Source organism: Chryseobacterium sp. Marseille-Q3244 (assembly GCF_940807095.1).
GTDB lineage: Bacteria > Bacteroidota > Bacteroidia > Flavobacteriales > Weeksellaceae > Chryseobacterium.
Genome location: NZ_CALNWX010000006.1, coordinates 173,015 through 230,685, shown reverse-complemented (window position 1 = coordinate 230,685; position 57,671 = coordinate 173,015). Strand labels below are relative to the sequence as shown.

General features: G+C 34.9%; 46 protein-coding genes (2 of these 46 running past the window's edge). 22 read left to right on the top strand and 24 right to left on the bottom strand.

Features of this window, described 5'->3' with window-relative positions:
- Nucleotides 1-294 carry the 3' portion of a gluzincin family metallopeptidase gene (locus tag NBX25_RS13080; RefSeq protein ID WP_250253931.1) on the top strand. It extends 2,529 nt beyond the left edge of the window, so only the last 294 of its 2,823 coding nucleotides appear in the window; its start codon lies off the left edge, out of view; its stop codon occupies nt 292-294.
- 56 nt (nt 295-350) lie between these two features.
- Here NBX25_RS13080 and NBX25_RS13075 read toward each other — a convergent pair whose 3' ends face one another.
- The 3 genes from NBX25_RS13075 to NBX25_RS13065 form a co-directional block, all read right to left on the bottom strand.
- On the bottom strand, nt 351-1,160 hold the full coding sequence (locus tag NBX25_RS13075) for a T9SS type A sorting domain-containing protein (RefSeq protein WP_250253930.1): 810 nt from the start codon (nt 1,158-1,160) through the stop codon (nt 351-353).
- A gap of 185 nt (nt 1,161-1,345) precedes the next feature.
- Nucleotides 1,346-2,149, bottom strand: coding sequence for a T9SS type A sorting domain-containing protein (locus tag NBX25_RS13070; protein WP_123910116.1), 804 nt, complete (start codon nt 2,147-2,149; stop codon nt 1,346-1,348).
- Nucleotides 2,150-2,240: 91 nt separating this feature from the next.
- A complete protein-coding gene (locus NBX25_RS13065) occupies nt 2,241-3,035 on the bottom strand; it encodes a T9SS type A sorting domain-containing protein (protein WP_250253928.1) in 795 nt (264 codons plus the stop codon).
- A 150-nt stretch (nt 3,036-3,185) separates the two neighbouring features.
- Between NBX25_RS13065 and NBX25_RS13060 the strand changes: the two genes are divergently transcribed.
- On the top strand, nt 3,186-6,413 hold the full coding sequence (locus NBX25_RS13060) for a DUF8818 domain-containing protein (RefSeq protein WP_123910114.1): 3,228 nt from the start codon (nt 3,186-3,188) through the stop codon (nt 6,411-6,413).
- A gap of 72 nt (nt 6,414-6,485) precedes the next feature.
- On the opposite strand, the gene NBX25_RS13055 is transcribed toward NBX25_RS13060, so the two are convergent.
- Nucleotides 6,486-8,261 (bottom strand): T9SS type A sorting domain-containing protein, encoded by a 1,776-nt coding sequence (locus NBX25_RS13055; RefSeq protein WP_250253926.1) that lies wholly within the window; start codon nt 8,259-8,261, stop codon nt 6,486-6,488.
- Nucleotides 8,262-8,457: 196 nt separating this feature from the next.
- Between NBX25_RS13055 and dusB the strand changes: the two genes are divergently transcribed.
- Nucleotides 8,458-9,453, top strand: coding sequence for a tRNA dihydrouridine synthase DusB (dusB, locus tag NBX25_RS13050; RefSeq protein ID WP_123910112.1), 996 nt, complete (start codon nt 8,458-8,460; stop codon nt 9,451-9,453).
- 55 nt (nt 9,454-9,508) lie between these two features.
- Here the strand turns inward: dusB and deoC are convergent, their stop codons facing one another.
- The 5 genes from deoC to NBX25_RS13025 form a co-directional block, all read right to left on the bottom strand.
- Complete coding sequence (gene deoC, locus NBX25_RS13045) at nt 9,509-10,252, bottom strand: deoxyribose-phosphate aldolase (protein WP_250253925.1); 744 nt, start codon at nt 10,250-10,252, stop codon at nt 9,509-9,511.
- Between the two features lie 4 nt (nt 10,253-10,256).
- Entirely contained in the window at nt 10,257-10,727 is a 471-nt protein-coding gene (locus NBX25_RS13040; RefSeq protein ID WP_002976659.1) for an Lrp/AsnC ligand binding domain-containing protein, read from the bottom strand.
- A gap of 27 nt (nt 10,728-10,754) precedes the next feature.
- Entirely contained in the window at nt 10,755-11,690 is a 936-nt protein-coding gene (locus NBX25_RS13035) for an endonuclease/exonuclease/phosphatase family protein (RefSeq protein WP_123910110.1), read from the bottom strand.
- A 377-nt stretch (nt 11,691-12,067) separates the two neighbouring features.
- Nucleotides 12,068-12,739, bottom strand: a complete 672-nt coding sequence (trmD, locus tag NBX25_RS13030) for a tRNA (guanosine(37)-N1)-methyltransferase TrmD (protein ID WP_250253924.1) — start codon at nt 12,737-12,739, stop codon at nt 12,068-12,070.
- Nucleotides 12,736-13,998: an NAD(P)/FAD-dependent oxidoreductase gene (locus NBX25_RS13025; protein ID WP_250253923.1), complete on the bottom strand. Its 1,263-nt coding sequence runs from the start codon at nt 13,996-13,998 to the stop codon at nt 12,736-12,738. The genes trmD and NBX25_RS13025 overlap by 4 nt, the downstream gene beginning before the upstream one ends.
- A 65-nt stretch (nt 13,999-14,063) precedes the next feature.
- Here NBX25_RS13025 and NBX25_RS13020 point away from each other — a divergent pair, with 65 nt between their 5' ends.
- Nucleotides 14,064-14,927: a glycoside hydrolase family 25 protein gene (locus tag NBX25_RS13020; protein WP_250253922.1), complete on the top strand. Its 864-nt coding sequence runs from the start codon at nt 14,064-14,066 to the stop codon at nt 14,925-14,927.
- Nucleotides 14,928-15,079: 152 nt separating this feature from the next.
- Here the strand turns inward: NBX25_RS13020 and NBX25_RS13015 are convergent, their stop codons facing one another.
- Nucleotides 15,080-16,735, bottom strand: coding sequence for an alpha/beta fold hydrolase (locus NBX25_RS13015; RefSeq protein WP_250253921.1), 1,656 nt, complete (start codon nt 16,733-16,735; stop codon nt 15,080-15,082).
- A 149-nt stretch (nt 16,736-16,884) separates the two neighbouring features.
- Entirely contained in the window at nt 16,885-17,397 is a 513-nt protein-coding gene (locus NBX25_RS13010; RefSeq protein WP_250253919.1) for a 5' nucleotidase, NT5C type, read from the bottom strand.
- Between the two features lie 208 nt (nt 17,398-17,605).
- Between NBX25_RS13010 and NBX25_RS13005 the strand changes: the two genes are divergently transcribed.
- Nucleotides 17,606-19,501: an ABC-F family ATP-binding cassette domain-containing protein gene (locus NBX25_RS13005; protein WP_250253917.1), complete on the top strand. Its 1,896-nt coding sequence runs from the start codon at nt 17,606-17,608 to the stop codon at nt 19,499-19,501.
- 127 nt (nt 19,502-19,628) lie between these two features.
- Here NBX25_RS13005 and NBX25_RS13000 read toward each other — a convergent pair whose 3' ends face one another.
- Complete coding sequence (locus NBX25_RS13000; RefSeq protein WP_250253916.1) at nt 19,629-20,684, bottom strand: Gfo/Idh/MocA family oxidoreductase; 1,056 nt, start codon at nt 20,682-20,684, stop codon at nt 19,629-19,631.
- Nucleotides 20,685-20,867: 183 nt separating this feature from the next.
- On the opposite strand from NBX25_RS13000, the gene NBX25_RS12995 reads away from it, so the two are divergent.
- The 3 genes from NBX25_RS12995 to NBX25_RS12985 all read left to right on the top strand — a co-directional run bounded on the left by NBX25_RS12995 (nt 20,868) and on the right by NBX25_RS12985 (nt 24,666).
- Nucleotides 20,868-23,153 carry a TonB-dependent siderophore receptor gene (locus NBX25_RS12995; protein ID WP_250253915.1) on the top strand — a complete coding sequence of 762 codons (2,286 nt, stop codon included), beginning with the start codon at nt 20,868-20,870 and terminating at the stop codon, nt 23,151-23,153.
- A 92-nt stretch (nt 23,154-23,245) separates the two neighbouring features.
- Complete coding sequence (locus NBX25_RS12990) at nt 23,246-23,761, top strand: hypothetical protein (protein ID WP_123857600.1); 516 nt, start codon at nt 23,246-23,248, stop codon at nt 23,759-23,761.
- 314 nt (nt 23,762-24,075) lie between these two features.
- Nucleotides 24,076-24,666, top strand: a complete 591-nt coding sequence (locus tag NBX25_RS12985; protein ID WP_123910101.1) for an outer membrane beta-barrel protein — start codon at nt 24,076-24,078, stop codon at nt 24,664-24,666.
- A 97-nt stretch (nt 24,667-24,763) separates the two neighbouring features.
- On the opposite strand, the gene NBX25_RS12980 is transcribed toward NBX25_RS12985, so the two are convergent.
- Nucleotides 24,764-25,399, bottom strand: a complete 636-nt coding sequence (locus NBX25_RS12980; protein WP_123910100.1) for a peroxiredoxin — start codon at nt 25,397-25,399, stop codon at nt 24,764-24,766.
- Between the two features lie 96 nt (nt 25,400-25,495).
- Between NBX25_RS12980 and NBX25_RS12975 the strand changes: the two genes are divergently transcribed.
- A complete protein-coding gene (locus tag NBX25_RS12975) occupies nt 25,496-26,380 on the top strand; it encodes a mechanosensitive ion channel family protein (RefSeq protein WP_123910099.1) in 885 nt (294 codons plus the stop codon).
- 379 nt (nt 26,381-26,759) lie between these two features.
- Here the strand turns inward: NBX25_RS12975 and sucC are convergent, their stop codons facing one another.
- Entirely contained in the window at nt 26,760-27,950 is a 1,191-nt protein-coding gene (sucC, locus tag NBX25_RS12970) for an ADP-forming succinate--CoA ligase subunit beta (protein ID WP_034694875.1), read from the bottom strand.
- Nucleotides 27,951-28,522: 572 nt separating this feature from the next.
- On the opposite strand from sucC, the gene NBX25_RS12965 reads away from it, so the two are divergent.
- Genes NBX25_RS12965 through NBX25_RS12955 form a run of 3 tightly spaced genes read left to right on the top strand, consistent with a single transcriptional unit; the run spans nt 28,523 to nt 32,898 of the window.
- Nucleotides 28,523-30,196, top strand: a complete 1,674-nt coding sequence (locus tag NBX25_RS12965) for a peptidase domain-containing ABC transporter (protein ID WP_123910098.1) — start codon at nt 28,523-28,525, stop codon at nt 30,194-30,196.
- A gap of 1 nt (nt 30,197) precedes the next feature.
- Nucleotides 30,198-31,511 (top strand): HlyD family secretion protein, encoded by a 1,314-nt coding sequence (locus tag NBX25_RS12960; RefSeq protein WP_250253914.1) that lies wholly within the window; start codon nt 30,198-30,200, stop codon nt 31,509-31,511.
- Nucleotides 31,495-32,898 (top strand): TolC family protein, encoded by a 1,404-nt coding sequence (locus NBX25_RS12955; RefSeq protein WP_250253913.1) that lies wholly within the window; start codon nt 31,495-31,497, stop codon nt 32,896-32,898. The genes NBX25_RS12960 and NBX25_RS12955 overlap by 17 nt, the downstream gene beginning before the upstream one ends.
- Nucleotides 32,899-32,983: 85 nt before the next feature.
- Here the strand turns inward: NBX25_RS12955 and NBX25_RS12950 are convergent, their stop codons facing one another.
- From NBX25_RS12950 to NBX25_RS12935, 4 genes are all read right to left on the bottom strand, one after another.
- A complete protein-coding gene (locus tag NBX25_RS12950) occupies nt 32,984-34,261 on the bottom strand; it encodes a chloride channel protein (RefSeq protein WP_250253912.1) in 1,278 nt (425 codons plus the stop codon).
- A 2-nt stretch (nt 34,262-34,263) separates the two neighbouring features.
- The gene (locus NBX25_RS12945) at nt 34,264-34,650 is read right to left on the bottom strand and encodes a DUF423 domain-containing protein (RefSeq protein ID WP_123857609.1); all 387 of its coding nucleotides are present in this window, start codon (nt 34,648-34,650) and stop codon (nt 34,264-34,266) included.
- Nucleotide 34,651: 1 nt separating this feature from the next.
- A complete protein-coding gene (locus NBX25_RS12940; protein ID WP_250253911.1) occupies nt 34,652-35,737 on the bottom strand; it encodes a hypothetical protein in 1,086 nt (361 codons plus the stop codon).
- A 166-nt stretch (nt 35,738-35,903) separates the two neighbouring features.
- Nucleotides 35,904-37,232 carry a hydroxymethylglutaryl-CoA reductase, degradative gene (locus NBX25_RS12935; protein WP_123910093.1) on the bottom strand — a complete coding sequence of 443 codons (1,329 nt, stop codon included), beginning with the start codon at nt 37,230-37,232 and terminating at the stop codon, nt 35,904-35,906.
- 156 nt (nt 37,233-37,388) lie between these two features.
- Here NBX25_RS12935 and NBX25_RS12930 point away from each other — a divergent pair, with 156 nt between their 5' ends.
- Nucleotides 37,389-38,648, top strand: a complete 1,260-nt coding sequence (locus NBX25_RS12930; protein WP_250253910.1) for a putative DNA modification/repair radical SAM protein — start codon at nt 37,389-37,391, stop codon at nt 38,646-38,648.
- A gap of 26 nt (nt 38,649-38,674) precedes the next feature.
- Nucleotides 38,675-39,436 (top strand): TIGR03915 family putative DNA repair protein, encoded by a 762-nt coding sequence (locus NBX25_RS12925; protein ID WP_250253909.1) that lies wholly within the window; start codon nt 38,675-38,677, stop codon nt 39,434-39,436.
- 1,031 nt (nt 39,437-40,467) lie between these two features.
- On the opposite strand, the gene NBX25_RS12920 is transcribed toward NBX25_RS12925, so the two are convergent.
- Both NBX25_RS12920 and NBX25_RS12915 read right to left on the bottom strand, forming a co-directional pair.
- Nucleotides 40,468-41,268, bottom strand: coding sequence for a DNA alkylation repair protein (locus NBX25_RS12920; RefSeq protein ID WP_250253905.1), 801 nt, complete (start codon nt 41,266-41,268; stop codon nt 40,468-40,470).
- Nucleotides 41,265-41,903, bottom strand: a complete 639-nt coding sequence (locus tag NBX25_RS12915) for a peroxiredoxin-like family protein (RefSeq protein WP_250253904.1) — start codon at nt 41,901-41,903, stop codon at nt 41,265-41,267. The genes NBX25_RS12920 and NBX25_RS12915 overlap by 4 nt, the downstream gene beginning before the upstream one ends.
- 97 nt (nt 41,904-42,000) lie before the next feature.
- Here NBX25_RS12915 and NBX25_RS12910 point away from each other — a divergent pair, with 97 nt between their 5' ends.
- The 4 genes from NBX25_RS12910 to gap all read left to right on the top strand — a co-directional run bounded on the left by NBX25_RS12910 (nt 42,001) and on the right by gap (nt 45,693).
- Entirely contained in the window at nt 42,001-42,387 is a 387-nt protein-coding gene (locus NBX25_RS12910; RefSeq protein WP_123910089.1) for a winged helix-turn-helix transcriptional regulator, read from the top strand.
- Nucleotides 42,388-42,706: 319 nt separating this feature from the next.
- Nucleotides 42,707-43,585 (top strand): DUF4846 domain-containing protein, encoded by an 879-nt coding sequence (locus NBX25_RS12905; protein WP_250253903.1) that lies wholly within the window; start codon nt 42,707-42,709, stop codon nt 43,583-43,585.
- 83 nt (nt 43,586-43,668) lie between these two features.
- Nucleotides 43,669-44,655, top strand: a complete 987-nt coding sequence (pfkA, locus tag NBX25_RS12900; RefSeq protein WP_123910087.1) for a 6-phosphofructokinase — start codon at nt 43,669-43,671, stop codon at nt 44,653-44,655.
- 33 nt (nt 44,656-44,688) lie between these two features.
- The gene (gene gap / locus NBX25_RS12895; protein ID WP_065399227.1) at nt 44,689-45,693 is read left to right on the top strand and encodes a type I glyceraldehyde-3-phosphate dehydrogenase; all 1,005 of its coding nucleotides are present in this window, start codon (nt 44,689-44,691) and stop codon (nt 45,691-45,693) included.
- Between the two features lie 108 nt (nt 45,694-45,801).
- Here gap and NBX25_RS12890 read toward each other — a convergent pair whose 3' ends face one another.
- Nucleotides 45,802-46,599 (bottom strand): hypothetical protein, encoded by a 798-nt coding sequence (locus NBX25_RS12890; protein WP_250253901.1) that lies wholly within the window; start codon nt 46,597-46,599, stop codon nt 45,802-45,804.
- 192 nt (nt 46,600-46,791) lie between these two features.
- On the opposite strand from NBX25_RS12890, the gene NBX25_RS12885 reads away from it, so the two are divergent.
- Both NBX25_RS12885 and NBX25_RS12880 read left to right on the top strand, forming a co-directional pair.
- Nucleotides 46,792-47,604, top strand: coding sequence for a response regulator transcription factor (locus NBX25_RS12885; protein ID WP_228412744.1), 813 nt, complete (start codon nt 46,792-46,794; stop codon nt 47,602-47,604).
- Between the two features lie 80 nt (nt 47,605-47,684).
- A complete protein-coding gene (locus NBX25_RS12880) occupies nt 47,685-48,869 on the top strand; it encodes an oxygenase MpaB family protein (protein WP_250253900.1) in 1,185 nt (394 codons plus the stop codon).
- Nucleotides 48,870-48,902: 33 nt separating this feature from the next.
- Here NBX25_RS12880 and NBX25_RS12875 read toward each other — a convergent pair whose 3' ends face one another.
- On the bottom strand, nt 48,903-50,117 hold the full coding sequence (locus NBX25_RS12875) for a hypothetical protein (protein WP_250253899.1): 1,215 nt from the start codon (nt 50,115-50,117) through the stop codon (nt 48,903-48,905).
- Nucleotides 50,118-50,489: 372 nt separating this feature from the next.
- On the opposite strand from NBX25_RS12875, the gene recA reads away from it, so the two are divergent.
- On the top strand, nt 50,490-51,491 hold the full coding sequence (gene recA / locus NBX25_RS12870) for a recombinase RecA (protein WP_123857667.1): 1,002 nt from the start codon (nt 50,490-50,492) through the stop codon (nt 51,489-51,491).
- A gap of 60 nt (nt 51,492-51,551) precedes the next feature.
- On the opposite strand, the gene NBX25_RS12865 is transcribed toward recA, so the two are convergent.
- Complete coding sequence (locus tag NBX25_RS12865; protein ID WP_250253896.1) at nt 51,552-53,009, bottom strand: hypothetical protein; 1,458 nt, start codon at nt 53,007-53,009, stop codon at nt 51,552-51,554.
- Between the two features lie 152 nt (nt 53,010-53,161).
- Nucleotides 53,162-56,050 (bottom strand): alpha/beta hydrolase family protein, encoded by a 2,889-nt coding sequence (locus tag NBX25_RS12860; RefSeq protein WP_250253895.1) that lies wholly within the window; start codon nt 56,048-56,050, stop codon nt 53,162-53,164.
- A 154-nt stretch (nt 56,051-56,204) separates the two neighbouring features.
- On the opposite strand from NBX25_RS12860, the gene htpG reads away from it, so the two are divergent.
- Nucleotides 56,205-57,671: the 5' portion of a molecular chaperone HtpG gene (gene htpG, locus NBX25_RS12855; RefSeq protein ID WP_123910081.1), read on the top strand. It continues 426 nt past the right edge of the window; the window shows 1,467 of its 1,893 coding nt (coding positions 1-1,467); the start codon lies at nt 56,205-56,207; its stop codon lies beyond the right edge, outside the window.

Sequence of the window (57,671 nt, the reverse complement as noted above, 5' to 3'; positions counted from 1 at the left end):
CCGGGAACGGTTAATCAATGGATCACTTCTGTAAATGTAGATTCCAGCATATGGAAGATATTCCATGTGTATGCCGATGCTGGAATATATAAAAACAAAAGTTTCCCTACAAAGTTTATCTGGGACAGTGGAATTAAGGTGAGAATCATTCCGGATTTCCTGGAGGTTTATTTTCCGATACAGTCTTCTTTGGGATTTGAACCTGGATTTAAAGATTATGCCAAGCGTATCAGATATACTCTGGTTCTTAATCTCGGAGCTGTCATTAATGCAGCAAGAAGAGGCTGGTACTAAAAAAATAAAGGAACAGCTTATTATTAAGCTGCTCCCTATCAAAAAATATTGAAAAACTAATCTTTTATAATTTTCTGAGAAACGGGAGCGTTGTTAACTGTTCCTGTTATAAAATAGGTTCCTTTAGGAAGTTCTGTAATATCTATATTCTGAGCAAATTTCGTTGGAGACTTTTTGACAACCTGCCTAAAGGTATCGTATACCTTTACATCTTTAATCTGCATTCCGAAAAGCACATTACCATCCTTAACAAATGGGTTCTGAACAAAGCCTGCTTTTGCCGCTCCTTCCGCAGAAAAATCTGCCATATTATCACTGTTATTATCTAAAGTCCTCCTAATGGCTGTTGAAGCTGTAGGAGAAGGAGCCGGTCCATCACCTTTAAACTGGTCTGCGTTGGCACCATAGCCTACAAAATCTAGCACATTGGAAGAAACCGGACTTATCACCTGTACAATATTTCCTGCCAGTGCTAATTTCCCGGATGTTCCTGAAATTTTTATTCCTACAGATTTATTGGGTGTGCCGTCAAAATTAGTAACCGTTGTGGCAATAAAATTCGGTGTTGACAATGCTTCTACTCCACCATCTACTGCTGCTTCCTGGATCAGATAGATTTCTTCGGGTCCTAAAGTAAAATCTGGCAGCGTATGATATTCTGTAAAAGCTCCAATTGCAGGTGCATATTGAATGCTGGCCCCCGTTAAAGAAACCAGTGTAGTTCCTATATTTTTCAGGACAATATAGTTATTTTTGAAAACCGCTCCTGAATTACCATTCCCTCCATAAATCTCATTGATTACAATCTGGGCATTCATAAAAGTAGTCATCAAAGTTAGACCAGCAATAGTAAAGATTTTTTTCATTACAATAATTTTAGGAATAGAGTTATCATAAAAACATCAAAAACAACACCATTTAATTGGAAATTTACAAAAATTCTATCATAAATATATTATATTCTAACTAACAAAGTTTAAATAAATAAGCATAAAAAAATCCGGCCATTTCTTCGAAATGGCCGGATTGTATTTTAATCTAAAACTATAAATTAGTCTTTTAAGATTTTTTGAGATATTGCTTGGTTATTTACTGTACCTGTTACAATATAGTTCCCTTTTGTTAACTCAGCAACGTTTACAGTTCCGTTTTGTTTTACAGAGGTTTCTTTTACAAGTTGTCCAAACATGTTGAAAACTTTTACATCTTTAACATCAGCTCCGAAAGTGATTTCGTTGTTTTTAACAAAAGTGTTTTTTACGAATTGTGCTGATTTAGCATTCTTAAGGTCAGAAACACCTAACGAACCATTAGCAACAGTCTTGATAACTACATTATCTACATAAGCTCTAAAAGAAGTATTTGTAGTCTCAAATGTAACTGTTGAGTTTGCCAGACCTCCAGCAAAGTTTACAGTCTTTGATTCAGGAGTTCCGCTCATTACAGCAGAATACGTTACAGTCTGATCTGCTAAATTAGTTACTTTTACCGTAATAGTACTTGGAGTAGCGGTCCATCCTTTAACATCAAAAGTTATTACTACATTTCCTCCATTAGTTGATAAATCTAAAGGACTTGTAGTCATAGTTCCAACAAGAGAAGCTGTTCCCAATTTTGCCATACCCCCTGCACTGTACACTTTTGCCCCTGTAGGAAAAGTTGCTACTGGAGGAAGAGGATTTGTAGCAGTTCCCGGATTGTAAACATCTGTTCCATTAGGAGCAGTACTACCAGTTGAAGTCGTATTCCCTCCAGCTGTATAACTATCAAAATTTTCAGTTAAAACAACTGTTTGCTGAGCATTTGCCATAAAAGCAACAGCAGCAATTCCACAAATAGTAAAGATCTTTTTCATAAAATAATTTTTTTTAAAATTTATGTGGTAAAAATACAAAAAAACCGCTATTCATTTGAAATAGCGGTATATAATTAACAATTAATTAAAATTACTTTTTAATTATCTTTTCAGAGACGGCTTTACCATTACTATTTCCTGTTACAAAATAAATCCCACTCTGTAGATTTTCTATATTCACAGATCCATTTTCAGAAACAGAAGTTGTTTTTACTAATTGACCGCTTACATTAAAAATCTTAATATCGGATTTTGTTCCAAAATAGATTTCATTTTCTACAGAAGTATTTTTAACAAAAGTATTTTTAGGCTTTACTATTTCTGAAGTAGCTAATGAACCTGAAATACCTTCTACTTTTATGTCATCAATTCTATAGTTTCCTGAATTACTTGTTACCGAAGACCATCTAAAACTTAAAGTTGCTGCATTGCCCGCCTCAGCCGGCAATTGAATAGATACTCCATTATTTATAAGAGACCAGGTAGTAGCTTTTTTATTATAGGTATAAATAACATCATTCCATGTAGTTCCGTCTATGCTCCATTGAAAAACAATATCCTGATTAAAGGCAGTAGCTCCCAGCCCTCCCCATATAATTGAAATATTAGTATAACCAACTGTTGATAAATTAGAGTATGTTAATGTATGAGTAATACCATTTGGGCCCTGGCCAACGAATACCATATTCATTCCTCCTGAAGCACCGGGATATTTAGTTGTTGACGCATTAGATCCATTTGATTTCCAACCATTAGTTGTATTAGTACTTGTCCAGCCAGTTGGTAATGTTGCTGTAGTTCCAAAAGACTCTGACAAAAGAGTCGTTTGTCCAAAAGCAGTAACGGCAAGCATTGCTGTTGCCAATAACGAATAAAGTTTTTTCATGATTATAATTTTATATTATCTATAATTTCGATGACTAAATTACTCTTAATTTTAAGGACTTAACAATATTTGGATTAATTTTCTGTTAATAATAGTTGACCCTCTGCTATTAACATTTTTTAATTATTTTTACGAATTATTTTTCAAGAGTTGCGGAACATCTTTATTCTATTCGTTGTATTTTTCTTTGGCATATTTTCAGGAAGTGCTCAGGTATTTTCATGGAAAAATCCCAACGTTCCTGAAGACAGTATTAAAAAAGACAGTATTCTCGCCGCCAAGCTTGAACAGGACATTTTTGCAAAAGATACCTTAGACTTTATACGAACCCATAACAGAATTGTTGTGGATGAGGCTGTACTTGCTAAAAATGATAAAAAAAGATTTTTAGGGGAGCTTAATTCCAAAGGTTCCATTATTCGAGGGATTACATTTGGTAATAATCAGGGGCAGTCTGTACAAAGTTCCATGGATCTTCAAATTTCAGGACGGCTTTCCAAAGATGTAACCATTTTAGCCAGTATCTCCGATCATAATTTACCTATTCAGGCAGACGGATACACTCAGACTTTAGAGGAGTTTGACAAAATCTACATGCAGCTTAACATTAAGGATAAATCTATTTTGAGAGCCGGGCATCTTGACCTTGTAGAATCAAAAAATTATTTTGCCAAATACCAGAGACGAAGTATGGGAATTCAGTTTCAAACGGAATTTGGGAAAGAAAACAAAACATTTGTAGATATTTCTGCCGGTGTGGCACGAAGTGAATTCCATAGAATCCGTTTTCAGGGAGTTGAAGGAAACCAGGGACCTTACCGCTTAACCGGGAAAAACGGAGAGCAGTTCATTACTTTGATCTCAGGTTCTGAGCAGGTATTTATTGACGGTATTCTAATGAAACGTGGAGAAAACCAGGATTATGTTATCAACTATAATACAGGAGAGGTTACCTTTACCAGTTTCCGCCCTATTTTCCAGCAAAACTTCATCACCATTTCCTACAATTACGCCAACAGGAATTATTCAAGATATTTATTTACCGGAAAATTAGAACATCAGAGAGAAAAATTCAAGGTTGGGTTGAACTGGTTCATGGAAAATGACAACAAAAATGCTCCTCTTGCTCTAAGTTTATCAAAAGAAGATGAACAAATTTTAGCTAACGCAGGTAATGATCCTAACCTAATGTATGCTCCATCGGGAGTGGTTAGTGAATATGACGTTAATAAAATTTTATATCGCTTAAATCCTGCCGGAAATTTCTATGAACTTTCTACAGATCCCAATGAAACCCTTTATCAGGTATCATTTACCTATTTCGGAGCCAACCAGGGAGATTATAAAACAGCAAAAACAACTAATAACGGACGTGTTTTTGAATATGTAGGCCCTAATGCAGGAGATTACAGAGCAGTAAGAAAACTTCCTTCGCCACAAAAATCCCAGGTATTCTCTCTTAATTCTGAATACTTGCTAAACGAAGGAAAAATTGGTGCAGATATTTCTCTAAGTAATTATGACGTCAACCTGTTTTCATCTAAAGATTCCGATCAGAATATGGGGTATGCATATCGTATCTTTGGAAATAAAACTTTTACAAAAAGCTCATGGAAAGGAACTCCAAGTTTTGAGTATCAATATATAGACAAACAATTCCATATTCTGGATCGTATTAATGACGTTGAATTCTCCAGAGACTTCAACTTAGCGCAGGAATTTAATAAAAAAACGCAGAATCGTTTCATTTTCAGCTTTTTAAATAAATGGAATAATAAATCTACTTTAAATTACCGAATCAATTATTTAAATGAACTGGATTCTTACAAAGGAATAAAAAATGATCTTGATTTTGGCTGGATTACCGGACGTTTCTTCACGAAAGGAAATTTTTCCTACCTGAATACCAATGCTACACTTCAGGATACTAAGTTCATCCGTGGTGGAATATCAACAGAATTTACTGGAAAGAAAGGAAGTTGGGCCATAGGAGGAAGTATGGAGCACAATGAGAAAAAATACAATGACACTCAGCTTATGGATGTCACAAGTTTCAGCTGGAAGGAGATCTTTGTTCAGAAGAAAATCGGAGACAGCACCCGCACAAAATTGCTTGCCAAAGTTTATATGAGAGATAATGACTCTGTACGTGACAACAGACTTCAGAATATGAACAATATTCTTGGTTTCATGGCAGAAAGTCAGATTATCAAAACGGAAAAAACCACTCTGAACGCATTAATTCATTACAGAAAATTCTTTTATTCAGGAGCAGAGGGTGATATAACCAGAAACAATGACTTCGTAGTTGGAAATATTCTTTACAATCAACAGCTTTTCAGAAACGGAATGCGTTTACAGGCGTTCTATGAATTGGGAAATGGACAGGAAGCACAAAGAGAGTTTCAATATATTAAAGTAACAGATGGGCAGGGAGTTTATAAATGGACCGATTACAACGGTGACGGTATTCAGCAGCTTGACGAATTTGAAATTGCAGAATATTCCGATTTAGCCCAATACATTAGGGTTTACACCAATTCCGTACGCTATATTCCTTCCAATAAAAACAAATTACAATTGGCTTTATTTGTAAATCCAGCAATTGTCTTTAACTCTGAAAATGCCTTCTTAAAGCGTTGGAATTTTAATATCTCGTTAAACTCTCAAAATTCATTCTATAAGAAAGATAAAGTTTTGGTACTAAATCCATTTGAGAAAAATAGTGATCAGATTCTTAAAAATCAAAATATTTTAACCTCTGTACAATTCAATCCAACCGATAAATCGGGATGGAATGGGAACTATCGATTTATTACGAATGATAATCTAATCAACGCTAATTTCAGTAACGAAGAACGTGAACAGGTTTCTCATTTCCTGAACATCGGATATTGGTTCAATAAAGAGTTCAGAATAGACTGGGAAAATTCTGTTCATGATATCAAAAATTCCTCACAGCTATTTGTAACAAGGGATTATCGTTTAAATAATTTTGAAACCAAACCAAAGGCTACTTACAAATTTACAGATGCTCTTCAGTCAGAACTTTCTTCTGCTTACCGCCAGAAAAAAAGAATTGATGGCGAAGAGTTATTAAAAGCTTTTGATATTACAGGAACCATCCAATGGGAGTTCAGAAAAACTTCCATTCGTGGGAACTTCTCTTTTATCAATAATAACTTTAATGGTAATAACTTCAGTATTGTAGGAAACCAGATGCTTGATGGTTTGAAACCTGGAAAAAACCAGGTATGGAGTGTATTCATCCAACAAGCGCTTAACTCATTTATCCAATTGAACCTAAATTATGAAGGAAGAAATTCCGGCGAAAGAACTATTCACATTGGAAGCATGCAGGTAAAAGCAAGCTTCTAAATGATGATTAATCTTATAAAAAAAAATAGCCCCGATGTCGTATCGGGACTATTTTTTTTATAGATCTTAATTTTATTTTTTGATAATCTTAATAGATTCTGATCCTTTTTCTGTATTTACTTTTACGATATAAACTCCAACTGCCACTTTTCTCATGTCTACTGAAGCTTTCTCAGCATTCACTTCTTCAGCGATCAGCCTTTGTCCTGAAACATTATATATTTCAACATTCTTTATCTTTCCATCATTGTTAATAGTAAGATAATCAACTACAGGATTTGGATAAATGTTTATCTTCTTATTACTGGTTTCATTGACCGCCAGTATTTGTGCCGTAAATTCGAATGCTCCCAAATCAGGAGTTGCAGCATTTCTAGTATTACCATCAGCATCCAATGTTACTTCAGCAACAGGAGTTCCCTTATTATCAAGGGCACTGTTTCCACTATTGGATAGATGAAAATCTGTAGCAGATACAAATACTGGAAGGACGCTCAAAGAATTTGTATTCGATCCAAAACCAGCCTGAATATCCGCCAGAGTAGCTTTTGCAGCCGCTCCGATATATCCTAAGTTACTTCCTGAAGAGTAATAATTGTTATTATTAATATTGGAGAATACAGTATTGGCAGCATTGGAATAGATCACATATTTCTCACCTGTCTGGGTTTGTGAATTTACAAAGATATTATTTCTCAAGTCTATAGCACCGGCACCAGTTACAGTAGAAGAAACATTAAATGCGGCAGGTCTTCCTGCTACATTTTGGCTTGTATTCATTACCACAGTATTGTAGTAAATTTTGAAGCCACCTCCATTATTTATAGCAATACCATTTCCATTATCAACAGCTGCCCCTCCTCCATTATAACCGTATCCTGCTACTCCGCTTATTATATTATTGTATATTAAAATATTGGAAGCAGCATTTGCGGAATTCACATAAATTCCAGCTGCGCCATAGCCAAGGGTATTGGTACTTCTAACATCTGAAATGTTATTGTTGAATACCTTACCATTCATAATATTGGCTCCAATCAAAATACCTGTGGCAAGACTACTAGAGTTTGTCCCTAATACAACGCCTGTAATAGTATTTCCACTGATTTCAAAATTTTGGGAATTCTGTACTGCAATTCCTCTAAATAACATTTTATCAGCAACTACCGTAGAGCCAAAAACATTATTTTTAACAACATGCCCTGTATCTGTTGTAGTATTATTACCTATAATAAAAATACCATTCTGAGCTCTTACGAAAGAGTTATTAATTGCAGTAAAATTATTATTTGGAACCTCTGCAGCCGCTAATGTAGATCCTGCCACAATAATGTTCCCAACGGTTCCGGAAGGAGAAGATCCGGCTAAATTTGTATTTTTGATGGTAAAATTATCACTCCCATCTGTGGTAGTACTGGTCACCATAATAACAGTAGGAGAAGTTCCAGTAGTGGCTACATAGGTATTGCTAATGGTAAGATTTCTGGAAGAAGTTCCATTATTACTTCCGTCAATGGTTACATTATCTCCCCCATTTATCCTGATAATTCCTGTTGAGTTTGAACCTGAAATTGTAGCATCAACTCCAGTGGCTGGTTTTATTAAAATAGAAGTATAATTAGATACTCCTCCACTTACATTCAAAACAGCAGTGGCTGTTTCCGTTACATTTGCTGTAACATTAATTGTTATTGCTCCTTGGTGTGTTCCTGCATTAATGGCTTCAAATGCATTCATTAATGTAGTATAGGTTCCTGTTGCTGTGCCTGATGTGGCCGACAAACTAATCTGTGCATCAATATGTGATGCTGCAATGCTTGTTAATAAACAAAGTAAAATTTTTCTCATATTCTCAATTTTTATTAATAAATATATAAAAATATTCTCACTTAAAAACAAAATTAACTGAAAATAAATCAAATAAAATAGAAAAACATTAAACAAAATTTCACAAATACGCATAAAAAGATGCAAAAACCATAAAACAACAAAAAGCTTTTAAATAGATAAAAATGATTTTTTTAGAATTTCGTAAATTTGCAGCATGATAAAAATAGGCAACATAGAACTGCCGGAATTTCCACTTTTACTGGCTCCGATGGAAGACGTAAGTGATCCTCCGTTCAGACGTTTGTGTAAAATGCATGGTGCAGATTTAATGTATTCGGAATTTATTTCTTCCGAAGGGCTAATTCGTGATGCAATCAAGAGTCGTAAAAAACTGGATATTTTCGATTATGAAAGACCAGTCGGGATACAAATCTTCGGTGGTGATGAAGAAGCAATGGCCATGTCTGCAAGAATTGTTGAAACCGTAAATCCGGATCTGGTAGACATTAATTTTGGTTGCCCTGTAAAAAAAGTGGTTTGCAAAGGTGCCGGAGCAGGAGTGTTGAAAGATATTGACCTTATGGTTCGTCTTACAAAAGCCGTAGTAAGTTCCACTCACCTTCCTGTAACGGTTAAAACCCGCCTAGGATGGGACAGTACATGCATCAATATTGATGAAGTGGCAGAACGTCTACAGGAAACAGGTATAAAAGCCCTTACTATACACGCGAGAACCCGTGCACAAATGTACAAAGGGGAAGCGGATTGGGAGCATATTTCAAGAATCAAACAAAATCCTAATATTGAAATTCCGATTTTTGGGAATGGTGATATAGACTCACCGGAAAAAGCACTGGAATATAAACAAAAGTATGCTTGTGACGGAATCATGATCGGACGTGCAGCCATTGGATATCCTTGGATATTTAATGAAATCAAGCATTTCTTTAAAACAGGTGAACATTTACCTGCTCCTACTATTTCAGACCGATTATTAGCGGTTCGTCAGCATGCTGAATGGAGTGCAGAATGGAAAGGGGAAAGGTTAGGATTGGTAGAAATGAGACAACACTACAGTAACTATTTCAGAGGGATTCCTCACTTTAAGGATTTCAGAAAAAAATTCCTGGAAGTTTTCACCTTAGAAGAAATGAATGCTCTCATTAAAGAAACCCAACAATTTTACGAAGAATATCAGGCTCAGGTATAAAAATAAAAACCATCAATTCAATTGATGGTTTTTTTATTGTTCTTGAAAATCAATCTTAATATCCGCCCGATGAAGCTTCATTTTTAATTAATGCCAATGCTGAGGAAGTTCCGATTCTCTTCACTCCCATACTAATCATTTTTTCAGCATCTTCAGGTGCTCTTACGCCCCCGGCTGCTTTCACAGGAAGTTTCCCGGCATTATCTAACATGATTTTTATTCCTTCAAATGTTGCTCCATTTGGCTTCCCATCTGTAGTCTGATAAAAACCGGTTGATGATTTAATAAAAATATGAGGTAAATCGTTAGCTGAGAAATTTTCTTCTGCCCAGTTCGAAATATCTTTGGTAAGATCTGCAATCTGTACATCAGCCAAGGCTGCAATTTCAATAATCCATTTTGCAATTTTATGGTGTTCCAAAGCTAGCTTTGTACATTTTACAAATTCGTCTTTAACCAATTCTATATTTCCCTGAAGATAGGCATTATAATTAATGACAAAATCCAGTTCATCGGCACCATCTTCGATAGCTTTTGAAGCTTCTGCAAGCTTTTCTTCTACCGAGTATGTTCCTTCATGGAATCCTATTACAGTTCCTACTGCAACATTTGAATTTCTCTCCTGAATATATTTTTTAATCTCTGCTACATAATCCGGACGAATCATTACTGCAAAAATACCATTATCAATAGCTTCCTGAGCAAGTTCTTTGTCAATCTGAAGTGTTCCTTCATGTGAAATACCTGATTGTTCCGGTGTCTTCAAGTAAGTTGAATCCAAATATTGTGCTACGTTCATATCGTTATACTTTCAATTGTCTGTAAATACCTTGTTCCAAAGATATAAAAGTTTCTGTTCTTGTTACTCCTTTCAATTTTTGGAGTTTGCTAAGGATTTGCATCAAATGATCGTTATCTTTACAAAGAACTTTCAGAAATATTGTATAATTTCCAGTGGTATAGTGAGCTTCCACTACTTCATTGATATCATGCAAAGATTTTACCACTTCTGGGTAATGACTTGGCTGATCCAAAAATACTCCGATATAAGAAATCACCTTGTATCCGATTTTTTTAGGGTTTAGGAATGAAATTGAATTTTCAATAACTCCTGCATGCTCCAGTTTTTTAATTCTTTGATGTACCGCTGTTGTAGAGATCCCAACATTCTTTGAAATGTGTGCTAAAGAAGTTTTAGCATTATCCATCAACATGTAAATAATTTCCTTGTCGATGGAGTCTAAATGATAACTTGTGTTGCTCGAATTTTTCATTTTCTACTTTTTTATTATTTATGTTTTTTATGATAAGCTTTTAAACTTTACAAAAACCGGGAAGTGATCGCTGTATCCACCTAAATACCGGGTACCGGCATAAGTTCGGAAAGGTCGTCCTTCAAAATTTCTGGTCCTGCTGCTGATTTTCTCAGAATTGAACACATGAGCATCCTGAAAAGCCAGCGTTTTATTATCAAGAAGAGATCTTGACATAATAATCTGATCGTACAGCAATCCAGATTTATAATGAAAAGTAGAATAATTTCTTGTAGAAAACAACTCCTGAAAAGGATTCATCAAAACCTTCTCATGATCATTGTCATAGAGAATTCGCACTAAATTTTCATCATCCGGGTTTTCGTTAAAATCACCACACAATATAACATGTTCCTTGTCTGTATCCACAATTTTCATGATCCGTTGCCGGACCTCATTTAATATAAAGGCTCTTTTAGGTTTATTAATATCTTTTTCGCGCTTAGAGGGAAGATGGGCGATAAAGACATTAATAATTTCCCCTTTATATTTTATTTTAGAAAAAAGAACATCTCTGGTTGTATCGTAATTTCCTGTGTTTTTATAGGTTATTTCAAAAAAGAAAGTAATGGTTTCAGAGTCTAGAACCTCTACTTTATTTTTATTATATAACATGGCCACATCCACCTTTCTTTCATCCATAGAATTGTAATGTACAATTCCATATTCAGAATTAAAAGGTTCCATTTCTACAAGATCTTCTAAAACTTTCCTTCCGGAAACTTCTGACAATCCTATTATAAATGGCAATACTCCATTTTCCTCCTTCATCAATTGAAATACATGAGAGATTTTAAAAAGTTTATTTTTATATCTTCTCTCATCCCAGTTTCTTAAACCTGACGTTGTAGGATCTAATTTATGAACAGGTTTTGGATCGGGTAAAAATAAATTTTCAACATTATAAAAAGAGAATAGTTCCATCAACACAAATTTCTATACTTTAATTAATATGCTCTTTTTCTAAATGTAAATTTATTATTTTTTTCAAATTGCATTGATCTGCTCACAAAACCAGCAAATCAATTTATAATAAGAAATATTTCAAATATAATAAAAAAAATCAATAAAACTATTTATAGTGAATTAAATTTTCAATTAATTCACTATTCCATTCAATATATCGGAATTAAAATAATAAATAAAATTCAAAATAATGAAAACAAAAATTCAATAAAAAAAACAAAGTTGCTAATATTTTCCTTTTCACACACAATAATAACAAATATTATTCCATTTAATTTCCAGGCAATTTAGAATAAATGAAAAAAAACAGGGTTTAAACAACCTGTAACACTATATTAAAGGAGATCAGGGCGTTTTTCTTTGGTAATTCTTACAGCTTCATCATGACGCCATTCTTCAATTTTCTTAAAATTCCCGCTCAATAAAATCTTAGGAACATCAAGTCCTTTATAGCTTTCTGGTCGCGTATAGATTGGAGGTGACAGAAGATCATCCTGAAAACTGTCTGTTAAAGCACTCTGCTCATCATTTAAAACTCCCGGAAGCAGTCTTATAATAGAGTCAGCCAGTACACATGCCGCAAGTTCGCCTCCAGTAAGTACATAATCACCAATTGATATTTCTTTGGTAATATGAAGATCTCTCACTCTCTGATCTATTCCTTTATAATGTCCGCAAAGAAAGATCAGGTTCTTTTTTATAGAAAGAGAATTGGCTATTTTCTGGTTCAGAGTTACTCCATCAGGTGTCAGATAAATCACCTCATCATATTCTCTCTGGGACTTAAGTTCTGCGATACAATTATCTAATGGTTCTACCATCATCACCATTCCTGCTCCGCCTCCGTAAGGTTCATCATCAATTTGTTTGTGCTTATTGGTTGCCCAGTCTCTCAGATGGTGAAAATGTACTTCTGCCAGTCCTTTGTCCATTGCTCTTTTTAAAATAGAGGTTTTAAATGGACTTTCCATCAATTCTGGAAGTACGCTTATGATATCAATTCTCATTGTAATGTTCCGTTTTTCTTAGTAGGTATAATAATTAATCTTAAGGAAGAATCCTTGTTGATATAGCTCCACATCCAGTTGAAAAATATGGCCAGCTTATTTCGAACGCTCAAAATTAGCATTAAATGGAGAAACATCCAGAAATACCAGGCTAAAAATCCCTGAAATTTTATGAAAGGAAGATCTACAACAGCTCTGTGCTTTCCTATGGTTGCTAAAGAACCTTGGTCATCGTATTCATATTCCTTCCACTCCCCTGTATTTTTCTTCAACAGGTTTTTCCCTAAGTTTTTGGCCTGATTAATGGCTACGTTGGCTACCTGTGGATGTCCTTGTGGATATTTAGAGGTTTCCATATAGGCAATATCACCAATTGCATACACATTATCATACCCTTTTATTTTATTGTACCGGTCTACGATATATCTGTTTCTTACTAATTTGTCTTCAGGGAAACCGTCGATTACATTTCCTGTAACGCCTGCGGCCCAGATTACGTTATTGGATGGTATTTCTTTTCCACTTTTCAAATGTACTTTATCCCCATCATAATCTGTAACCACTTCCCCACTCATAAAGGTTACTCCAAGATCTTTAAGGTATTTTTCAGATTTCTCCTGGGCTTCACTACTCATTACAGCAAGTGGTTTTTCTGTAGAGCTTACCAGAATAATCTTCAAATGATCGAAATTCATGTAAGGATAATCTCTTGGTAGAATATCTTTTTTCATTTCGGCAAAGGCTCCTGCCAATTCCACACCGGTTGGTCCGCTTCCTACGATAACAATATTCCAGTTTCCGTCGTCGCTCCGGCTTTTTTCAATAATCAGTTTTTCAAAGGTCATCAGAACGTGATTTCTGATACTGATTGCTTCCTGTGTATTCTTCATTCCAAAGGCCTTCCCTTCAAGTTCTTTATTACCGAAAAAATTAGTTTTACATCCTGTTGCTATAATAAGCTTATCGTAAGTAAATTCTGCTTCATCCGTAATAACCTTATTGTTTGCAGCATCTATTTCCTTCACATCCGTCATCCGGAATTGAGTGTTTCTGGATTGCTGAAAAATCTTTCTGAAGGGGAAAGAAATATTAGAAGGTTCTATCCTTCCTGAGGCTACCTGATAAAAAAGCGGCTGAAACATATGGTGATTCATCCGATCCAGAACAATAACCTTTTTGTTCTTGTTATTCAATGTTTTTGCAAGCTGTAGCCCCGCAAATCCTCCTCCTATAATGATGATTTTTTCGCGTGTTTCCATAATACACAAATTTACTGATTTTATTTAGCATTTAGTAGTGAAAAAAGTTAGTTTTGCAAAACTTTATGACACCTAAGAAGTACACCAAAAAAACTGCCAAACAGATTCACAAAAACAGACGGAACAGCTATTTTTTCCGTCGGAAGGTGATATTAGCCATCTTAATTGTAGCTTTAATTGGAACCGGATTTTACCTTAAGCAATCCGTAAGCTACTACTATGCCTTGTACTTTAATAAGTTTATCCATAAAAAGCTTCACAACAGCGAAAAAGAAAGCTCAAGAATCCAAAGAATATTAGCCAATAATCTTGATAAGACCTATGGTTTTGATGTTTCTCATTATCAAAACAGGGAAGACATCAAATGGGACAGTCTCAGTATCGGCAACAAAACCATTCCTCTGGAATTTGTGGTAATGCGTGCTACTATGGGAAATAAAAGTGCAGATAAACATTTTGATGAGTTTTGGGAAATGGCTAAAAAACATAACCTGATCCGGGGTGCTTATCATTTTTACAGAGCTGATGAAGACCCGGTGATTCAGGCGAATAATTTTTTAGCGAATGTAAAACTGGAAAGTGGAGATCTTCCTCCTATTCTGGATATTGAAAAAATTCCGAAACGGAAAACGAATAAAAAATTAGTGGAAGATCTGAAAGTATGGTGTAAAATTGTAGAAGAAACCTATGGTGAGAAGCCTATCATTTACACTTACTACCATTATTATAAAGATTTTCTGAAGGGTGAATTTAAAGATTATCCCTTATGGCTAGCCAATTACAATGATGTTCCTACTCCATCTCCTGATGACCAATGGGATTTCTGGCAATTTACTGAAAATGGAATTGTCCACGGAATTAATACGAAGGTAGATCTTGATATTTACAATGGTAGTTCATGGTCTCTGAAAAGACTGACATTGGATTGATGAGTAAGGAAGATGGATACAGGAAATGGAAGTTACTGAAATCCCAAATAACAACTTAAAGTTTGTTTGCTTTTCCATTATTTAAAAAAAGCTCCTTTTCATTTCAATATTGAAATGAAAAGGAGCTTTTAGACTTTCTACCTACTTTTCACCTACTTCTTCCCGAGAAAGCTTACAATATCTGCATTCAGCTGATCTGGTTTTTCAAAAGGAACCATATGGGTGGTATCATTATAGATTTTCTTTTCAGCGTTTGGAATTTGCTTGGAAATAAATTCGGTATGATCTGGTTTAATTACATCTCTATCACCCGCAATAACCAAAACCGGACTTTTTATTTTATTTAAATCATTCTTACTGATATTAGGCTGTGTAAGCATGATCTTTAGAAGCCTGCGTTCTCCAAATGCTTCTTCAGGTGCCATATCATTCAGCTGTTTCATTTGATTGGTAAAACGTTCGATAAGTTTATCCTCCACTCCTTCAGGAAAAGCATTAGCTCCGATGGTTACAAGTTTATTGAGGCGTTCTGGATATTTCAGGGCAAATTCAAGTCCCGTATTTCCACCATCACTCCAGCCAACTATATTTATCTTAACCAGTTTTAGCTCATCTGCCAGCGCTTTTACATCATTGGCAAACACTTTATATGTAAAATCTCTTTTGGAGCTATCTTTACTTTTTCCCTGCCCTCTTGTATCTACTGCAATCACTTTATATTGTTTAGACAGAACGGGAATTTGCTGATAAAAATCTTTAATACTCCCTGAGTTTCCGTGAAGCAATACTAAAGGTTCACCTTCTCCATATATTTCATAATAAAGATCTGTATCTTTCTGTTTCAGGTATTTTCCAGCAGAATCATTTTTACCGTATATGGATTTATCTGCTTCCTCTATATTTTTTGAAGTATCAGTTATCCAACTCTGAGAAACGTCATCATCTGCATAGCTACCGTCATCGTCGTTGGTATCTTTTCCGTTTTTATCCATTTTCACATCAATATTTATAGCTGGTGCCGCAATAGTCATTTTTTTCCAGTCTCCATAGAACTCTCTTATGAATCCTGTTTTGAATAAAGCAGCGCTGATTTTAATGTATCCATTAAATTCTTTTAAAAAATTAACCCCTACAAAGAACTTACCTTTCACCCAAATATTATGGTCATTCACATCGAGAGTATATGTTCCGTCTTTAATCATATCCTCGGTAAGCTGCACTGTTATTTCTTCGTCCAAGAGATTTTTATCTGGAAAACCGTCTTTTTCACTATAGATACTATATCGCATCAAAACGGGTTCTGTGGAAGAATATTTGGCAATATTCAGATTAATGTTTTTGATCTTAGATTTTTTCTTTGTATTAAATTGCAAAGCAGTTTCTCCCAGGAAGCCCGCTTTGTCCCCCGCCGGATTAACAAAATACAAAACACTTTTGGTTTTCGTAGTGACACCCCAATTTTTATCTACTAGTTTTTTAGGCTTAATGGCGATCTCCTTGATTGCTTTTGTTTTCTCATTTAGAAATATTTTCTGGAGATTATGTGTTTTAAAATTCTGTACGGATTCCTCATACAGCTCATACCCCGGTACTTCTATTTTCACCTTTTGCTGCGGATCCAATCCCGTAAGATCTATTGAAAAATTTCCTTTTCCATCTGAAATGGTTCCGGTAGTCTTTTTTTCCACCCCAATTTTTACATAAGGAACGGGCTGGTTTTCATTTTTGGATATAATGGTTCCGGAAATCACCTGTGCGTTGAAGGCTGAAACCGCTAGAATAAAGGATAAAACGCTAAGTTTTTTCATGTTAAAAGTTTGATGCAAACTTATCTATTTTACAACCATCGATATTCATAAGGCATTATTAAATTTAATACGCTTTTAGTTAAATTTATTCTAATTATTTTATGTTTTAGTGCATTAATTCTAAAAAAATTCTAAATGTTACTTTCTCCTTACAAAATCTCCATAATTTCTTCCCATGAATTCACTCTTTTATAGGTTTCATTTTCAACCAGTTCGTTATGAGGTTGTGTAAAAATCAATCGCTGTCCTGAAAAGTGATCTAAATTCTTTGGATAATCATCAATCATTACATCTCCTGATACTACTTTTTTACTGCCACACAGAACAATCTGCTCCCATGTAATGAATGGAAAATGTTCAGCCAGCCAGTCATATTTTTCTCTTAAGCTATTGGGAAATTCCATTCCCGCAGAAACAATGTACAGTTCATATTTGTTATTCAAGTACTCTATTGCCTCCCTACTTCCTTTCATTACAGGCAATGTTCTGAAAAACCCAATTTCATTTACATGTTGCTTTCCATTAGGAAAAGCTTCCTGTTCAGGTTTCCCTGCTATTCCATCCAGTTCAATATTTCTCCCGGTATCTCTTTTTTCAAATTGAATCAGCTGATGATATACATCCGCCATCACCCCATCCATATCAACAATCACTTTTTTCATTTGACTTTAATTATTTTTATCATTAGTTTAAGTTTAAATTGTATCAGCTCTCATCAAATTTACCAAATCATTTTTTGAGACAACGGACACAGTTTATTAATAAATTATAAATATCCATTTTTATAAAGAGGCTTGCAGAAAGTTTTATGGTTACATTTTCGTATTTTTGCGGCTCAGTTCAAAATTAAAATCAAACTATTAATTCCCAATGAATTACGTTTCTGCAGAAAATCTCACCAAATCTTACGGCATCAAAGTTTTGTTTGAAAACATTTCCTTTCACATCAATGAAGGAGACAAAATTGCCATTGTTGCCAAAAATGGAAGTGGAAAATCTACCCTTCTGAAAATTTTAATGGGTAAAGAAATTGCAGACAGCGGTACTGCGATCATTAATAAAGATATTCAGGTTGTTTTATTCGACCAGGAAATTGATTTTGATTCCAATCTAAGCATTGAGGAATTCATGATGGCCCTGGAGTCTGAGCCTATTCTTGCTTTGAAGAACTATCACAAATCTCTTCATTCTACAGATCATGATTTCATTGAAAAAGCATTGGGTGATATGGAAGTCCACAAAGCTTGGGATCTGGAAAATGAGATGAAGCAAATCCTTTCCCAGCTTAAGATCACTGATCTTGATGCTAAAATGGGAACTCTTTCCGGAGGGCAAATTAAACGGGTTGCATTAGCTAAGCTATTGACAGAAACCAGAGCTGAACACAAGCACACACTCCTCATCATGGATGAGCCTACCAACCACCTGGATGTAGATATGGTGGAATGGCTTGAAAATTATCTGAACAAAGCAAAAATCACCTTGCTGCTTGTTACTCACGACCGATATTTCCTGGACAGCGTTTGTGATATTATCTGGGAAATGGAAGATAGAAATCTTTATGTTCATAATGGTTCATATGCAACGTATCTTGAAAATAAAATGATTCGTGAGGATAATCTTAACGCCACCATCGATAAGGCCAATAATCTTTACAGAAAGGAATTGGAATGGATGCGAAGACAACCTAAAGCAAGAACTACAAAATCCAAAAGCAGAATTGATTCTTTCTACGAAACAGAAAAAGTAGCCAAAACCGATACGAGAAAACAAGGTTTGGAACTGGATTTTGAAATGAAACGTTTAGGAAATAAAATTCTTGAATTGAAGCATATTGATAAAAGCTTTGGAAATAAAATATTATTAAAAGATTTCAGCTACCAATTTCAACGGGGTGAGAAAGTGGGAATTATCGGAAAAAACGGAGCCGGAAAATCTACACTGCTGAATATTATTCAGGGATTGGAAAAGGTTGACAAAGGAGAAATTGAAACGGGAGAAACCATTTCTTTCGGGTATTTTGCACAGAAAGGTCTTACTTATAAAGAGGACGAACGTGTGATTGATTTCATTAAGGAAATTGCAGAATTCTATCCTTTAGCCAATGGAAAAAGCCTTTCTGCATCACAGTTCCTGAGGTTATTTTTATTTGACGATCAAACACAATACTCTCCTATTTCAAAATTATCAGGAGGTGAAAAGAGAAGACTTCATCTCATGTATATTTTATATCAGAATCCTAATTTCTTGATTTTTGATGAACCTACGAATGACCTGGATCTTCCTACATTAACCGTTCTTGAAAACTTTTTGCAACAATTTCAGGGATCTTTAATCATTGTTTCCCACGACAGATATTTCATGGACAGAATTGTAGATCACGTTCTTGCTTTTGAAGGAGATGGAAAAATCAGGGATTTTGTAGGAAATTTCTCTGAATACCGTGAAGCGAAAAGCCGAGAAGAAGCTTTAGAAAAAAATACTGCTGTAAAACCTGAACCTGTAAAAGAAGCGGTTGCCGTTACAGAAAATCCTTCACCTTCTCATACTCCTAAAAGAAAATTAACTTTTAAAGAACAAAGGGAATTGGAAACCATTGAAAAAGAGATGCCTGAACTTGAAGAACAGCGTGCAAAAATTCTAGATCAGCTCAATAATGAAACCGATTATGAAAAGATAGCCAAGCTTTCCTCTGAACTGGAAACCATTTCTGAAAAACTGGAAAACCATGAGATGAGATGGCTTGAACTTCAGGAAGTCATGTAAAAAATATAAGGGATGAATGAGTTCAAAGTTTAAGGGTTAAAGTTCAAGGTTAATAGTAGTCAGACCGAGTACTTATCTATTCTTTTATTCTCAAATACTTTGAATTCATTCATCACTCACCTATAGTTTATAATATAATTACCTTTCCTTCTTGTGCACTTTTCAATGATGCCTCTATAATATTCATATTCTGAATCACTTCTTTTCCGGGTGAAGGTAAAGGATATCCGAAAACAATATGTTCATAGATTTGCTGGTAATAATCCATGTAATTTCCGGCTTCGCTTGAAGTCAATATTCGCTCCGTTTCAGAGTTTTCATTCAGATAGTTTACAATCCCGTCTGTTTCTTTCAGAGGCTGCATCCATTCTTTTCCATAGACAGGAATGGCTCCTGCAACCAATTCGGTTTCCTGATTATCGGTTCTTTCCTGTAGAAAACTTCCTCTGTCGCCATGTATTTTATAAGCATAATGATCTTCTTTAGTGAAAACCGAAGATTTTAGCCGTACTCTCAGATCACTTTTATAGAATAACAGAATCTCAAAATAATCATTTGCAAACTCAGGCCCTTTCATAGAAAATACATCAGCAAAAAGTTTTTCAGGATACCCGAAGTACTGTACTGCCTGATCTACAAGGTGTGCTCCAAGATCATGCAATGAACCTGAACCTATCTGGTCCGGATTTTCCTTATGCTGCTTTCCACTAGGTGTAGTACGGAATCTATCAAAACGGATTTCTACTTCTTTAATGTTTCCTAATTTCCCTTCATTTAAAACTTTTTGTACCTGCTGGAAGTCACGATCAAATCTTCTGTTCTGATATACACTTAAAAATACCCCTTTCTCTTCTGCCAGCTTTACCAGTTCTTCTGCTTCTGCTACATCTACTGTAAATGGTTTTTCAACAACAATGTTTTTTCCAGCTTCCAAAGCTTTTTTAGCATATTCATAATGTGTCTGAACCGGAGTATTGATAATCACCAATTCTATCTCTGCATTTTGAAGCATTTCTTCCACCGACCTATAGATAGTAGCTTCAGGATACTTTTCTTTGGATTCTTCCTTGCTTCTTTCTACTACAGCAGAAATGAAGAATCCCGGATGTTCTTTTAAAAAAGGAGCATGAAATACTTTTCCACTCATTCCAAAGGCGCAAAGCCCAGCTCTTACCAGTTGCATATTTTAATTTTTCAACAAATATATTCATAAAAAACTTCGGATTATGAGTCCACAATAAGCATAGAAACAATCCATATATTTCACCCTTAAAAGACATGACGAAAATCATAAATTAATTTTTATTCATTCTAAACAAATACTTACATTTGCGCCTTATTTAAAACTGTTCTACATAAAAATAAAATGAAAAGACAACTACTTTCTTTAGGTCTTCTATTTGCCGCTGTTTCAGTGGGTGCACAGCTTAAAAACGTTGAAGCAGATACGATCAGAACTCAAACGATTGAAGACATCAATCTTCATAAAACGGGGAATCCAAACCAAGCAAGAACATTATCTACAAAGTCTAACCTGACGGTAATGGAAAACCCTCAGCCGATTGCTATCGTGACTCACGAAATCATTGAGCAGCAACAGGCAAAACAATTGAGCGATGTTCTTCAGAATGTCAACGGGGTATATGTTACTTCATCAAGAGGAAATTCTCAAGATAGCTTTGGTGGGCGTGGTTTTGCTTTAGGAAATGATAATATTTTCAAGAATGGTTCACGAATAAATAGTGGAATTTTCCCTGAAGTAAGTGGTCTGGAAAGAGTAGAAGTTTTAAAGGGAGCCAATGCTATGCTTTTTGGTAATACCGCTGCAGGTGGTGTTATCAATATGATTACCAAAAAACCTAAATTCAATTTTGGAGGAACTATAGGATTAAATGGAGGAAGTTGGAATTCTTATAAGCCAACCGTTGATATTTATGGACCTTTAGCTAAAAATATTGCATTTAGAGTAAATGGTGCTTATGAGTATGCAGAAAGCTTCAGAGATGTTGTACAATCAGAAAAATACTACTTCAATCCTTCATTTTTATTTAATTTAAGTGAAAAATCTCAGTTAATTGTTGAGGCAGATTATCTTAAAAATAATTTTACTCCCGATTTCGGAATTGGATCTATTACTGAAAAAGATCAAAGCTATAGATTAAATAATTCTGTTGCAAGAAGTACTTTCTTTGGAACTGACTGGCAATATCAAAATGTACAGCAAGCTTCTACGAATGTAACTTTCAACCATAAATTTAATGAAAGATGGTCTTTAAATGCTACTGCTTCTTATCAAAACTATACTAAAGACTATTTCTCTTCTGAAAGAGTACAGTGGATTTATGATACTAAAGATGCCAGTGTAGACCCTAACAGATTATCTTGGAAAAGACCTTTTGGTAGAACCTACAATGAACAAAATTATACTTCTGCGCAAGTAAACATCAATGGTGAATTCAATACCGGAAAAATAAATCATAAGGTATTAATTGGTGCAGATGCAGATTATAGTCAGGCAGATGCTTATACTTATAATGTTACTGATCCAAAAAATCTTCTTTATTTAGATGATCCTTCAACATGGGGAAATATTGGTATGCCCAATTCTACTCTTAGTACGAGAAATAGAATCAACACGAGAAGAATTGGAATCTATGCACAAGATTTTATTAGTATAACAAAGCAACTTAAAGTAATTGCAGGATTAAGATGGTCATATGTAGAAAATATGCCAACCCTTACAACCCGTTTTACTTTAAATGATAAAATTGCGGTAGCAAATTCATCAACTTCTGACAACGCATTTTCTCCAAAAGTAGGTTTAGTGTATGCTCCAAATGATAACCTTTCAGTGTTCGCAACTTATACTAATTCATTTGCTTCGAATGCAGGATATACTTCAGATCAATTTGGTACGGTAAATACCAATCAATCTACTACACAAGTTCAAAATCAATTAAATAATTTATCAAAGCAAAGTATAAAACCTTCAACAGTTGATCAATATGAAATTGGTATAAAAAAGAACTTCTGGAACAATGCTTTAGCTGTTAACTTAACGGCTTACCAGATCATGTACAACAATTATTATCAAACGTATTGGTTTGCCTCCAGTTCAAACGGAGCACCTATAACCTCAACGGATACCAATCTTAAAGAATTTGCAGGTAATATGAGAAGCCGTGGTGTAGAATTAGACATTACAGGAAATCCAACGGAAAACTTATCTATAATCGGAGGTTTCTCATATAACAATTCTGTTTACATTGACACGCCAGATAAAGGATATGTTGAAAACCAAAGATTAGTAAGAACGCCAGCTACCACAGCAAATGCTTCTGTTTTCTATAAGTTTACGAATTATGTAAAAGGATTAAAAATTGGAGCCGGAGTATATTATATCGGAGACAGAATCGCTGGATGGAATGATACAAAATCTACAAACTCCAGTAGAAACAATGTAAGTAGAATGTTTGATCTAAAAGATTACACAACTGTTTCGGTGTCACTTGGATACGAATGGCAAAAATTTTCAATCCAAGGGAAAGTGGGGAACCTGTTTGACGTAGTGAACTATAATGTTCACGAGAATTATTCAGTAAATCCAATTACTCCAAGAAATTATTATTTTACATTGACATACAAGCTGTAGAATTAAATATATAATTACTTCTTTATTAAAAGTGGAAGCTGCATTTTTGCAGTTTCCACTTTTGAAATTTAAAAACAAAACAAAAAAACGATATGGATAAGATTAAAGACACCAGAAGTTTCATGAGAATTACACACCGCTATCTGGGATATTTCCTGGCTGGTATTATGGCTGTGTATGCTGTAAGTGGAATTATTCTGGTCTACAGAGACACAGATTTTCTAAAGAGCGAAAAAAAGTATGAAAAGACTTTATCTGCTAATCTATCTGAAAAAGAACTGAAAAAGGAATTAAAGATGAAAGGCCTTGAAGTAGAAAAGACTGAAGGTACCGTTCTTCATTTTAAAAAAGGAACCTATGATTCTTCTACAGGGATCGCTAAGTATTCTAAAATGGAACTGCCTTTTGTGTTGGATAAAATGGTTTCTCTTCACAAATCACAATCTAAAGATGCCATAGCTCCACTAAGTGTATTTTTCGGAGTTGCTCTTTTCTTCTTTGTGATCTCAAGTTTCTGGATGTTTAATCCGAAGACAAAAGCTTTCAAACGCGGGATCAAGTTTACGATTGCAGGACTTGTTATCTCCATTCTTCTTTTACTTATTTAACTAATAGAGAAAGATGAAAATAAAAAAACTGCAGATTTTATAAAATTATTAATAACATCCCTACTTTTTCTGTCTGAGTAATAAAAACAGAAATAATAATTCTTTGAGACTTTAGCAATTTTTCCTCCATCCCTTAAACTTTTATATTATTTAATTATGAAATATTCAATAATAAAGTTATATATACATATCCTATCTTATTGATATTATTAACATTAATTTAGAAAAATTGTCTAAAATTAAGACTCTGGCACATTTATTGTTTTTTCTATAATTCGTTAATAATAAACATTTAATTATTAAAATAATAAATTATGAAAAAACTTATTTTAACAGGGATATTAGCTGTAGCAGGTTTAACAGCAACTGCAAACGCTCAGATTCAGAAAGGTAATTGGATGGTAGGGGGTAACCTTGCAGGCGCCAACTTTGGATTAAACAAAGGAGGTGGTTATGATTTCAACATCCAGCCTAAAGGAGCTTACTTTATTGAAGATAACATTGCAGTGGGTGGATATGTAGATTTAGGCTTCAAAGGAGCTAAAGATGCGCCAACTACATTCACTTATAATGTAGGAGCATTAGGACGTTACTATCTTAACCCGGGAGAGCAGGGAGTAAACAACCTGTTACACCACGGAAGATGGTTCTTGGAAGGTAATTTAGGTGTTGGAGGAACATCAATCTCTAAAGGAGGTTCTTCTTCTAACGGTCTTAATTTTGGATTCGGTCCTGGGTATTCTTACTTCATTACACCAAATATTGGTTTAGAAGGTTTAGTTAAATATGATGCGAATGCTGGATTCGGAAACGGTGGATATACTAACAAAATTACTTTTGGTTTAGGATTCCAGATTTATCTTCCTACTTCTAAAGGAAAACAAATCATCAACGACGTTAAGTAATCACTGAAATACTTATAAAAAATTGAAAGCGCCCCGGAATTTTATTTCGGGGCGCTTTTCGTACAAATTAAAACTAAACTATAAAAAATCAAATAAATCATGTATTAGGTTGGGGCGTATATCTTAAATACGGTTTTATCTCAGTCACCCCTTTTGGAAATTTTTTAATGGCATCTTCTGTAGAAACTGTGGGTGGAATAATAACATCATCTCCGTTTTCCCAATTTACCGGAGTAGCTACCTGATAACGGTCCACCAACTGTAAAGAATCCAATACCCTCAGGATTTCATTAAAATTTCTTCCTGTAGAGGCAGGATAAGTAATAATAAGCCTCACTTTCTTAGCAGGGTCAATAATCAATAAGGAGCGCACCGTTGCCGTGGCTGATGCGTTCGGATGGATAAAATCATAAAGCTCAGACACTTTTCTTTCTTTGTCTGCGATGATCGGAAACTGTACATCAGTATGCTGAGTTTCATTAATGTCTTTTACCCAATTCTGATGATCCTCTACCCCATCCACACTTAATGCAATCACTTTTGTATTTCTTTGAGCAAATTCGGATTGTAATTTAGAAGTAAATCCCAGCTCTGTAGTACATACCGGAGTATAATCTGCCGGGTGTGAAAATAAAATCCCCCAGGAATCTCCCAGATAATTATAGAATCTGATATCACCTACAGATGATTCTGCATGAAAGTCCGGCGCTGTATCTCCTAGTTTGATTGACATAATATTTCGTGTTTGTTAGTCTACAAATTTAGTAGACTTTTTGATACTGGCAAAATTTTTGTTGAAAATTTATATATTTAATGTAAAATTTTATTCATGGAGAAAACCGGACTCACCTACATAGACTTGGTGTATAAGGTATTGGAAAGTTGGTATGTAACGTTCGCAGAGCTTACTCCTAAACTGATTGTCGGCATTTTAGTATTTACATTTTTTCTTATTACAAGTAAATACCTGAGCCAGATTGCCGTAAAACTATTTCACAAATTCTTTCCCAAAAGTCAGAAAGAGAGCTCACTGGTTACCTTAATCAGTATATTCAGATTCCTGATTATGCTGATGGGAACATTTATTTCCCTTGAAATTATGGGCTTCAGTGGTTTCCTGTGGAAATTTATAGGAAGTCTGGGAGTAGCCGGGGTTATTGCCGGAGTTGCTTTGAAAGATCTTGTTTCCAGTATCTTTTCAGGAATGCTTATTGGTATTGACAAAGCCTTTAAAGTGGGGGATTATATTACCATAGGGAATCATTCCGGGACCGTACAGGAGATTGGATTTTTAACAACTAAAATCCTTACAGACGATGGAAAGAAAGCTTATATCCCCAATCAGGTGGTTTTTAATGCTCCGTTTTATAATATTACGGCATCCCCTCAGCGCAGAATTATCTTAAATTTTGAAATTCCTGCCGATGAAGACATTAGTAAAGCCCAGAAAGGAATCCTGGATGTGATAAAAAATCTTGATAATGTTGATAAACTGGATACTGCAGAGGTAATATTTACTGATTTGAAACAAGGATCTTTTAATCTTCAGGTAAAATTCTGGATCAAAATTGGAGCAAATCTGGCACAGGTAAGAAGTAAAGCCTATTTAAATATTAAGGAGCGATTTGATGTGGATAAAATTCTGCTGGTAACTCCTACAAGTATCAGTATTACAAATGGAGAAAGCAATCCACCTGAAAGCCAGGATAAATAGTTCATTTTTATTTCCCACAGATTTCACAGATGTTTGTGAATAAATTACTACTAAGCTACTTCGATTTGGAGTGGCTTTTTAGTAATGCAAAGATTTTAGGATATATGAATGTTTTTAAGGCGTGATGATTCTATCCCTATAAAATTATATAGTACTGATAATGGTTACAAAACGAGTCCATAAGCCTATGTGCCTATGTTGTTCCATTTTATATAATCAATAAAACAAACTCGTGCATTTGCAGCAAATAAATAGTGGACGTTAACCGAAAATTTTTGATTTTATTGCGCCTTCATTATTTACAACAAAAATTAGTTTTTAAGCACAAAAAAACCGTTCCAAAAATGAAACGGTTTCTTATTTATTTGAAAATTTTAGATTACGCTAAAACTTCTTTTACTTTGTTTGCAGCTTCTTCTAAAGTAATTGCAGAATGAACCGGAAGACCAGACTCATCGATCAATTTTTTAGCTTCTACAGCATTAGTTCCTTGTAATCTTACGATCAATGGAACCGGAAGGCTACCCATAGCTTTGTAAGCGTCTACAACACCTTGAGCAACTCTGTCACATCTTACGATACCTCCGAAGATGTTGATTAAGATTGCTTTTACGTTTGGATCTCTTAAGATGATTCCGAAAGCAGTCTGTACTCTCTGAGCATCAGCTGTACCTCCTACGTCAAGGAAGTTAGCAGGGTTACCACCAGATAATTTGATGATATCCATAGTTGCCATTGCCAGACCAGCACCGTTTACCATACAAGCAACGTTACCGTCTAGTTTTACGAAGTTAAGACCAGCTTCACCAGCTTCAACATCCATTGGGTCTTCTTCTCTTGTATCTCTTAATTCAGCTAAGTCTTTGTGACGGAACAATGAGTTGTCATCTAAAGTTACTTTAGCATCTACAGCGATAATTTTGTTATCAGAAGTTTTCAACACTGGGTTGATTTCGAAAAGAGAAGCATCAATTCCTGTGTAAGCATTGTAAAGAGATGAAATAAATTTCACAAATTCTTTAAAAGCATTTCCTTCAAGACCTAAGTTGAAAGCTATTTTTCTAGCCTGGAATCCTTGAAGACCGATCGCTGGATCAATAAGTTCGTTATGAATTAAATGAGGAGTTACTTCTGCAACGTGCTCAATATCCATCCCTCCTTCAGTAGAATATACGATTGTATTTTTCCCTTCAGCTCTATCTAAAAGAATAGAAACATAAAATTCTTTAGTTTCAGATTCTCCAGGATAATAAACATCTTCTGCAACCAAAACAGAGTGTACTTTTTTACCTTCAGCAGAAGTTTGTGGTGTTACCAACTGCATTCCGATGATATTCTGAGCATTTTCTTTAAGCTTGTCCATGTTTGGAGAAAACTTAACACCTCCACCTTTACCACGACCACCTGCGTGAATCTGCGCTTTTACAACCCAAGCTTGTGCTCCGGTTTCAGCAGTTAGTTTTTCAGCAGCAGCTACAGCTTCGTCTACGTTGTTTGCAACGAAACCACGTTGGATAGCTACTCCATACTTTGATAAAATCTCTTTTGATTGATACTCGTGAAGATTCATATTATTTTTATTATTTTATTTTAATATTTAAAGGTTGACAAATTTACTAAAAATGAACAAGGTTAAAAAGAAATTTGTTGAACTTTTAATTCATTCTTTAAGTTTCCTGCTGATCTTTTCAGATTCAAAGCGGTGAATCTATAAATAATATGATAACGATCATAAAAAAAACAAATCCAACCAGCATATTCTAATGACATTTTAATCTCATTCTAATGTAGATAAGAATATTAACAAATTTCATCTTTTATCTTTGAAACCCCAAAATAAGAGATATACATTATATAATTTTTCAGATGAAATACAGAATCGAAAAAGGCTTTGTTTCTACAATTCAGAAAGAGTAGGCTTCGAAGAATGGGTAAAAAAAATACAAGATGAATCATTAAACCTGAATTCAAAAAATGTATTTATTACTTTTATCAACAGGGCATTTTCAAAAAATAATTTCATCTATCCTGTATAAGTATTCTAAAAAAGAAAAGCATCCAGTCTATCTTTTCCAAAACCAATCCGGTATTCATTGGAAAATCTAAAGATGGAAAAATCTGTAACCTCAGCAAAAAAGAAAAATGGAAATAACCGCAAATGAACAGGGCAAAAGACTGATCCGGTACATTACAAAAGAGAAAAAAGATGTCACTAATATTTATTTTTATGCTGTCCTCAACGGTCTTGTTTTATTGAGTGTTCCGTTGGGAATACAGTCTATAGTAAGTTTTGTAATGGGAGCTACCATGACGACTTCCATTTACCTCCTCATCTTCTTTGTAGTCATCGGAACATGGCTTGCCGGATATTTCAGGTTAAAGGTGATACAAATCATTGAAAAAATCCAGCAGAAAATATATGTAGAGTTTTCCATTGCCATCGCTGATAAGATTCCAAAGGTCGATCTTTCTTATACCAGAAAGTATTATCTCCCGGAGCTTGTTAACCGTTTTTTTGATATCCAAAATTTACAAAAAGGAATTTCAAAGATTTTGCTGGAGATTCCCACCGCGTTGATTCAGATTGTTTTTGGAATTCTTTTACTTTCTTTTTATCATCCCTGGTTTCTGGCATTTGGAGGGCTGGTGGTTATTTCTGTAATTATTATTTTCAGATATACGATGGAAAGCGGGATTAAATCCAGTATTGAAGAAAGTAACAAAAAATATGATACGGCGGCATGGATCGAAGATATTGCCGGATCGGTAAAAACCTTTAAGATGCATTCTGAAAATGATGCTCATCTAAAAGGAACCGATGAACGCGTTGTAGAATATCTTAAACATAGGACATCCCATTTTAAAGTTCTTGTTTTTCAGTACAAAACGATTATTGCTTTTAAAGTGATTATTACTTTAGCGATGCTTGCTATTGGAACTTATCTTCTGATTAATCAAAAACTGAATATTGGGGCTTTTATTGCTACAGAAATTGTTGTTCTGAGTATTATGTCTGCTGTAGAAAAACTGATTGTAAGCCTTGAAAGTTATTATGATCTTATCGCTTCTTTTGCCAAACTTTCTAAAATTACAGAGCTTAAAGAGGAACAAAACGGTGAAATCATATTATCACAGAAAGAAAAAGGGGCAGAGATTGAATTTAAAAATGTAAGTTTTTCATTCAACGAGCATAGTCCCATCCTTTCGGATGTGAATTTTAAAATTCGGGAAAATACCATTAATGTTTTAACAGGAAAGTTAGGAGCCGGAAAAACACTTCTCCTCAATATGATCACAGGTTTTTTTGACCCTAGCTCAGGAACCATTTTATTTGACAGAATTCCATTAAAAAACATTGAGAAACAACTGCTGAGAAACGACATAGGTCTTTATCTTGAAAATATGAAGATCATTCAGGGAACAGTGAAAGAAAATATCATATTGGGGAATAGTGAAAGCCATACGGAAGACATTCTGGAGCTTTCTGAAAATATCGGAATAGAAAATATTTCCAGTATGTTCAGCAGTGGATTTTTCACCGAAGTCAGTGAAACAGATCCTGAAATCACCTTCAGCTCAAAAAAGAAAATTCTACTTCTGCGGGCACTTTTGGGTGAAAAGAGACTTATCATTCTGGAAAACCCTTTTGCAGGAATCCGTGAAGAATATCAGGATAGAATGATACAGTACCTTTTGAAGATCAAAGAAAAAACAACGATCATCATTGTTTCACAGGATGCAGAACTTTTGCAGCATGCAGATCAGCATATTCATCTGGAAGGGGGAACTTTAAGAACATCTCATAAAAATCAGTAAAATGGAACTACAGTCATTTGACAAAATATATCATATTCATAAGAAATCAAGGGTAAAAAGATGGTTTCTCTTCATTTTTATTGGAGGTATTATCACTTTATTTCTTCCCTGGACACAGAACATTAAAGTGAAAGGAAATGTGACTTCTCTTTACCAGGAACAGCGGCCCCAGCAACTCCATTCTCCTATTCCGGGAAAAATCATCAAATGGTATGTAAAAAACGGGGATTATGTAAAAAAGGGAGATACCCTGATGCAGCTTTCGGAAATCAAAGAAGATTATTTGGATCCGCTTTTGGTACAGAGAACTCAGGAACAGGTGAATGCCAAAAAAGGAGTCCGGGATTTTTATGAAGCGAAAGTAGGAACGGTTAAAAGCCAGCTTCAGGCTTTACATTCGGCAAGAGACTTAAAGCTTAATCAATTAAAGGGAAAGATCAGTCAGCTTAATAACAAGCTTTCAGGGGAAGAGGCAGAACTGGCTGCTTCTACCAATGAAGTAAGACTTTCTGAGGATCAGTTTACCCGACAGAAAAAAATGTATGAAGAAGGTCTGGTTTCTCTGACTCAATTTCAACAAAGAAGTATTTCTTATCAAAATGCCATTGCTAAAAAAACAGCTTCGGAGAATAAAGTTGCTCAAACCCGCCAGGAAATTATCAATACCGGTATTGAGCAGAATTCAGTAATCCAGGATTATACAGAAAAACTAAGTAAAATAGAGGGAGAACGGTTTCAAAATATGGGACAAATTGAAGGCAGTGATGGAGATATTGCAAAACTTGAAAATCAGGTTGCCAATTATAAAGCAAGACAGGGTTTATATTTCATCATCGCTTCCCAAAACGGGCAGGTCATACAACTCAACAAAGCAGGTATTGGGGAGGTTTTAAAAGACGGAGAAAACATAGGAACCATTGTTCCTACTACGGTAGATTATGCAGTGGAAATTTATGTAAAACCGGTAGACCTTCCTCTTATCAAGGAAAAACAGCGTATCATGTGTATTTTCGATGGTTTTCCTGCCATTGTATTTTCGGGATGGCCCAATTCCAGCTACGGAACATTTGCCGGAGAAATAGTTGCCGTAGAAAGCAATATCAGTGCTAACGGACTTTTTAAAGCTCTGGTCATTGAGGATAAAGATGAAAAAAGATGGCCGCCAAAAATTAAGATGGGAGCCGGAGTACAGGGAATTGCCATTCTGAATGATGTTCCGATCTGGTATGAACTCTGGAGAAATATCAATGGTTTCCCTCCAGACTATTATGAAGTGAAAAATGACCAATCCGGAAAATATGAAAAAGCAAAGTAAAATTCTTTTTATCCTGATTCTATCTTTTTTCCAAGATGGTCTGGCTCAGGATTCTCTCACTATTTCGGCTCAGGAATTTATATCAGTGGTCAAAAATTATCATCCACTTGCATTGAAATATCAGCTGCAGAATAAAATTGCCCAATCTGAAATTACTAAAGCCAGAGGAGCTTTCGATCCTGTTTTGGGTGGAAAAATCGGAGAAAAAAATATTGATGGAACTCAATATTACAGACAGAAAAACCTGGAACTGGGCATTCCTACCTGGTACGGAATTGATCTTACCGCAGGATATCAAAATCTGAATGGTGAAAAACTAAATTCCAGTGACACTAAAGGTGGTTTGTACAGCATGGGAGTTACTGTACCTTTAGCCAAAAACCTTTTGTATGATAAACGTAGAGCCATCTTGGATCAGGCAAAATTTGCCGTAAAAATGACTGAAGCAGAACAGACTATTCTGACCAACGAACTTCTTCTTGAAGCTGAAAATACGTATTGGGAATGGGTACAAAGTTTTGAGATTTATCAACTACAGGCTAAAGCGGTAGAAATCAATAAAAAACGTTTAAACCTCACCCAAAAAACCTTCGAATATGGAGAAAGAGCAGCGATAGATACAGTTGAAGCCAGCTCACAACTGCAAAGTTTTGAACTTCAGCAGAAAGAAGCCTATCTAAACTTTGTCAGAAACACACAGAAGCTGCAGTTATTTTTATGGAAAGATAAGCAAGAGATTTATGAAATCTCCAATATTATATATCCTTCCAATCATCTTTCGGATCATCCTGCTTATTCGGATTTTGAATTTCTCCTTCAGGAGCTTAGCACAAAGGAAATTGATACTCATTGGTCTGTTCTTTATTATGATCAGAAACACCAAATTTTAGAAAGCGAACGTAAACTGAAGTGGCAAAGTTTTCTTCCTAAACTCGATTTTACCTATAATTTCTTCAACAAAGAAAATTATCAGGCAGATTATCTTCCTCTTTTTGACAACAATTTTCAATATGGTTTAAAGCTTGAAATTCCGGTATTCCAAAGAGAAGCCAGAGCGAATTATCAGATTGCTAAAATCAAAATACAGCAAAACCAGCTTGATACCCAGGTTAAAAAGAGAGAACTCCATACCAAGATTGAAACCTATAAAAACGAGCTTGTCAATTATCATGCACAAATTAATCTTTCTAAAAACAATCTTGTGAATTATCAGAAATTACTTACTGCTGAAGAAATAAGGTACACGAATGGTGAAAGCTCTCTTTTCCTCATTAATTCGAGGGAAAATAAGATGATTGATGCTCAGGAAAAATATATTTCTCTACAGGCAAAGTTTCTGAAAAGCTTCACTAAGCTTAAGTGGATGAAAGAAAGTTTCTCTTTATAAAAATCAAAAAAAGCTCAGGAACTACCTGAACTTTTTTGATACCTTCTGATCTTAAAAATAGATCAGCATTTATTTATATAAGATATTATTCTTCTACTAACTTTTCCGACTGGGAACCAATAAACGGAATCCTAGGAGCCAGGAAATATCCTGTAAGACTTGCGAACAAAATCGGAACAAAATAAGTAAACCCCGTTAGTGTTCCCAAAATAATGGTAGTACTCATCGGAGTTCTTGTCACACAGGCATTGATCGCAGCCATGCAGCTTACAATGGCTAAGGTAGTATCTACACTCGGAAATAAATTATGAATAATTAATCCTAATGTAGTTCCCACAAAGAACAGCGGGATAATAAAACCACCTCTCCATCCTGAAGTTACTGTAATGGCAATAGCTAATATTTTAAAGACCAAAACCAGAATCAGGAAGTTCAATCCGAAATTCCCTCCGATCAACTGATTGATCTCGTTGTGTCCAAAATATCTTGTAATCGGAAAATTGTAAGCAATAATCCCTAAAAGAATCCCTCCTACTAATGTTTTGATATAGATCGGAAATTTTTTGTATTCAAAAAGCTTTTTGAAAAACTTCACTACAAAGATGAAAATCCATCCAAAAAGAGTTCCCACAATTCCAAATAAGGTAGCATATAAAAAATCATATACTCCGGTGTAATGATAGGCTTTCAAATCCCAGGTTGCTCCAATTCCCAAATGGATAATCAAAGCAAACATCAGATAACTGAAACAACTTGCTACCAAAGCAGGAATAATGGCTTTATAATATTCAACCGCATGTTTATGATGCAGAATTTCCAGTGAAAAAAGACTTCCTCCAAGCGGAGCACCAAAAAGAGCCGTAAAACCTGAAGCCATCCCTGCAATACTTAGTGAGCGTAACTCTTCACCTTTTAATCTAAAAATTTTCCCTAGCCAGGTTCCTGTAGATCCGGTAACCTGTACCAAAGGTGCTTCCGGGCCTAAACTTCCTCCTGATGCCACACAAAAAAGTGAGGACAAAATCATGGATGGATTATTTTTTGGTTCCAGTTTTCCTTTATTAAACCTGATATTATTCACAATCAGATGGATTTCTCCCGGATCACCAATAAAATGGATCACCAATCCTGCCAGCAGGCCACAAATTGCCATCGTAGGAATTACCTGCCAGCCTTGAAAATGGGCTAAAAATTCAGTAAAATGTTCCAGTACAATCCAATATCCACCGGCAATAATGCCTCCTACAAGTCCTGTAAAAGCCCACATGAAAAAAGTACGGCTGAACACAAACGGATTAAACCTGATGGGCTGATCCAAAAGATTGAACGTTCTTATAAGCCGTCTTCTTCTATTGATTTTCATTCTTAGATTTTGTTTTTAACAAAATAAAGAATCAACATTCCCCAGCTTAAGATCATCATCAAGCCTCCAAGCGGAGTGATAGGTCCTAAAAATTTAAGATTCATTCCCAGATAATCCTGCATGCTCAGAAAATAGATACTCACTGAGAATAAAAGGGTACCTGCAATCATTAAAATTGAGGTCCATCTTTCAGCAGAAGTTTCAAATTTCAAGATATACCCGATAATCAGCAGGAAAAAGGCTGCATACATCTGATATCTTACTCCTGTTTCAAAACTTTCCAGTCTTTCCACAGCTAATATTTTCTTTAAAGCGTGTGCTCCAAATGCACCCAGGATTACAGACACCATTCCGTAAACCGCTCCAAAAACTAAAGTAATTGTTTTCATTTTATAACTCTTCTAATTCTAGGGTTAAATATTTTTTTGTTTTATAATCCTGCCAGGTTCCTGTAATTGTATTCCCTTTCATTTCTGCCTCTACAAAAGCTCTCGGAATCCATTGGCTTGTAACATCATCATACCGGTCATTTTCAGTGATAGAGATATGATTTCCTTTCAACTGTCCATCCCATTGGATGAGTTTTTTGCTTTTATCATACCAATATTCTGCATGAAAAGAACTTATTCCAGAGCTATCATTATTAGGATAAAACCTTGATACAAGAACTGTAATGGGATATTTTCCATCTATTTTTCCTTTATACAGTTTATTTCTGAAACTCGTTTTCTCTATTGTACCAGAGCCTTTCAATAAATTTCTTGCATAAGGACTCCAGTATTTATCAAGCTCCTTATAGGTAAATTTAAGTTCATGACTCCCAAGATCATCCAATGCTCTCATCGCATGATTGGAACATCTTCCAGCCACAAATGTCAGTTTATCTTTTCCAAAAAAATATCTGATATCATCCAGTGATTCTCCTGTAGAACAACCTTCATATATTCCGATCTGGTCTTCTGTTTCTGCCGACGGGTTTTTCTCAGACTTTAATTCAGCCAGATAATTATTAATTCTTTTCTTAACTTTTTGTTCAATCAAACGCTCTACAGTTTTAATTGAATTAGGTTGAAATAAATCCTGAGCATTAATGAAATTTCCGGTTCTCAAATCAAAATTTTTCCAGTCTGAGAACCCTTCCGGATAAGCTCCTGAAGCTTCACCCTCCATTCCGATAGTCAGAATGTTTTTAGGAGTTTCCAACTTTTCCCAACTATAGAAATAAACATAGTTAGCATAAGAAGTCGTTCCGGAAGAAACCAATTTAAAAGGATTAGGACCTGAGTTCGGAACATATTCCAATTCATTGACCTGTAGAAATGTATTTATTTTATTTTCAACTAAAGGATTTTCAGCATAGGAAACCACTGGAAAAGTAGAGTCTTCAGTCTTGGGTTGTAAATCCGATATCTTTAAATTTTTCTGTGAAAAACTTAAACCGGAAACCAACATGAAAAATAAAACACTTCTTTTCACTATTTCGACTTTAAATACATTAAAATAAACTTGGCCACCAAAGTAGAAATCCCCAGTATGATAAACATATTGGCAAATCTCTTGGAACTTTGAAAACCAGGTGATGTTGTTTTCTTTAAAAAGAATCCAAAGCAGAGAAATACGATAGGCAGTATGATCTGTAACATTAGTTTCCTCTCATTCTGTTAAACTCATTGATTACCTCATGGTGACTCACTGTTTTATCCTTAAAGTAAGTCACAAAATGCTGTTTTTCTTCTTCAGTAGCTCCCAGTTGGTTCAGAATGTTTAGTAAGTGCATTTTCATGTGTCCTTTCTGAATTCCTGTAGTTACCAATGAACGCAATGCCCCGAAGTTTTGAGCCAATCCTGAAACAGCCAAAATACTCATCAATTCCTGAGCAGATGGTTTTCCAAGTAATGCTAGAGAGAACTTTACCAATGGATGTAGGTTTGTTAAACCACCTACTACTCCCACAGAAATTGGAAGATCTATCCAAAATCTGAAAACTCCGTTATCGGTTGTACAATGTGTCAAAGATCTGTATTGTCCATCTCTTGCAGCGTATGCATGAGCACAGGCTTCCGTTGCTCTGAAGTCATTTCCGGTAGCAATTACTACAGCATCTACTCCATTCATCACTCCTTTATTGTGAGTGGTGGCACGGTAAGGTTCAATTTCAGCAATCGTTACTGCCTGTTTAAATTTAGAAGCAAATTCTTCAGGAGAAATTCCGCTGTCATCTTTTAAGTCTTCCATTTTACAGGAAACCTCAGCTCTTACAATACAATCAGGGGTAAAGTTAGAAAGGATATTCATTACGATCTGTAATGAATTCTTTTCATCCTGAGTAAAATCCTCGCTTGTGGCAACTTCCTGCCTCAATGTTTTTCCAAACTGTTCAAGACATGAATTAATAAAATTAGCTCCCATTGAATCTACAGTATCAAAACTTGCTTTCAATTGGTAGTAATTCGGCATTTCTGACGTTTTATCCACAAGACTGATATTTAGAATTCCACCTCCGCGTCTTCTCATATTAGCTGTAATGTCTTCTGTAGACTCAAGTAATTTTTTCTTTAAACTGAAATTAAAGAAATGTAATAATTTATGAGGTTCTACATTGAAGATAAAATGAGTATGCCCTAATTTTTCTGTGTTGATGATGGTTGTTTTGAAACCTCCTTTATCAATCCAGAATTTTGCAGCTTTGGAAGCGGCTGCAACTACTGAGCTTTCTTCAACGGCCATTGGGAGTGCCAATAATTTTCCGTCAATTAAAAAGTTAGGCGCAATTCCGTAAGGCATATAGAAATTGGAAATTGTATTTTCAGAAAACTCTTCGTGAAGTTTCTGAAGATCTGCATCCTCATTCCAATATTGTTTTAATATATTTTGATATTCCTGATTACCTTCAAGATATTCGTTTACAAGCCAGTCGATTTTCCCATGCTTTGGAAGCTTAGAAAAACCTTCGATCGGTTTATGATTCATGATATAAACTTTAATGAGGCGTAAATATAATGATTTTGAGACTCTTTTTTGTTGATAACTTCTATGAAAAAAGGTTGACATTTATCAATTTTGGAACTAAATTTGAACACAATTAAAACATAATTCAGATACAAATAATATCAACCCCTTTACTATATGAATTTTGACCGCCTTAAAGAAAAACTTGAAATCCTGGCTGATGCTGCGAAGTATGATGTTTCGTGCTCATCAAGCGGAGGAACGAGAAAGAATAAAAAAGGGGCTTTGGGAGATAGTTCCATAAGCGGAATTTGTCATACTTATACCGAAGATGGCAGATGTGTTTCTTTACTCAAGATTTTATTGACTAATCATTGCATTTATGATTGTGCTTATTGTGTATCCAGAAGCTCAAATGATATAAAAAGAGCTGCATTTACGGTAGAAGAGGTGGTTGACCTGACGATTAATTTTTACCGTAGAAATTATATTGAAGGTCTGTTTTTGAGTTCCGGAATTTTCAAAAATGCAGACACAACAATGGAACGGCTTGTAAGGGTTGCCAAAAAACTGCGTCTGGAAGAAAATTTTAATGGATATATTCATTTGAAATCCATTCCAGGAGCCAGTGATGAGCTCATGCAGGAAGCAGCATTATATGCAGACAGGCTTTCCATAAATCTGGAAATCCCAACTGTAAGCGGCCTAAAACTATTAGCCCCTGAAAAGAACCGGGAGGATATGATTAATCCTATGAGATATATTCAGAAAGGGATTATTCAATATCAGGATGAAAAAAAGATTTTAAAGAAAGTTCCCAAATTTGCTCCGGCAGGACAATCTACTCAAATGATTGTAGGAGCTACCAATGAAAATGATCTACAAATTATCAAAGTTGCAGATCATTTTTATAAAAACTTTAACCTCAAAAGAGTCTATTATTCGGGATATGTTCCGGTTTTAGAAGATAACAGGCTTCCTTCTTTAACTACCGAAGTACCCATGCTTCGGGAAAACAGACTTTATCAGTCTGACTGGCTTATGAGATTTTATGGTTTTAAAGCAGAGGAAATTTTAGACCCAAATGTTCCTTTCCTTGATTTGGAAATGGATCCAAAACTGAGTTGGGCACTCCGAAATTTACATCAATTTCCAGTAAACATCCAGACTGCCGATTACCAAATGATTTTAAGAATTCCGGGAATTGGAGTTAAATCTGCTCAGAAAATTGTAAGTGCGAGACGTTTTCAGATGTTAACACTGGATCATTTGAAACAATTGGGAGCAGCGGTCAACAGAGCCAAATATTTTATTGATTTCAATGCCGGGAATGCCTATCTGAAATATTTGACAGATAAAAATTTTAGAAAACTATTGGTTGGGGGAAGTTCTTCCAAATTCCACAATCAATTTTCGCAGCAACTGAGCTTATTTTAATATGAAAACAAAAATTCTATCTCCCAATGACAACAACCCTGCTCTATGATGGAAGTTTTGATGGTCTTTTCACTGCGATATTTGAAGTATTTGAATATCGTTATCAGGATGTGGAAATTGTCTGTAGAGAAAAATTCTATCAGGAAAATATTTTTGCTGAAATCCATGAAACCGTTACACAATCCGAAAAATCGGAAAGAGTTTTAAATAAACTGGAACAAAGTATTGGAAAAAAGGGTATTCATCAGCTTCTGAAAGTTTATTTATCTGAAAATACTGAATCCGAGAAAGTAATATTATCAGCAGTAAGACAATCTATAAAGTATCCTGAAAAAAACATTCTGGAAAATTATGCCGATGCTGACATCATGACAATCTCCAAAATTTGTAAATCCGTAGACAGGGAAAGTCACCGAATGACTGCTTTTGTCCGTTTCGAGAAAATGCAGGATGATCTATTCTTTTCAAAAATAGATCCTGACTTTAATGTACTCCCTTTAATAAGAAAGCACTTTAGTGACCGCTACCAGGATCAGAAATGGATGATTTATGATTTACGAAGAAATTATGGAATTCTTTATAACCTGGAAACCTCTGATTTCTTTTATCCCGATGAAAAACTGGAGATTAAAAATTATCAGGAGAAGTTTCATAATGAGGAAAAGAATTATCAAACGCTTTGGCAACGGTATTTTACCAAAACCAATATTGTTGAAAGAAAAAATATTAAACTGCATGTACAGCATGTCCCCAAAAGGTATTGGAAGTATTTGACTGAAAAGTGGTGAATTTAATTGAGCAATGCTTTTTTATCAAATTTCACTGATTATTCATCCACAAGCCTTTGAAAACCAAATCAAAAAATCATATTGTGGATAACTTTTTCAACCACAGATTGTACAGATTTACACAGATGATTTTTTCTTTTAAACTGATATTTTGATCTGGGAAATATTGATAGAATTCTTAATTCATATTCTGATATTGTGGATAACTTTTTCTTACTGTAAATTAGAATTATTTTTGAAAAACCTTTTCCACAAGTGCATTTCATAACCTATTAAATTTGTGCGAGATATAACACTATTTATTATACAATCTCATATTGTGGATAACTTTTTCAACCACAGATTGCACAGATTTACACAGATAATTTTTTCTTTTAAACTGATATTTTGATCTGGGAAATATTGATAGAATTCTTAATTCATATTCTGATATTGTGGATAACTTTTTCTTACTGTAAATTAGACTTATTTTCGAAAAACCTTTTCCACAAGTGTATTTCATAACCTATTAAATTTGTGTTAGATATAACAGTATTCATTATACAATCTCATATTGTGGATAACTTTTTCAACCACAGATTGCACAGATTTACACAGATAATTTTTTCTTTTAAACTGATATTTTGATCTGGGAAATATTGATAGAGTTCTTAATTCATATTCTGACATTGTGGATAACTTTTTCAACCACAGATTTCACACGTTTACACAGATGATTTTCCTTTTAAACTGATATTTTGATCTGGGAAATATTGATAGAATTCTTAATTCATATTCTGATATTGTGGATAACTTTTTCTTACTGTAAATTAGAATTATTTTTGAAAAACCTTTTCCACAAGTGCATTTCATAACCTATTAAATTTGTGCGAGATATAACACTATTTATTATACAATGTCATATTGTGGATAACTTTTTCAACCACAGATTGCACAGATTTACACAGATAATTTTTTCTTTTAAACTGATATTTTGATCTGGGAAATATTGATAGAATTCTTAATTCATATTCTGACATTGTGGATAACTTTTACTTACGAATGGTACGCAAGGCTTTCTTGACAATATATTGAGTTTCCTTTGTATTACTTTCCCGTAGCCATTCATCACAGATTTCCACTACAAATTCCGGCTGGGATTTACTGGCATCATTCAGCCAATTGCCGACACTATCCTGTACATATCTTGATGAGTCTGATCTTAATGGCTCTAAAATATCCAGTCCTAGTCCTGGATTTTGTTTTAATGCTTCAATATGCTCACACCATACTCCTCTCGGTCTTGTTGATTCACTCGCAAAACGTCTGATATTTTCATTGTCGTGCTTCGTCCATTCTGATAAAATAGCTATACATTCTTTAAGATTTTTCGAAATATCCGGACGTACGGTCATCCAACAAATTTCTCTTACCCCAAAATGAGAGTCTGCAGCAAAAGACTGAATCTTTTTAATTTTTTCTTCTGTATTAAGACCATTATTTCTTCCAATGGTATAAGCTGCCCAACAACGAACCAGATCAGACTGATGGGTAGATAACTTCGTCAGAAATTCTTCATCTTTATTTTTAAGTGCAAGATCAAGAATTTCTAATCCAATTGCTTCATTGATGGTGTTGACCGTTTGTTTTTTCAATTGGTCTACATTTTTCAGGATAGGCTGGAAATATTCTGACCGATTATTCTGTATTAATAGATTTTCCAGCAACAGTCTTTGATCAACGGCCAGCCATTCTGTAAGATTAGCTGTTTCAATTTCACCTCTGTTCAATTGTATTAAAATATCAGCAGGAATATCCTTTATAGAACGGGCTCCTTTTCTTTTTTCTGTCATAATACTTTTATTAACTCTTCCACATCTACTCTATTCATGTAATTTACATCTAAAAATTTATATGTGACAACTCTATTTTCATCCACAACCAAAACAGCAGGAACCGGTAAAACATTACCATTATTTTTATTGAAATCAGAAAGATTAATTCCAAGTTTATGATAATAAGGAAGTACAAAATCCTGCAATTTAAAAGTTATACCTAATTGTTCAGCAAAATGATTATCAGTATCTGTTAATACTTCAAACTCAAGGTCATTTTTCTGAACCATACTTAGAGAATGATCTGGATTTTGTGGAGAAATAGCAATTAAAGCAGCTCCTTTTTCTTTTATTCTGGAAAGATTGTCCTGTAAAAATTTTAATTCCAGGTTACAATAAGGACACCAGCTCCCTCTGTAAAAAGCCAAAATTATTTTCCCCTTGTTAAGAAATTCTTTGGAACTTATTATTTTCCCCAAAGCATTGGACAATAGAAATTCTGGCATCTGATCTCCTATCTGAATACTATTTTCTTCAATCTTCCTTGTTTTTAAATGCTGAATAGATTTTCCAAATGCTTCCAATACCTCCTGCGGAAGCTGCGAAGATAATTGCTGATTCAACTGTTCGATCTGTTTTGCCAGTGTACTCATTCTTTTTAATTTTTATTATTTTTACAAAGGTCTAAAAGCCTCTGTAAATAAGCAATAACGCATATTTTTCACCCATAGGGATAAAAAAGTCAATTTTATGGAAATAAAGGGAAGAGCTGAAGAAAATAAAATTTGTCCGTTGGAAGTTGCCGTCAATACCATCAGTGGAAAATGGAAAATTCCGATTGTTTGGCAAATTAATGAAGGAAAAAAACGTCCAAGTGAATTTTTGCGTGGAATCGCAAAAGTAGATCGCAGAGTTCTTAATCAACAGCTTACAGAAATGGTTGATGATGGTATTTTGACGAAACAGTCTTTTAATGAGCTTCCCCCTAGAGTTGAATACACCCTGACTGAGCTTGGTAAAAAATTGGTAACGATTCTTTGGCAGTTGAATGATTGGGGAAAACTTTTGATTCCTGAAGAGGAAAATGCAGATGATTATCTATTGGAACACTCAAAGACGCAAAAGTATTCTGAATAAGCAGTGTTTTAAGGTCCACGGATTTTATCTTTGATAAAATTGTATACTGCAAAAAAATCGCCACGAATGCGCAAATAATTTAATTTACACTTATCGTCTATATGCCGCCTATGTAGTTCTTTTTTTACCACATAGACACATAGATTTTAGAGTTATCTTATAAATATTAATAAAAATAAATTCGTGCATTCGTGGCTAAAAAACACTTGTAAATCTATTTGTTTCTTAGCGTTTTCCAACAAAACCAAAGGTAGGCCAACTCACAGTTTCAATATTTCACAAAAATTCTCATATTTGTAGCCTAATCAAGAAAAACACCATGAAAAAAATCACATTGAGTCTTATCATTATCTTACTGGCCATAAGCTGTGGCCAAGAAAAATCAGGTGACAGACTTTTAGAGGAACCGGATAAGAATGAACATCTCATCGCAGAGAATGCTTTAAAAATCAATAAAGATAAAAATACGATCAAGGAAAGATTTTCTTCCCCGAAAGATTACAAATGGATAGAGGAAAATCCGGATTCCTTCGGCTATTTCATTGAAAATTTTAAACTGAAACCTTATGGAAGCCAGATTTTGAGATATGACAACTCGCCTATTTCCACACAACATCTTCATGAAGCCGTTTTTGATATTGATACGGGAAATAAAGATCTTCAGCAATGTGCAGATGCAGTGATTCGTCTGAGAGCTGAATATTTATACAAAATAAAAAAGACGGATGATATTAAATTTCATTTTACCAGTGGACATCTCCTTAGCTGGAATGATTATAAAAATGGAACAAGAGCTTTTGTGAATGGGAATTCCGTAAGCTTTAGAAAAACGGCTGGTTTTGATGATTCTTATCAGGGTTTCCGGAATTATCTGGACCTCATCTTTAATTACGCAGGAACAATTTCTCTTAATAAGGAAACTCAACCGGTGACCAAAAGCTCAGATTTAAAAACCGGAGACATTCTGATCACCCCTGGAAGTCCGGGCCATGTAGTTTTTATTGCCGGAGTTTGTAAAAATAAAGAAGGGAAAAAATTATTTTTACTGGGAGAAGGATTCACTCCTGCTCAATCTATACACCTGTTATCCAATCCTTTTCAGAAAAATATTTCGCCGTGGTATGATCTTGATGTGAATGCTCCTGAGACCAAAACAGCGCGATATATTTTCAAACCAACAAATTTCAGAAGTTTTTAATTCTATATATTCAAAACTAATGGAAAGTTACTACGATAATCTGAACTTGTTTTTGTAAATTTGTGTTCGAAATTTTTTACTAGATGAAAGAGAGTGCTGTAAAAAAGATTGCAGTTCTTACTTCAGGAGGAGACTCTCCAGGTATGAATGCAGCATTAAGAGCGGTAGTAAGAACCGCCAATTACTATAATATTGAATGCTATGGAGTAAGGGAAGGCTACAATGGCCTTATCTGCAATGATTTCCTAAAAATGGGAGCCCGTTCCGTAAAAAATATAATCAACCAGGGTGGAACGATTCTAAAGTCTGCCAGATCCGCTGAATTCAGAACCAAAGAAGGCCGTCAGACGGCTTATGATAACTGCGTAAAGCTAGGTATCGATGGTTTGGTGTGTATTGGTGGGGACGGAACTTTTACGGGTGCCAAGATCTTCAGTGAAGAATTTGGGATCAGAGTAATTGGTATTCCGGGAACAATCGATAATGATATCTTCGGAACAGATAATACCATCGGATATGATACTGCGTTGAATACCGCCATGGACGCGATTGACAAAATCCGTGATACGGCCACTTCTCACAATAGAGTTTTCTTTGTAGAAGTGATGGGTCGTGACGCAGGATTTATCGCTTTAAACAGTGGATTAGCAACAGGTGCTTTGGATATTTTAATTCCTGAGAAGAAAGACAGCACGGATGATCTTTTTGAGAAATTCAGAAAAGCTGGAAAAACAGGAAAGGCATCCAGCATTGTTGTAGTAGCAGAAGGAGAAAAACTAGCCAACGTTTATGAACTAGCAGAAAAGACAAAGCAAATATTCCCTGATTATGACATTCGTGTAGCGGTGTTGGGGCATATGCAAAGAGGAGGATCTCCTAGTTGTGCAGACAGAGTGCTTGCCAGCAGACTTGGATATGGTGCAGTAGTAGGATTAATGGATGGTCAAACGAATGTAATGGCTGGAATGCGTTCCAACGATGTGGTGTATACACCTATCGAGGAAGCTATTAAAAAACATAACGAAATCAATAAAGATTTAATGTTGATTTCAGAAATCTTAGCAATCTAATTATTTTTATAAATCTAATAAAAACAAACTATTATGTCAACAATTAAAGTAGGTATCAACGGTTTTGGTAGAATTGGACGTCTTGTTTTCAGAGCAATGACTGAAAGAGACAACATTGAAGTTGTAGGAATCAATGACCTAATCAATGCAGAATACATGGCTTACATGTTAAAATATGACTCTGTACACGGTATTTTCCCAGGTGAAGTTTCTGTAGAAGGAAATGATCTTGTAGTAAACGGAAAAAAAATCAGAGTAACTGCTGAGAAAGATCCTAACAACCTTAAGTGGGACGAAATTGGTGCTGATTATATCGTAGAATCTACAGGTCTTTTCTTGTCTAAAGATTCTGCTCAGGCTCACATCAACGCTGGTGCTAAGAAAGTAATCCTTTCTGCTCCTTCTAAAGATGATACTCCAATGTTCGTAATGGGAGTAAACCACAAGGAACTTACTGATGATATCAAAATTTTATCAAACGCTTCTTGTACTACCAACTGTTTAGCTCCTTTAGCTAAAGTAATCCACGATAAATTTGGAATCGTAGAAGGTTTAATGACCACTGTACATGCTACAACTGCTACTCAAAAAACTGTTGACGGTCCTTCAATGAAAGACTGGAGAGGTGGTAGAGCGGCTCTAAACAACATTATCCCTTCTTCTACAGGTGCTGCTAAAGCAGTAGGAAAAGTAATTCCTTCATTAAACGGAAAATTAACAGGTATGTCTTTCAGAGTACCAACTGTTGACGTTTCTGTAGTTGACCTTACAGTAAGATTAGAAAAAGCGACTTCTTACGATGAGATCTGTGCTGCAATTAAAGAAGCTTCTGAAGGTGAATTGAAAGGTATCCTAGGATATACTGAAGATGCAGTAGTATCTCAGGACTTCGTAGGAGATAAGAGAACTTCTATCTTCGACAAAGATGCTGGTATCATGCTTTCTCCTAACTTCGTGAAACTTGTTTCTTGGTATGACAACGAAATGGGTTACTCTAACAAGTTAGTAGATATGCTTGTACACGCTGCTTCTTTATAATAAGTAATGAGTAATCAGCAATAAGTAATATAAAGCCTTCCCGATGGGAAGGCTTTTTTTGATACATCATATTTTTTAATTCTAATTTTAAAAAAATGTACTATTCACTTATCTTTTTTTAAAAAGCTCTTTTAAGTATTCTTCAGCTTTTTCTTTACTTAATTTTTCATCCATTTTTTGAATAACACTCAGAATTGCCTCATATTTTTTGGCTTCGGTTTTTGCCTTCTCAATATTAGCATCACTTTCTGCTTTACTAATCGTGCTCTCTGCCTCAGCCTCTGCTATTGAAATCAACTTTGTATTATCAATAATTGTTGTAAAAAGTGTTTGCAATTGCGAGTCACTTAATGTTTTTTCTACTCTTAGAGTACTATTAAGTGCTTCAAATTGAGCCGCATCTATTTTCTTATTAATAAATAAGCTATTAATATCATCTTTTTGATCTATCGAGGCATAGTACAATTCATTCAACCGATATAAAGCATCCCTTAACATGTTCACAGCAGATGTTCTTTTTCCTAACTGTGCAATAGTTCGTTGTGTATTTAAAGCAAACTCGGCATCTACCTGTCCTTTTATATTTGCTTTTGCCGTAATCGCAGTTATAGACTGTATCGCAGCATCAGGAGAATTCTCTGCAAGCACTCTTATTTTACCATCTTTTATATACATCACTGAACCTCTTTTGGTAGCATCATAATAAGACCAAAGGAAAGTTCCGTTATCTTTTTTGATAGTAGTTTTATCATTCTTTTTAGATTTTCCTATTCCTGCATTTATAGAATTATTTTCTACATATTGTGGAATCCTCACAATTCCAGCACTTCCTCTGGCTCTATTATTCATAAAACAACCACAACTTAACATACAAGCTGTCAGTATAGTAAACGAAATTATTTTCATGATTAATTGTTTTTCAGGTTAAAGTTTTTTGATTGGAAATAAAGAAGATAAAGAGAAAGCTTCAACCGTAAAACAAGAGGCTTTAGAAATTGAGCTTCCATGGTCATTAGTTTCACATAAAGCTACAATACTTTGAGGCTACATGAAATACCACAAAAGGGGGATTTTTTTTATCAAAATTTTATTAATTTTATGAAAACATCAACCATGGATAAAAAATTTATACCCCAGGCTAAAAAGCCACATCTTCTGACAAGGGTCTGGAACAATTATCCGGAGCTCTTTCATAACGAAAGCACAATGATGACGATCCCTTCCATTGAACGTCTTATCGGAGAAGTCTTTGCTCCCGGAAGATTTTATCATTACATCATCAACTTTGCAGACAGCACGATCTACAACCACCATGAAGACATTCTGAAAATACATGGATTGAGTAAATATCCCATACATCTTAAGGAAATCATAGATCTCATCCACCCTGATGATCTGGAGTTTGTCATGGAAGCTGAAAGAATGTGCATGGCGAAAATGATAGAAATAAATGCTTCTGACCGACTTTCAGAACTGAAATTCAGCTATTGCTTTCGGATGAAGACCTTCAAAGGAAATTACGAACTTTTCCATCATCAGTCTTTACATGCTTATAGGGATGAAAGTGGCAGAATTTTGCAGGCTATTAATATCCATACCAATATTGAGCACATCACCCATCAGAATTCTTACACCGTTTTAATCTCCGGCATCAACGGCAGTGAAGATTTTCATCAAATGCAATGGCAAAAAAATGATAAAATAACCGAACCTCTCCTTGTCAACTTTACCAAAAGAGAGGTTGAAATTATTACCTATATCGCACAAGGCTATTCTGCCGGAAAAATCTCTGAACGATTGAATATTTCCGAAGAAACTGTAAGAACCCACCGAAAAAATATTTTAAGGAAAGCAAATTGCAAAAACTGTTCTGAGCTCATTAAAATGGCCTTTGAATGGGGATATTTATAGAATCTACTCCCCAGCCTGATAAATCTCACGATACCATTTCGGTGTAAAACTTGTACTTTTATATACCTAAGGAATGAACAATGATACAACCGCGGTTTAAAGATGCTCCACATTTTAGAAATTTTTGGGAAAAAGGTAATGGAAAACAGCTTATTGAGTTTTCCGGTGCTGAAGTAAGCTTTAAAAATTTTGAAAAATACGCTCCTTTCTTTTATCATGTAGATGAAACCGGAGATGATGTGGTAAAAGAGGTTTATTTTACTAAAAAGTTCCACGAAGCATCCAAAGAAATTGAAGGGTATATCCGAAATGGAGTTTCTGAACATGATCCTGTGCCCGAAAGTGTAAAAAAATTGTTCGCTCAAACCCAAAGTATTCCAGATTGGCTGGATTATAACTTACTAAAAAGCGGTGCTGAGCTCTGCATGCGCAGCAACCTCGATTCATTGATTTCTTTAAGAGACTATTGCCTGATAGGAGGCTATGATTACGCTTACCTCAACAAACCGCTTATTGTTACAGAAGCATTAAAAAAAGGAGCGGTAAAACGTCTTTCTGAAACCTTAGATTTCTGGGTGAACGTTACCCGTTATCATGCATTGGAAATTCACGCCAAAGGCTATGAATTTGCTATCAAAACCCGCTTGATCCATTCCTATGCCAGACTTTCTATCAAAAAATATTATAAAGCATGGGATACTGAAAACTGGGGTGAACCCATCAATTCCTGGGATATGATGGCAACCTATATTGGTTTCAGTTTAGTTTTTCTTCACAGTCTTCAAAAATTAGGAAATACATTTTCCATTGAAGAAGAGCAGGGCATTTTTCACCTGTGGAAATATGTAGGATATCTTCTTGGAATCCCGGAGCAGCTTCTTCCTGATGATAAAAAACAGGCTACAGAATATTTTCATTTATGGACTTCCGTGCAGCCACCGTCAGATAAAGATTCTGTTCTCTTGGCTCATTCTCTATTAGATGAATCGTTGGAAAATCCAATTTTAAAATTTGAATTCCAAAGAAAAAATCTGAGATACCTTCACGTCTGCTGCACCTGGTTTCTGCTGGATGATGAAGTCTGCAAAAGACTACAAATCCCTGAAGTTTCCAACAGAATGTTGTTTCCAAAATCAAAAATACTTTTCAACAGAATTTATGATCGTCTTGTGAGCAGAGATTCAAGGATAAAAAGAGGAAATAAAGATCAGATGAAGGTATTGAAAGATTATCTGAACATTACTCAGAACTCAAATTTTCATTAAATTCAGCCTTTTAAGGAAACGAAAAGGGGAAAATTACATTTGTTCATCTTCCTTAACACTATCCGAAGAAAGTTTTCTGTTTCTGAAATTCCAGATCAGGTACAATAAAAACAACATAAACCAGACACCAAAGACTGCAATAATGAAAAATCCCACAATAGAAGGGTGTAGATAGTTCGGTTTGTAAAACAGACGATCAAGGATTGCAAATTTTTCTTTTAACTGGCCTCTTTCGTAAGTATTTCGTATTGCATTAAGAGGTTCCTGCTGATGATCTCTGTAATAAAAAACATCTTTAGTCAGATCTTTCGGAACGATCTTCGTTTCTATATTATATTTTTTTAAAAGGACATCCAGTTTCTGAAATGAGGCAAGCAGTGAATCCTGGCTATATTTGTAAAGCAAATTGTATCTTTTTGTCGCATTTTGATACTTTTGTTTCTGTTCAGGAATGTTATGCAATGGAGAGAACAAAATATTATTTTTAAGAAAAATACACATTTTATCATCGTAATCGGGATGTACTACTGTTCCTTTAAATATAATTTGAGTACTATCCCCTATATTCTTTTTAGAAATAATCCTTTTTTCCATCTCACTGGTATCAAGTCCAAGAATGTCGAGTACTGATCTTGCTTTATCGCTTATTTTTTTGTGATCGGTACTTAGCACAGTTAATGTATCAATACTGTAATAAGTTGATTCTATTGAATAATAATCCTTATTGTCCGGATAATAATACAGGGTATCTCTCTGTTCTATCACAGGATAAGGTTTGGGATATAAAATATTTTCGGCGTTAAACAGTTTCTCTGAACTGTAGGAAGTATAATTATATAGAAAAGGCTGTAAGACATTCAGCAGCGTTTTATCTTTATTAAGGTCCTTTTCAGGCAATTCAGTTCGAAGTTTTGCATTTAATCCGAAACTGTAACTGATGAAAAAAGTCAGGGACAAAAAGGATATCAATAAAAGCACAATACCTATTCCCAATTTTTTTGATAGATCATATTTCTTTTGGGAATGATTCCTAAGGAGAAAAATAACAAAGAAAAACAGAAAAAGACCAGATATGAAAACGTGAGAAATGGAAACGTCATCATAAAATTTGAACCTGTAAAATTCTGTATAAATATAAATTCCCTTAAGGCCCTCAAATTTTACATATCCGTAAATAAAGTAAGCCAGGTGGATGACAGCTAATACAGCAAAAGATTTAATCAGGAATAATTTTAATTTTCTGTCCATAAGAATGATCTTAAAAAATAATGTTTTAAGATAAGCATTTTTTATATCAGATGGATGAATTTCTGGTTGAACCCATCAATATAAAAAGTAATATAATCATTAAAAAATAGGCTAACTCAATAGGTTATAAAGACTATAACTCTTAGAAATTATCCTGTCAACATTAACTTCCAGCCTCCTGTTTCCTGCTTCCAACCCTAACTTTCTTTATTTTTTCAATATCTCCATACCACATTTTGCATCTCCTTCGTTATGAATAACATCAGTCTTAAAATTTTATCATTTTTTAACTCTAAAAACCAGTTTCAGGGATAAATAATATTAGTTTTTGATCTATAAATTATGTATTTTTGAGAAATTATTTTAATAGAGATGAGTAACATTGATGATAAGAAAAAAGCACTCGCATTGGTGCTTGACAAGCTAGATAAAACATACGGAAAGGGAACGGTAATGACTTTAGGTGATGATTCTATAGACAATACCATAGAAGTAATTCCTTCCGGATCTTTAGGATTAGATATCGCATTAGGTATAGGAGGATATCCAAAAGGAAGAATCATTGAAATATATGGACCTGAATCTTCAGGTAAAACAACATTAACACTTCACGCTATTGCTGAAGCTCAAAAAGCTGGTGGTATTGCCGCATTTATTGATGCTGAGCATGCTTTCGACAGAACTTATGCTGCGAAATTAGGAATTGATTTAGAAAACCTTATCATTTCTCAGCCAGATAACGGAGAACAGGCTTTAGAAATTGCTGATAATCTGATCCGTTCAGGAGCAATTGATATTGTTGTTATTGACTCTGTTGCAGCGCTTACTCCAAAAGCGGAGATTGAAGGGGAAATGGGAGATTCTAAAATGGGTCTTCATGCAAGATTGATGTCTCAGGCATTAAGAAAATTAACGGCTACCATTTCAAGAACGAAGTGTACTGTAATTTTCATCAACCAGTTAAGAGAAAAAATCGGTGTAATGTTCGGTAACCCTGAAACAACTACCGGTGGTAATGCTCTTAAATTCTATGCTTCTGTAAGAATTGATATCAGAAAAGCTAGTGCACCAATCAAACAAGGTGACGAAGCTATCGGAAGCCGTGTGAAAGTGAAGATTGTGAAAAACAAAGTAGCTCCACCTTTCAAACAGGCAGAATTCGACATTATGTATGGAGAAGGAGTTTCTAAAGTAGGAGAAATTCTTGATACAGCGGTTGATATGGGAATTGTGAAGAAAAGCGGTTCTTGGTTCAGCTACGAAGAGTCTAAATTAGGCCAAGGGCGTGATGCTGTAAAAGATGTTTTAAAAGATAATCCTGAACTTGCCGAGGAATTGGAAAACAAGATCAAAGAGGAGCTGAAAAACAAATAATACATAAAAAACGGTCTGAATGTTCAGACCGTTTTTATTTTATATAGATATTATCTTATTTTATTCTGCAATCTTACCCTGTAACTGCATAGCTCCTGCAACCTGCATTCCTAGCCTAAGGGCAGCAAATCTCATATTTTCTTTACTTACAAAAGCATCTACTATGAAGAAGTCTTCCACTTCTGTATTGGTAATCAGTCTTAGTTTCAGAATAAATCCTTTTACACTTCCATCCGGCAGCAATTCACTCTCTTTAATATCCAGTACCTTACCAATAAAGTCAATACATCCATAATCAGGAAGATCCTGGCTTGGTTTATAAGCGGTAAATTCTTCATCAGTCTTCGTACCATCCGGTAAATCAAAACTTTGATGGAGATCTAGCACGAAAATAATTCCACTCAAATTAATATTTAACTTATTCTGTGTCTGATATTGAGTTTTATTTTCTGAATAATCCGTAGGGAAAAACCAAAGTCCGAAAGTATCTCTTCCAAGACCTCCTACGATAGCTTCATTATTATCCACATTTTCCCATTCACGAATTTCTTTAGTCTCGAAATCAAGAGAGAAATTGGTTTTTACTTCCGGATAAATGGTATTAAAATCTTCAGAGATAATCGTTTTGAATCTTATATCTGCAAATTCTGTATGCTTAGCCTTTTCTTCCGCAGGTATTTCATCTACTCTGCACAAAGCCATAGTTTCCATCAAATATTGAGAATATTTTTCTTGAGTCTGGAAATTTTGAAAACCAAAAATCCCACCCCACATATTCGCAAGAGAATGAACATTTGATTTCTTCATGATAATTCCAGCTTCATTTGTACTTTCCGGGCTTTTGATCTCTTCTCTGTTTGTAAAATAATCTTTACCGTCTACCAGCTGGTTATTCATGATCTCATTGTTTTCTTCATGAGAGAATTCAGCAAAGCCTTTGAAAGTAACATTTTCATTCTCGAAAGCATAAGGCAATGCAATATTATTTTGCTCACCATCATTAAAATGATAAGAAACTGTAATCGCTTTAAGATCTTCCGGGTTTACTGCCAATGCATGGTTACCATCATTATTGAACTGAGAATGATAAAGAATAGCATACGACTTGATTTTCCCTTCTTTCAACTCGTTTTCAAACTTTTCTTTCATGTTGCTAAGCACAACTTGTGGTGAAAGCCCATAGGTAGGATCTGTAATCATATAAGCAAATCCTTCTACTTGACCATCTTCTTTTTCAAACGCTGAAATAGGAGCAAAATCTCCTCTTAATTGAAGGGCAATAGAATACACGATATAATCACTATAAATCTTGATCTTTTCATATAATTCATTCACCTTTTTCTCTTCCATAGGTTGTGGTGGTACTGGCGTTTCCAATACTGGATCCTGTATTACCTCTACCACTTCCTCTATTTTCTCTTCTACTATTTTCTCCTCTGGCATTTCTTGCTGCTGAACCGGAGCACTGACATTTTCCTGTCTGTTGTCTTTCTTCTTAAAAAAATCAAAGATTCCCATATTGTTGTTAAAATTGGCGGTAAATATAATAAAAGCTCGCAATAGGCCCATCATAAAAAAAATGCCATTGTGTCAGTTTATTATTTGTTATGATATTCTCAAAATAGGATAAACAAAAACTCGGCGGAGCCAAAGGCTCCGCCGAGTTTATTTTAATTAGGTTTATCATCTGTTAACTCAAATCCCCAATCTTTTCCTTTTTGGGTCGCCGGAATTCCTTTAGTCATCCAGACCGGAGCTTTAGCTCCTTTAAGATAATAATCAAAAAACTGCTGTTCTCGAATTTGAATATCTTTTCTGTTCTGGCGTTTGATAAGGTTATGATCGTCACCATTATAATTCAGGAGCCATGCCGGTTTTCCGAGACGGCGTAATGCTGTAAACATTTCGATTCCCTGATACCATGGCACTGCACCATCCTGATCGTTGCTCATAATAGCTACCGGAGTTTTTACTTTATCAATAGCAAAAAGCGGTGAATTTTTAATATAAAGATCCGGTGCTTCCCATAGATTCTTTCCAAGTCTGCTTTGCGATTTTTCATATTGAAACTGTCTGTTCATTCCTGAACCCCATCGGATCCCTCCATAGGCAGAAGTCATATTGACTACAGGAGCACCGCTCCAGGCAGCGGCATACATATCAGTATGTGCAATAAGATAAGCTACCTGATAACCACCCCAACTTTGTCCCTGAATTCCTATTTTAGTACCATCTACCCAAGCGTTTTGCTTCAGTTTTTCAACTCCGGAATTAATATATTCCATTGCTGATTCTCCGGGAAGTCCGTCTGTGTAAGAAATATCAGGTGTAAAAACCAAATATCCGTTGCTCACAAAATAAGAAATATTTAATCTTGAAGGGGTTGGTGAAGGAGCCACATAACGGTTCAGATTATCAGAAAGTTTTTCATAAAAATAGACAATCATAGGATATTTTTTGTTCGGATTGAAATCTTCCGGCTTGTATAAAACTCCTGTAGACGTGTTTCCTTTTGGTGTTGTCCAATGTACCAACTCGTCCGTTCCCCAATTATAAAGGTTTTGTTGCGGATTGGTGTCGCTTATTTTTTGTTGTTTTGAGAAATCTGATGTTGTAAAAATATTCGGTGAATCTGTATAGGATTCTTTTACTACAATATATTCTTCTGCATTTTTTGCTTTTTGAAGACTACGATATCCCCATACCTCTTCCATTTGAATTTTTACAGGATCTGTATTTGACTGGATAGAAGTTTTAAAAATCCCGTTTGCTTTAGTTGTATTATCAAATGCAGACAAATAGATAGAAGATTTTCGGTTTAGACTCTTAATATCTTTATCTAAATCGTAAGTATCAAATGTTACTTTATTTTTACGTCCAAATCCATTCGTAATATTTCTTGGTTTCTTTGAGCCGTTCAGGAAAAATTCCCAAAGGTCATAGCGGTCTCTGATAATGACAGACTCATCATTATCCGTCCAGGAAGCAATTCCGTAAGGGTTTGGAAAATCCGGCATATCAAACTCTTCATCCACAAAAGAAACCGGCAATCCACTAGTAAGAGGCAACGTTTGTTTTGTCTTAACATTATAGCTCAACCATTTTCCTTTTTCACTATCAAAAATTACAACGAATTTCCCCAATGGAGAGACAGCAACCGAACCATCTAAGTTTTTAACGATTTCTGTTCTTTCTCCTGTTTTGTTATCAATCACAAAATAGGTTTTCTTTGTTGAACCTTCCCATTGCGAAGAAATTCGATTATTCAAGCTGGTAACTCCCAATGCAAAATCAGCATTTCCTTCGTTTACCAATCGTAAAGTATCCAGATCTGCCCCATCAATATTTCTAAAGAAATCAGGTTTCTCTGTTTGCATTACTACAGCGTAAGATTTTTTCAAATCATTTTTCAATTCTTTAAGCTGTACCGTTTGTAGATAATCATCTCTGTAATTCCAGATATCCACCACAGCATGGTCATTCGCAATCATTGCGGTATCTTTTGCAATAGGTCTTGGAGCAACACCGAAATACAGTTGCTTTCCATTTTTACTGAATAGAGGTGCACGATTTTCAGAAATTACCCAGTCTTTTTTCATTTGGGTATTTTGATTGGTGATTAACTCCTGCTTATTTCCTTTAAAATTAAAGTAATACAAATTGTACAGCTTTACTAAATCATTTTGTGCAGAAGAAGTGCCTACGAATGCCAATTGGCTTCCTACCTCATCAAAAGATAATTGTGAAAAATCACCTTCCATTTCCGAAATTTTAGTTACCGTTCCTTTTTGCAAATCTACTATCTGTACGGTTTCAAGAGTGTATTTCTTTGGTTTTGATTTATCAGTATCTTTATCTTTTTTATCTTCAGATTTTCCATCCGTTGAATCCTTTTCCTCTTTTTTATCCTTTTTCTCCTCCGGTTTCTTGGTCACAAAAGCGAGTTGCTTACCATTTTTACTGAACTCATAGCGGATTACATTATCGTATGTTGTACTTTTCCCATCCAAAAGATTTCGCACGACCAATTGCAAAGGTTTTGCATTTTTATCTTCTTCTTTATTTTCATCACCATCTTCTTTATCTGAAGACTTATCTTTTGTATCTTCCAGAAGATAGGCCACATAAGAACCCATTTTTTCAGGAATTTTAAATGTTTTTACATTAGGAATTTTCTCGGTCTGACCATTCAAAACATCCATTATTGCAAGACTGTCTTTTGTGAGTTTATTCTTTTTAAGCTTTTTATCTTTTACCGCTTTTATATCTTTATACAATGGGCGGATCTGAAAAACAGCAAATCTGGAATCACCTGTAAAATCAACTTTTGTCCCTCTCTCAAATTTCTTTGAAATTTTATTTTTAACTGAATATAAAAAAAGGTTAGGATTTCCCTCCTGAATATCTACAGAATAGGCAATCCATTTTCCATCATCTGAGATTTTTCTCGCACCTATATTTTGCCAATTGTCATAGACAGAATGGTCCAAAGGCTTCTTCTGCCCATACAGACTGCAAGCCATGATGAACAGAATAAAAATTGTACATTTCAACTTCATTTTTAATTTTTTTTAAAGGATTAAAAATAGCGTATTTCTTTGACAAATCCACATCATTCCTCGTTTCTATCATTCAAAAAAATGTCATTCTGTCACTTTCTTCTTCGTGGTATTTTTTTTGAGAAAGATTTGAAAATTAAAAATCTAAAATATTATGACGAAAGGAAATATTAATGTATCGGTGGAAAATATTTTCCCACTTATTAAAAAGTTTCTTTACAGTGACCACGAAATATTCTTAAGAGAGCTGATTTCTAATGCTACGGATGCTACTTTAAAACTAAAACATTTAACAAGTATTGGTGAAGCAAAGGTAGAATATGGAAATCCTAAGCTTGAAGTTAAAATTGATAAAGAACAGAAAACGTTACGTATCATAGACCAAGGTATTGGTATGACCGGTGAAGAGGTTGAAAAATACATCAACCAGGTTGCATTCTCAGGAGCTGAAGAGTTTTTGGAAAAATATAAAGATACCGCAAAGGATTCAGGAATTATCGGACACTTCGGACTTGGGTTCTACTCTGCTTTCATGGTAGCTGAAAAAGTAGAAATCCTTACCAAATCTTATAAAGACGAACCCGCAGTAAGATGGATCTGCGACGGAAGCCCGGAGTTCACCCTTGAAGAAACAACTGATAAAACTGATAGAGGAACAGAAATCATTCTTCACATTGCAGAAGATTCTGTAGAGTTTTTAGAAGAAGCAAAAATCCGTGAATTGTTATTAAAGTATAACAAATTCATGCCTGTTCCTATTAAATTCGGAACAAAAACACATACACTTCCTTTACCGGAAGACGCACCGGAAGATGCGGTTGCTGAAACTGAAGAAGTAGATAATATCATCAACAATCCTACTCCGGCATGGACTATCGCTCCAAGTGATCTGACCAACGAAGATTATATGAAGTTCTACCATGAATTGTATCCAATGCAGTTTGAAGAACCTTTATTCCATATTCACCTGAATGTTGATTATCCATTTAACCTTACAGGAGTTTTATTCTTCCCTAAATTAAGCAACAACTTAAATATTGATAAGGATAAAATCCAGTTATACCAAAATCAGGTATTCGTAACGGATGAAGTAAAAGGGATCGTTCCGGATTTCTTAATGCTTCTAAGAGGGGTAATTGATTCTCCGGATATTCCGTTGAACGTATCCCGTTCTTATCTTCAGGCAGATGGTGCAGTAAAGAAAATCTCTTCTTACATTACTAAAAAAGTAGCTGATAAAATGGCTTCTTTAATCAATGAAAACCGTGAAGACTACGAACAAAAATGGAATGACATTAAAGTAGTCATCGAATACGGAGTGGTTACAGAAGAGAAATTTGCTGAAAAAGCTGATAAATTCACATTATATCCAACAACAGACGGAAAATATTTCCTTTGGAATGAGTTAGTTGATAAAATCACGCCTACTCAAACTGATAAAGACAATAAGCTTGTAATTCTTTACGCAACCAATGCGGATGAACAGCACAGCTATATTCAGTCTGCAAAAGATAAAGGATATGAAGTCCTGTTATTAGATTCTCCAATCATTTCCCACGTTATCCAGAAACTGGAAACAACGAAGGAAAATATTTCATTCGCAAGAGTGGATGCAGATCAT

Coding starts and splice junctions, on each gene's coding strand:
- NBX25_RS13075 (WP_250253930.1), bottom strand. CDS start 1,160: ATGAAAAAAATCTTTACTATTGCTGGTCTAACTTTGATGACTACTTTT.
- NBX25_RS13070 (WP_123910116.1), bottom strand. CDS start 2,149: ATGAAAAAGATCTTTACTATTTGTGGAATTGCTGCTGTTGCTTTTATG.
- NBX25_RS13065 (WP_250253928.1), bottom strand. CDS start 3,035: ATGAAAAAACTTTATTCGTTATTGGCAACAGCAATGCTTGCCGTTACT.
- NBX25_RS13055 (WP_250253926.1), bottom strand. CDS start 8,261: ATGAGAAAAATTTTACTTTGTTTATTAACAAGCATTGCAGCATCACAT.
- dusB (WP_123910112.1), top strand. CDS start 8,458: ATGATAAAAATAGGCAACATAGAACTGCCGGAATTTCCACTTTTACTG.
- deoC (WP_250253925.1), bottom strand. CDS start 10,252: ATGAACGTAGCACAATATTTGGATTCAACTTACTTGAAGACACCGGAA.
- NBX25_RS13040 (WP_002976659.1), bottom strand. CDS start 10,727: ATGAAAAATTCGAGCAACACAAGTTATCATTTAGACTCCATCGACAAG.
- NBX25_RS13035 (WP_123910110.1), bottom strand. CDS start 11,690: ATGGAACTATTCTCTTTTTATAATGTTGAAAATTTATTTTTACCCGAT.
- trmD (WP_250253924.1), bottom strand. CDS start 12,739: ATGAGAATTGATATCATAAGCGTACTTCCAGAATTGATGGAAAGTCCA.
- NBX25_RS13025 (WP_250253923.1), bottom strand. CDS start 13,998: ATGGAAACACGCGAAAAAATCATCATTATAGGAGGAGGATTTGCGGGG.
- NBX25_RS13020 (WP_250253922.1), top strand. CDS start 14,064: ATGACACCTAAGAAGTACACCAAAAAAACTGCCAAACAGATTCACAAA.
- NBX25_RS13015 (WP_250253921.1), bottom strand. CDS start 16,735: ATGAAAAAACTTAGCGTTTTATCCTTTATTCTAGCGGTTTCAGCCTTC.
- NBX25_RS13010 (WP_250253919.1), bottom strand. CDS start 17,397: ATGAAAAAAGTGATTGTTGATATGGATGGGGTGATGGCGGATGTATAT.
- NBX25_RS13005 (WP_250253917.1), top strand. CDS start 17,606: ATGAATTACGTTTCTGCAGAAAATCTCACCAAATCTTACGGCATCAAA.
- NBX25_RS13000 (WP_250253916.1), bottom strand. CDS start 20,684: ATGCAACTGGTAAGAGCTGGGCTTTGCGCCTTTGGAATGAGTGGAAAA.
- NBX25_RS12995 (WP_250253915.1), top strand. CDS start 20,868: ATGAAAAGACAACTACTTTCTTTAGGTCTTCTATTTGCCGCTGTTTCA.
- NBX25_RS12990 (WP_123857600.1), top strand. CDS start 23,246: ATGGATAAGATTAAAGACACCAGAAGTTTCATGAGAATTACACACCGC.
- NBX25_RS12985 (WP_123910101.1), top strand. CDS start 24,076: ATGAAAAAACTTATTTTAACAGGGATATTAGCTGTAGCAGGTTTAACA.
- NBX25_RS12980 (WP_123910100.1), bottom strand. CDS start 25,399: ATGTCAATCAAACTAGGAGATACAGCGCCGGACTTTCATGCAGAATCA.
- NBX25_RS12975 (WP_123910099.1), top strand. CDS start 25,496: ATGGAGAAAACCGGACTCACCTACATAGACTTGGTGTATAAGGTATTG.
- sucC (WP_034694875.1), bottom strand. CDS start 27,950: ATGAATCTTCACGAGTATCAATCAAAAGAGATTTTATCAAAGTATGGA.
- NBX25_RS12965 (WP_123910098.1), top strand. CDS start 28,523: ATGGAAATAACCGCAAATGAACAGGGCAAAAGACTGATCCGGTACATT.
- NBX25_RS12960 (WP_250253914.1), top strand. CDS start 30,198: ATGGAACTACAGTCATTTGACAAAATATATCATATTCATAAGAAATCA.
- NBX25_RS12955 (WP_250253913.1), top strand. CDS start 31,495: ATGAAAAAGCAAAGTAAAATTCTTTTTATCCTGATTCTATCTTTTTTC.
- NBX25_RS12950 (WP_250253912.1), bottom strand. CDS start 34,261: ATGAAAATCAATAGAAGAAGACGGCTTATAAGAACGTTCAATCTTTTG.
- NBX25_RS12945 (WP_123857609.1), bottom strand. CDS start 34,650: ATGAAAACAATTACTTTAGTTTTTGGAGCGGTTTACGGAATGGTGTCT.
- NBX25_RS12935 (WP_123910093.1), bottom strand. CDS start 37,232: ATGAATCATAAACCGATCGAAGGTTTTTCTAAGCTTCCAAAGCATGGG.
- NBX25_RS12930 (WP_250253910.1), top strand. CDS start 37,389: ATGAATTTTGACCGCCTTAAAGAAAAACTTGAAATCCTGGCTGATGCT.
- NBX25_RS12925 (WP_250253909.1), top strand. CDS start 38,675: ATGACAACAACCCTGCTCTATGATGGAAGTTTTGATGGTCTTTTCACT.
- NBX25_RS12920 (WP_250253905.1), bottom strand. CDS start 41,268: ATGACAGAAAAAAGAAAAGGAGCCCGTTCTATAAAGGATATTCCTGCT.
- NBX25_RS12915 (WP_250253904.1), bottom strand. CDS start 41,903: ATGAGTACACTGGCAAAACAGATCGAACAGTTGAATCAGCAATTATCT.
- NBX25_RS12910 (WP_123910089.1), top strand. CDS start 42,001: ATGGAAATAAAGGGAAGAGCTGAAGAAAATAAAATTTGTCCGTTGGAA.
- NBX25_RS12905 (WP_250253903.1), top strand. CDS start 42,707: ATGAAAAAAATCACATTGAGTCTTATCATTATCTTACTGGCCATAAGC.
- pfkA (WP_123910087.1), top strand. CDS start 43,669: ATGAAAGAGAGTGCTGTAAAAAAGATTGCAGTTCTTACTTCAGGAGGA.
- gap (WP_065399227.1), top strand. CDS start 44,689: ATGTCAACAATTAAAGTAGGTATCAACGGTTTTGGTAGAATTGGACGT.
- NBX25_RS12890 (WP_250253901.1), bottom strand. CDS start 46,599: ATGAAAATAATTTCGTTTACTATACTGACAGCTTGTATGTTAAGTTGT.
- NBX25_RS12885 (WP_228412744.1), top strand. CDS start 46,792: ATGAAAACATCAACCATGGATAAAAAATTTATACCCCAGGCTAAAAAG.
- NBX25_RS12880 (WP_250253900.1), top strand. CDS start 47,685: ATGATACAACCGCGGTTTAAAGATGCTCCACATTTTAGAAATTTTTGG.
- NBX25_RS12875 (WP_250253899.1), bottom strand. CDS start 50,117: ATGGACAGAAAATTAAAATTATTCCTGATTAAATCTTTTGCTGTATTA.
- recA (WP_123857667.1), top strand. CDS start 50,490: ATGAGTAACATTGATGATAAGAAAAAAGCACTCGCATTGGTGCTTGAC.
- NBX25_RS12865 (WP_250253896.1), bottom strand. CDS start 53,009: ATGGGAATCTTTGATTTTTTTAAGAAGAAAGACAACAGACAGGAAAAT.
- NBX25_RS12860 (WP_250253895.1), bottom strand. CDS start 56,050: ATGAAGTTGAAATGTACAATTTTTATTCTGTTCATCATGGCTTGCAGT.